This window comes from Oceanobacillus sp. NCCP-135 (assembly GCF_059698015.1).
Window position 1 is genome coordinate 1 of sequence record NZ_BAAKSZ010000003.1, and the last position, 57,671, is coordinate 57,671.

The 57,671-nt window shown below is 35.8% G+C and carries 58 protein-coding genes and 1 other annotated feature (1 of these 59 running past the window's edge); of the genes, 42 read left to right on the plus strand and 16 right to left on the minus strand.

Annotation, left to right across the window (positions count from 1 at the left end):
- Nucleotides 1-73: 73 nt before the first annotated feature.
- Complete coding sequence (locus AC6HVZ_RS02825) at nt 74-298, minus strand: hypothetical protein (protein ID WP_497556618.1); 225 nt, start codon at nt 296-298, stop codon at nt 74-76.
- Nucleotides 299-371: 73 nt separating this feature from the next.
- Nucleotides 372-1,643 (minus strand): BaiN/RdsA family NAD(P)/FAD-dependent oxidoreductase, encoded by a 1,272-nt coding sequence (locus tag AC6HVZ_RS02830; RefSeq protein WP_497556619.1) that lies wholly within the window; start codon nt 1,641-1,643, stop codon nt 372-374.
- A gap of 180 nt (nt 1,644-1,823) precedes the next feature.
- On the opposite strand from AC6HVZ_RS02830, the gene AC6HVZ_RS02835 reads away from it, so the two are divergent.
- The 6 genes from AC6HVZ_RS02835 (at nt 1,824) to AC6HVZ_RS02860 (ending at nt 7,521) form a co-directional block, all read left to right on the plus strand.
- Entirely contained in the window at nt 1,824-3,446 is a 1,623-nt protein-coding gene (locus AC6HVZ_RS02835; protein ID WP_497556620.1) for a putative polysaccharide biosynthesis protein, read from the plus strand.
- A gap of 16 nt (nt 3,447-3,462) precedes the next feature.
- Nucleotides 3,463-4,179, plus strand: a complete 717-nt coding sequence (locus AC6HVZ_RS02840) for a pseudouridine synthase (protein ID WP_497556621.1) — start codon at nt 3,463-3,465, stop codon at nt 4,177-4,179.
- A gap of 14 nt (nt 4,180-4,193) precedes the next feature.
- Entirely contained in the window at nt 4,194-4,778 is a 585-nt protein-coding gene (thpR, locus tag AC6HVZ_RS02845; RefSeq protein WP_497556622.1) for an RNA 2',3'-cyclic phosphodiesterase, read from the plus strand.
- Entirely contained in the window at nt 4,762-5,676 is a 915-nt protein-coding gene (locus AC6HVZ_RS02850) for an NERD domain-containing protein (protein WP_497556623.1), read from the plus strand. The genes thpR and AC6HVZ_RS02850 overlap by 17 nt, the downstream gene beginning before the upstream one ends.
- 3 nt (nt 5,677-5,679) lie before the next feature.
- Nucleotides 5,680-6,597: a diacylglycerol/lipid kinase family protein gene (locus AC6HVZ_RS02855; protein WP_497556624.1), complete on the plus strand. Its 918-nt coding sequence runs from the start codon at nt 5,680-5,682 to the stop codon at nt 6,595-6,597.
- Between the two features lie 105 nt (nt 6,598-6,702).
- The gene (locus AC6HVZ_RS02860; protein ID WP_497556625.1) at nt 6,703-7,521 is read left to right on the plus strand and encodes a phosphotransferase family protein; all 819 of its coding nucleotides are present in this window, start codon (nt 6,703-6,705) and stop codon (nt 7,519-7,521) included.
- Here AC6HVZ_RS02860 and AC6HVZ_RS02865 read toward each other — a convergent pair.
- Nucleotides 7,508-7,795, minus strand: a complete 288-nt coding sequence (locus tag AC6HVZ_RS02865; protein WP_497556626.1) for a YtzH-like family protein — start codon at nt 7,793-7,795, stop codon at nt 7,508-7,510. The two genes, AC6HVZ_RS02860 and AC6HVZ_RS02865, sit on opposite strands and share 14 nt — an antisense overlap.
- Nucleotides 7,796-7,875: 80 nt before the next feature.
- Here AC6HVZ_RS02865 and trmB point away from each other — a divergent pair, with 80 nt between their 5' ends.
- Together trmB and AC6HVZ_RS02875 are read left to right on the plus strand one after the other, a co-directional pair.
- Nucleotides 7,876-8,514, plus strand: coding sequence for a tRNA (guanosine(46)-N7)-methyltransferase TrmB (gene trmB, locus AC6HVZ_RS02870; RefSeq protein WP_497556627.1), 639 nt, complete (start codon nt 7,876-7,878; stop codon nt 8,512-8,514).
- A 586-nt stretch (nt 8,515-9,100) separates the two neighbouring features.
- Nucleotides 9,101-9,955, plus strand: coding sequence for a YtnP family quorum-quenching lactonase (locus AC6HVZ_RS02875; protein WP_497556628.1), 855 nt, complete (start codon nt 9,101-9,103; stop codon nt 9,953-9,955).
- A 184-nt stretch (nt 9,956-10,139) separates the two neighbouring features.
- Here AC6HVZ_RS02875 and AC6HVZ_RS02880 read toward each other — a convergent pair whose 3' ends face one another.
- Nucleotides 10,140-10,454, minus strand: a complete 315-nt coding sequence (locus AC6HVZ_RS02880) for a PepSY domain-containing protein (RefSeq protein WP_497556629.1) — start codon at nt 10,452-10,454, stop codon at nt 10,140-10,142.
- A gap of 179 nt (nt 10,455-10,633) precedes the next feature.
- On the opposite strand from AC6HVZ_RS02880, the gene AC6HVZ_RS02885 reads away from it, so the two are divergent.
- Nucleotides 10,634-11,701, plus strand: coding sequence for a M42 family metallopeptidase (locus AC6HVZ_RS02885; protein WP_497556630.1), 1,068 nt, complete (start codon nt 10,634-10,636; stop codon nt 11,699-11,701).
- 64 nt (nt 11,702-11,765) lie between these two features.
- The gene (locus tag AC6HVZ_RS02890) at nt 11,766-12,272 is read left to right on the plus strand and encodes a DUF84 family protein (protein WP_497556631.1); all 507 of its coding nucleotides are present in this window, start codon (nt 11,766-11,768) and stop codon (nt 12,270-12,272) included.
- Nucleotides 12,273-12,560: 288 nt separating this feature from the next.
- On the opposite strand, the gene AC6HVZ_RS02895 is transcribed toward AC6HVZ_RS02890, so the two are convergent.
- A complete protein-coding gene (locus AC6HVZ_RS02895; protein WP_497556632.1) occupies nt 12,561-13,001 on the minus strand; it encodes a YtoQ family protein in 441 nt (146 codons plus the stop codon).
- Nucleotides 13,002-13,349: 348 nt separating this feature from the next.
- Between AC6HVZ_RS02895 and AC6HVZ_RS02900 the strand changes: the two genes are divergently transcribed.
- From AC6HVZ_RS02900 to AC6HVZ_RS02935, 8 genes are all read left to right on the plus strand, one after another.
- The gene (locus AC6HVZ_RS02900) at nt 13,350-13,667 is read left to right on the plus strand and encodes a thioredoxin family protein (RefSeq protein ID WP_497556633.1); all 318 of its coding nucleotides are present in this window, start codon (nt 13,350-13,352) and stop codon (nt 13,665-13,667) included.
- A 28-nt stretch (nt 13,668-13,695) separates the two neighbouring features.
- Nucleotides 13,696-14,499 carry a DUF1444 domain-containing protein gene (locus AC6HVZ_RS02905; RefSeq protein ID WP_497556634.1) on the plus strand — a complete coding sequence of 268 codons (804 nt, stop codon included), beginning with the start codon at nt 13,696-13,698 and terminating at the stop codon, nt 14,497-14,499.
- A 15-nt stretch (nt 14,500-14,514) separates the two neighbouring features.
- Nucleotides 14,515-15,117 (plus strand): YtpR family tRNA-binding protein, encoded by a 603-nt coding sequence (gene ytpR / locus AC6HVZ_RS02910; protein WP_497556635.1) that lies wholly within the window; start codon nt 14,515-14,517, stop codon nt 15,115-15,117.
- Between the two features lie 127 nt (nt 15,118-15,244).
- Nucleotides 15,245-17,446: a DNA translocase FtsK gene (locus tag AC6HVZ_RS02915; RefSeq protein WP_497556636.1), complete on the plus strand. Its 2,202-nt coding sequence runs from the start codon at nt 15,245-15,247 to the stop codon at nt 17,444-17,446.
- Nucleotides 17,447-17,565: 119 nt separating this feature from the next.
- On the plus strand, nt 17,566-18,681 hold the full coding sequence (locus tag AC6HVZ_RS02920) for a nicotinate phosphoribosyltransferase (protein ID WP_497556637.1): 1,116 nt from the start codon (nt 17,566-17,568) through the stop codon (nt 18,679-18,681).
- Nucleotides 18,682-18,961: 280 nt separating this feature from the next.
- Entirely contained in the window at nt 18,962-20,281 is a 1,320-nt protein-coding gene (murC, locus tag AC6HVZ_RS02925) for a UDP-N-acetylmuramate--L-alanine ligase (protein ID WP_497556638.1), read from the plus strand.
- A 384-nt stretch (nt 20,282-20,665) separates the two neighbouring features.
- Entirely contained in the window at nt 20,666-21,070 is a 405-nt protein-coding gene (locus tag AC6HVZ_RS02930) for a DUF948 domain-containing protein (protein ID WP_497556639.1), read from the plus strand.
- A gap of 33 nt (nt 21,071-21,103) precedes the next feature.
- Nucleotides 21,104-21,526, plus strand: coding sequence for a YtxH domain-containing protein (locus AC6HVZ_RS02935; RefSeq protein WP_497556640.1), 423 nt, complete (start codon nt 21,104-21,106; stop codon nt 21,524-21,526).
- A 242-nt stretch (nt 21,527-21,768) separates the two neighbouring features.
- Here AC6HVZ_RS02935 and AC6HVZ_RS02940 read toward each other — a convergent pair whose 3' ends face one another.
- The gene (locus AC6HVZ_RS02940; protein WP_497556641.1) at nt 21,769-23,901 is read right to left on the minus strand and encodes a cell division protein FtsA; all 2,133 of its coding nucleotides are present in this window, start codon (nt 23,899-23,901) and stop codon (nt 21,769-21,771) included.
- Between the two features lie 124 nt (nt 23,902-24,025).
- Here AC6HVZ_RS02940 and AC6HVZ_RS02945 point away from each other — a divergent pair, with 124 nt between their 5' ends.
- From AC6HVZ_RS02945 to motS, 4 genes are all read left to right on the plus strand, one after another.
- Nucleotides 24,026-25,102 carry a bifunctional 3-deoxy-7-phosphoheptulonate synthase/chorismate mutase gene (locus AC6HVZ_RS02945; protein WP_497556642.1) on the plus strand — a complete coding sequence of 359 codons (1,077 nt, stop codon included), beginning with the start codon at nt 24,026-24,028 and terminating at the stop codon, nt 25,100-25,102.
- A gap of 467 nt (nt 25,103-25,569) precedes the next feature.
- Nucleotides 25,570-26,565 (plus strand): catabolite control protein A, encoded by a 996-nt coding sequence (gene ccpA, locus AC6HVZ_RS02950; RefSeq protein ID WP_497556643.1) that lies wholly within the window; start codon nt 25,570-25,572, stop codon nt 26,563-26,565.
- A gap of 57 nt (nt 26,566-26,622) precedes the next feature.
- Nucleotides 26,623-27,447, plus strand: a complete 825-nt coding sequence (gene motP / locus AC6HVZ_RS02955; protein WP_497556644.1) for a flagellar motor protein MotP — start codon at nt 26,623-26,625, stop codon at nt 27,445-27,447.
- Nucleotides 27,437-28,225: a flagellar motor protein MotS gene (motS, locus tag AC6HVZ_RS02960; RefSeq protein ID WP_497556645.1), complete on the plus strand. Its 789-nt coding sequence runs from the start codon at nt 27,437-27,439 to the stop codon at nt 28,223-28,225. Before motP ends, motS begins: the two co-directional genes overlap by 11 nt.
- 294 nt (nt 28,226-28,519) lie before the next feature.
- Here the strand turns inward: motS and AC6HVZ_RS02965 are convergent, their stop codons facing one another.
- The 4 genes from AC6HVZ_RS02965 to AC6HVZ_RS02980 all read right to left on the minus strand — a co-directional run bounded on the left by AC6HVZ_RS02965 (nt 28,520) and on the right by AC6HVZ_RS02980 (nt 34,140).
- Complete coding sequence (locus tag AC6HVZ_RS02965) at nt 28,520-29,677, minus strand: acetoin utilization protein AcuC (RefSeq protein ID WP_497556646.1); 1,158 nt, start codon at nt 29,675-29,677, stop codon at nt 28,520-28,522.
- Complete coding sequence (locus AC6HVZ_RS02970; RefSeq protein ID WP_497556647.1) at nt 29,674-30,324, minus strand: acetoin utilization AcuB family protein; 651 nt, start codon at nt 30,322-30,324, stop codon at nt 29,674-29,676. The genes AC6HVZ_RS02965 and AC6HVZ_RS02970 overlap by 4 nt, the downstream gene beginning before the upstream one ends.
- A complete protein-coding gene (locus AC6HVZ_RS02975) occupies nt 30,325-30,978 on the minus strand; it encodes a GNAT family N-acetyltransferase (protein ID WP_497556648.1) in 654 nt (217 codons plus the stop codon).
- Between the two features lie 153 nt (nt 30,979-31,131).
- Nucleotides 31,132-34,140, minus strand: coding sequence for a transglycosylase domain-containing protein (locus tag AC6HVZ_RS02980; RefSeq protein ID WP_497556649.1), 3,009 nt, complete (start codon nt 34,138-34,140; stop codon nt 31,132-31,134).
- A gap of 121 nt (nt 34,141-34,261) precedes the next feature.
- Nucleotides 34,262-34,475: a binding site (T-box leader), on the plus strand.
- A 53-nt stretch (nt 34,476-34,528) separates the two neighbouring features.
- Here AC6HVZ_RS02980 and tyrS point away from each other — a divergent pair.
- Entirely contained in the window at nt 34,529-35,800 is a 1,272-nt protein-coding gene (gene tyrS, locus AC6HVZ_RS02985; protein ID WP_497556650.1) for a tyrosine--tRNA ligase, read from the plus strand.
- A 583-nt stretch (nt 35,801-36,383) separates the two neighbouring features.
- Here the strand turns inward: tyrS and AC6HVZ_RS02990 are convergent.
- On the minus strand, nt 36,384-36,590 hold the full coding sequence (locus AC6HVZ_RS02990; RefSeq protein WP_497556819.1) for a tyrosine-type recombinase/integrase: 207 nt from the start codon (nt 36,588-36,590) through the stop codon (nt 36,384-36,386).
- A 169-nt stretch (nt 36,591-36,759) separates the two neighbouring features.
- Nucleotides 36,760-37,362 (minus strand): 30S ribosomal protein S4, encoded by a 603-nt coding sequence (gene rpsD / locus AC6HVZ_RS02995; RefSeq protein WP_497556651.1) that lies wholly within the window; start codon nt 37,360-37,362, stop codon nt 36,760-36,762.
- A gap of 365 nt (nt 37,363-37,727) precedes the next feature.
- On the opposite strand from rpsD, the gene AC6HVZ_RS03000 reads away from it, so the two are divergent.
- Nucleotides 37,728-39,545 (plus strand): sensor domain-containing diguanylate cyclase, encoded by a 1,818-nt coding sequence (locus tag AC6HVZ_RS03000; protein WP_497556652.1) that lies wholly within the window; start codon nt 37,728-37,730, stop codon nt 39,543-39,545.
- 45 nt (nt 39,546-39,590) lie between these two features.
- Here AC6HVZ_RS03000 and AC6HVZ_RS03005 read toward each other — a convergent pair whose 3' ends face one another.
- Nucleotides 39,591-40,073: a GAF domain-containing protein gene (locus AC6HVZ_RS03005; RefSeq protein ID WP_497556653.1), complete on the minus strand. Its 483-nt coding sequence runs from the start codon at nt 40,071-40,073 to the stop codon at nt 39,591-39,593.
- Nucleotides 40,074-40,199: 126 nt separating this feature from the next.
- On the opposite strand from AC6HVZ_RS03005, the gene refZ reads away from it, so the two are divergent.
- The 6 genes from refZ (at nt 40,200) to AC6HVZ_RS03035 (ending at nt 47,374) form a co-directional block, all read left to right on the plus strand.
- Nucleotides 40,200-40,829, plus strand: a complete 630-nt coding sequence (gene refZ / locus AC6HVZ_RS03010) for a forespore capture DNA-binding protein RefZ (RefSeq protein ID WP_497556654.1) — start codon at nt 40,200-40,202, stop codon at nt 40,827-40,829.
- Nucleotides 40,830-41,231: 402 nt separating this feature from the next.
- On the plus strand, nt 41,232-42,923 hold the full coding sequence (gene ezrA, locus AC6HVZ_RS03015; RefSeq protein WP_497556655.1) for a septation ring formation regulator EzrA: 1,692 nt from the start codon (nt 41,232-41,234) through the stop codon (nt 42,921-42,923).
- 74 nt (nt 42,924-42,997) lie between these two features.
- Complete coding sequence (locus tag AC6HVZ_RS03020; RefSeq protein WP_497556656.1) at nt 42,998-44,137, plus strand: cysteine desulfurase family protein; 1,140 nt, start codon at nt 42,998-43,000, stop codon at nt 44,135-44,137.
- A gap of 6 nt (nt 44,138-44,143) precedes the next feature.
- Nucleotides 44,144-45,346: a tRNA uracil 4-sulfurtransferase ThiI gene (gene thiI / locus AC6HVZ_RS03025; protein ID WP_497556657.1), complete on the plus strand. Its 1,203-nt coding sequence runs from the start codon at nt 44,144-44,146 to the stop codon at nt 45,344-45,346.
- Nucleotides 45,347-45,434: 88 nt separating this feature from the next.
- Nucleotides 45,435-45,632 (plus strand): alpha/beta-type small acid-soluble spore protein, encoded by a 198-nt coding sequence (locus tag AC6HVZ_RS03030; RefSeq protein WP_497556658.1) that lies wholly within the window; start codon nt 45,435-45,437, stop codon nt 45,630-45,632.
- A gap of 140 nt (nt 45,633-45,772) precedes the next feature.
- On the plus strand, nt 45,773-47,374 hold the full coding sequence (locus AC6HVZ_RS03035; RefSeq protein WP_497556659.1) for an amidohydrolase: 1,602 nt from the start codon (nt 45,773-45,775) through the stop codon (nt 47,372-47,374).
- A 21-nt stretch (nt 47,375-47,395) separates the two neighbouring features.
- On the opposite strand, the gene AC6HVZ_RS03040 is transcribed toward AC6HVZ_RS03035, so the two are convergent.
- Nucleotides 47,396-48,196 carry an NAD kinase gene (locus AC6HVZ_RS03040; RefSeq protein WP_497556660.1) on the minus strand — a complete coding sequence of 267 codons (801 nt, stop codon included), beginning with the start codon at nt 48,194-48,196 and terminating at the stop codon, nt 47,396-47,398.
- A gap of 250 nt (nt 48,197-48,446) precedes the next feature.
- Between AC6HVZ_RS03040 and AC6HVZ_RS03045 the strand changes: the two genes are divergently transcribed.
- The 6 genes from AC6HVZ_RS03045 to AC6HVZ_RS03070 all read left to right on the plus strand — a co-directional run bounded on the left by AC6HVZ_RS03045 (nt 48,447) and on the right by AC6HVZ_RS03070 (nt 53,078).
- On the plus strand, nt 48,447-49,016 hold the full coding sequence (locus AC6HVZ_RS03045) for a DUF2953 domain-containing protein (protein ID WP_497556661.1): 570 nt from the start codon (nt 48,447-48,449) through the stop codon (nt 49,014-49,016).
- A 10-nt stretch (nt 49,017-49,026) separates the two neighbouring features.
- Entirely contained in the window at nt 49,027-49,482 is a 456-nt protein-coding gene (gene ytfJ / locus AC6HVZ_RS03050) for a GerW family sporulation protein (protein WP_497556662.1), read from the plus strand.
- Nucleotides 49,483-49,632: 150 nt separating this feature from the next.
- Nucleotides 49,633-50,133, plus strand: a complete 501-nt coding sequence (gene tpx / locus AC6HVZ_RS03055) for a thiol peroxidase (protein WP_497556663.1) — start codon at nt 49,633-49,635, stop codon at nt 50,131-50,133.
- Between the two features lie 149 nt (nt 50,134-50,282).
- The gene (locus AC6HVZ_RS03060; protein WP_497556664.1) at nt 50,283-51,266 is read left to right on the plus strand and encodes a class I SAM-dependent methyltransferase; all 984 of its coding nucleotides are present in this window, start codon (nt 50,283-50,285) and stop codon (nt 51,264-51,266) included.
- A gap of 19 nt (nt 51,267-51,285) precedes the next feature.
- Complete coding sequence (locus tag AC6HVZ_RS03065; protein ID WP_497556665.1) at nt 51,286-52,470, plus strand: acetate kinase; 1,185 nt, start codon at nt 51,286-51,288, stop codon at nt 52,468-52,470.
- Between the two features lie 83 nt (nt 52,471-52,553).
- Nucleotides 52,554-53,078 (plus strand): MogA/MoaB family molybdenum cofactor biosynthesis protein, encoded by a 525-nt coding sequence (locus AC6HVZ_RS03070; protein ID WP_497556666.1) that lies wholly within the window; start codon nt 52,554-52,556, stop codon nt 53,076-53,078.
- 38 nt (nt 53,079-53,116) lie between these two features.
- Here the strand turns inward: AC6HVZ_RS03070 and AC6HVZ_RS03075 are convergent, their stop codons facing one another.
- Nucleotides 53,117-53,545: a universal stress protein gene (locus AC6HVZ_RS03075; RefSeq protein WP_497556667.1), complete on the minus strand. Its 429-nt coding sequence runs from the start codon at nt 53,543-53,545 to the stop codon at nt 53,117-53,119.
- Nucleotides 53,546-53,667: 122 nt separating this feature from the next.
- On the opposite strand from AC6HVZ_RS03075, the gene AC6HVZ_RS03080 reads away from it, so the two are divergent.
- The 3 genes from AC6HVZ_RS03080 to AC6HVZ_RS03090 all read left to right on the plus strand — a co-directional run bounded on the left by AC6HVZ_RS03080 (nt 53,668) and on the right by AC6HVZ_RS03090 (nt 55,635).
- Entirely contained in the window at nt 53,668-53,832 is a 165-nt protein-coding gene (locus AC6HVZ_RS03080; RefSeq protein ID WP_497556822.1) for a hypothetical protein, read from the plus strand.
- A gap of 369 nt (nt 53,833-54,201) precedes the next feature.
- Nucleotides 54,202-54,867, plus strand: a complete 666-nt coding sequence (locus tag AC6HVZ_RS03085; RefSeq protein WP_497556668.1) for a PspA/IM30 family protein — start codon at nt 54,202-54,204, stop codon at nt 54,865-54,867.
- A gap of 87 nt (nt 54,868-54,954) precedes the next feature.
- Nucleotides 54,955-55,635, plus strand: a complete 681-nt coding sequence (locus AC6HVZ_RS03090) for a metal-dependent hydrolase (protein WP_497556669.1) — start codon at nt 54,955-54,957, stop codon at nt 55,633-55,635.
- 40 nt (nt 55,636-55,675) lie between these two features.
- Here the strand turns inward: AC6HVZ_RS03090 and AC6HVZ_RS03095 are convergent, their stop codons facing one another.
- On the minus strand, nt 55,676-56,524 hold the full coding sequence (locus tag AC6HVZ_RS03095; RefSeq protein ID WP_497556670.1) for a PulJ/GspJ family protein: 849 nt from the start codon (nt 56,522-56,524) through the stop codon (nt 55,676-55,678).
- Nucleotides 56,525-56,586: 62 nt separating this feature from the next.
- On the opposite strand from AC6HVZ_RS03095, the gene AC6HVZ_RS03100 reads away from it, so the two are divergent.
- The 3 genes in view from AC6HVZ_RS03100 to AC6HVZ_RS03110 are tightly spaced (at most 40 nt apart) and all read left to right on the plus strand, a layout consistent with a single transcriptional unit that may run on beyond the window.
- Nucleotides 56,587-57,015 carry a type II secretion system protein gene (locus AC6HVZ_RS03100; RefSeq protein WP_497556671.1) on the plus strand — a complete coding sequence of 143 codons (429 nt, stop codon included), beginning with the start codon at nt 56,587-56,589 and terminating at the stop codon, nt 57,013-57,015.
- Nucleotides 57,008-57,424: a hypothetical protein gene (locus tag AC6HVZ_RS03105; protein ID WP_497556672.1), complete on the plus strand. Its 417-nt coding sequence runs from the start codon at nt 57,008-57,010 to the stop codon at nt 57,422-57,424. The genes AC6HVZ_RS03100 and AC6HVZ_RS03105 overlap by 8 nt, the downstream gene beginning before the upstream one ends.
- Before the next feature lie 40 nt (nt 57,425-57,464).
- Nucleotides 57,465-57,671, plus strand: the beginning of a protein-coding gene (locus AC6HVZ_RS03110) for a GspE/PulE family protein (RefSeq protein ID WP_497556673.1). The gene runs 1,419 nt beyond the window's last position; only the first 207 of its 1,626 coding nucleotides appear in the window; it begins with the start codon at nt 57,465-57,467; its stop codon lies beyond the right edge, outside the window.

Sequence of the window (57,671 nt, forward strand, 5' to 3'; positions counted from 1 at the left end):
ATGCGGGAAATCTGCACGTACGGTTTGATGAGAGGTCGGAGGGCGAAATCCCTCCTCCTACTCTACTCGTCTGTTAGCTCATTCCGAATGGACCAAGTTGCTGGGAGTTTCCTTCATTTCCGTTATTTGCTCCACTATTCCCACCAGTATTGCCATTGCTCATTTGTGATACAAATGGAACCATTTGCTGCATGGTTTGGCCAATACCCTGATTGTTCTTGGTCATTGTGTAAAAAGTTGCTGCCCCTACTCCGACAGATGCGATTAATGGTAACCACATTCCACCATTCTTTTGCATACCATATCATTCCTTTCTATGATGCCTTCAGACACTATTAGCATGACACGGCAGCAAAAAAAAATGCTAGGAATCATATACCAGTATAAATGGAAGCTTCAGCTGCAGCATTAAATCCTGCAAGCCTGCCGGTAACAAAGGCTGATGTAATATTATATCCGCCAGTATAACCATGAATATCCAATATTTCACCACAAAAATAGAGCCCATGCATTATTTTTGATTGCATGGTATATGGTACAATTTCTTTAATGGAAACACCGCCACCTGTAACAAATGCCTTTTCTAACGGTAAGGAACCATGGACATCAAAGGAAAAGTTTTTTATGTCATGGACAATGGCTCGGATGGATTCTTTGGAAATATTACCGGCTTTATGCTCTTCACTAATCTTATTTTTTGATAAAAGATATGTTAATAACCGTTCTGGAATAATACCTTTTATTAAATTTTTTATGGATTTTTTTGGATTAGCTTCCATTAAATTTAAAATATCCTCAAAAAGCTGATGTTCATTTTCTTCTGGAAATACGTCGAGCTTCATCGGTACCTGCTGTTGTCCTTTCATCAATTCTTTTACAACAAATTGGGAACAGCGTAATACTGCAGGACCGGACACTCCGAAATGGGTGAAAATCATGTCCATTTGATGTGTGATGATTGGTTTGTTCTTTTGATTTAATACGGTTAATGAAACATTACGTAAAGATAGTCCCTGAAGGCTTTTGTTTTTGATAAAAGCATCGTTTGATGTAAGCGCAACTTCTGTTGGGTATAGCTCTGTGATTGTATGTCCGGCTTTTTTTGCCCAACTATAGCCATCTCCCGTTGATCCTGTATGTGGAACAGCCTTTCCGCCAACAGCAATAACAAGGGCTTTAGTATTTATCTTTTCCATGTCAGACAAAATTACCGTATGCTCATCTTTATCGAAATGAACTGCTTCTACTGGAGTATTCAATCGAACTTCTACATGCAGTTCATGTAATTTATTGATCAATGCATTTACTACCGTTTTTGCCGAATTGGAAACAGGAAACATACGACCATGATCCTCTTCTTTTAAACCAACACCCATATCCTCAAAAAATTCGATAATATCATAATTATTAAAAACAGAAAATGCACTATATAAAAATTTCCCATTCCCTGGTATATGTTTGATAACCTCTTCCTGTGGAAGGCGATTTGTAACATTACATCTGCCTCCACCTGAGATAGCCAATTTTTTCCCTAGTTTATTTCCTTTTTCAATTAACATTGTTTTTGCTCCATTTTCAGCAGCAGCAATTGCTGCCATCAAACCTGATGGACCACCACCAATAACGATTACGTCAGATTGCAATTTCCTTCATTTCTTTCGTAAGTATTTTACCATTAATAAGCGAAAATCATCAATTTATTATTGACTTTGTTAAAAGCGAACTTATCTACCTGAAGTAAATGTAATAGAATCGTTATCTGTATAAGATCTATATGTGATAAAATAACGATTGTACATATAAATAGAAATTAAGGTGAAAAAATGTCGAATAATATAGTAAGAGGTGCAATGTTGCTAACAGGAGCAACATTTTTATCGAAGTTTTTAGGGATGATTTATGTCATTCCATTTAATGCTCTAGTCGGAGGAACTGGGGGGACTTTATATAATTTTGCTTATACGCCATATAATATTATACTTAGTATTTCTACAATCGGCGTACCGCTCGCTGTATCAAAGTTTGTTTCGAAATACAATTCATTAGGTGATTACGAAACAGGCAGGCGAATATTTAAAGCAGGTATTACGTTAATGCTTGTTACTGGATTTCTAGCGTTTTTGGCATTGTTTTTCAGTGCCGAATGGCTGGCTGGATTTATGATCACTAGTGAAAATCCCGAGAATATTACAGTTGCAGATCTGACATTGGTAATCCGCATGGTAAGTTTTGCTTTAATTATTATTCCTGCAACGAGTATTGTAAGAGGCTTTTTTCAGGGGCATCAATCGATGGGACCTACTGCAATTTCACAGGTTGTGGAACAGATTGTTCGAATTATATTTTTATTAATTGCAGCGTTTATTGTTATTGTTGTTTTGGATGGAACAATTTCTACTGCAGTTGGCTTTGCTACATTTGCTGCTTGTATTGGTGGGATAGCCTCGGCAATTGTTTTATGGGGATATTGGAAAAAGCGCAAGCCGGGTCTTGATAAGCAATTAGCACAGCAAACCTATACGAGTAATCTTCCAAGAAGCGAGTTATTTAAGGAATTATTCAGCTATGCAGGCCCATTTATTATTGTAGGTCTAGCCACTTCATTATACCAGCTCGTAGATACCTTTACATTTGAAAGGGCGATGGTTGCGTCAGGTAATAAAGATGTATGGGAGATCTCCCTGTCTGCGATCAATCTATATGGTCATAAGCTTGTTATTATTCCAGGCACGATTGCCACAGGACTATCCCTGGCCATTTTACCGGCATTAACGAAATCATTTACACAAAATAATCGTGCGTTATTATACCAGCAAATAAATCAAGCATTGCAAATTGTTCTCGTTCTTGTCATTCCGGCAGTTGTCGGGCTTTCGGTATTATCTTACGAGGCGTATGGTGCATTATATGGGTTAGATAAGATTGATATCACAGGATCATTACTAGCATGGTACGCACCAGTGGGGTTATTATTTGCTTTATTTACTGTTTCTTCCTCTTTATTACAGGGGATAAACCAACAAAAGTTTGCAGCTGTCAGTTTAGCAGCAGGTCTTCTTGTGAAAATATTGCTCAACATACAGCTGATCTATATGTTTGGGGCAAGAGGTGCAATTTATGGAACGATGTTAGCTGTAGGAATTGCTGTAACACTAAATATATGGCGGGTTAAAACAGCAGTACAATTTCCATTTAAAGAAGTTATTAAACGAACGATGTTAATCGGTATTTTTGTCATTATTATGTGTATTACCATCTGGATCGTCAAAGCAGTTTTCGGAACCTTCCTCCCATACAAAGATGAAAGATGGGCAACTATTCTAATGCTTGCTCTTGGTGTTGGATCTGGGGGTATTATATACATCTTCCTTGCACATAAATCAACATTGCTTGAGCGGGTGCTTGGTAAACGTTTCGGTATATTGGATCGGATATTTGGCAAATAGAAGGAGGCAATTTCAGGTGCGTCTTGATAAGCTGCTTGCCAACATGGGATTTGGCAGTAGAAAAGAAGTAAAATTATTTCTAAAGAAAAAACAGGTGAATATAAATAATGTAATCGTAAAAGATGGAAGTGCTCATATTGATCTCGAAAAGGATGTGGTAGAGGTTAATAATCAAAGGGTATTTTATCAGCAATATATTTATCTGATGATGAACAAGCCCCCGGAATATATTTCAGCTACGGTCGATAAACGGGAGAAAACAGTGATTGATCTTTTAGCTGAAGATGTTCGGCACTTTAAGGTCTTTCCTGTAGGGAGACTGGATAAAGATACGGAAGGATTATTACTACTTACAAATGATGGGGAGCTTGCACATCAATTAGTGTCACCGAAAAAGAATGTTGAAAAAACGTATTATGCTAAAATAAATGGGAAGATTACAGAAGCGGATGAGCAAAAATTCACGCAAGGTGTCATGCTGGAAGATGGTTATCAAACAAAGCCGGCAAGCTTGAAAATCCTAGAGAGTGACGCAGTTTCCAAAGTGGAGATCACAATAACTGAGGGGAAATATCACCAGGTTAAACGGATGTTTGAAGCTGTTGGGAAGCGGGTAACTTATTTAAAGCGGATAAGCATGGGGGACCTGGTTTTGGATGAAAATATAAAATTAGGTACTTACCGGGAGTTAACAGGTGCCGAATTGAACTATTGTCTTTCACTAAAAAAATAGCTGGAGGTTTTTTCATGTCAGGATTATCCCATTACTTTATAGGAATTCCGTTATCGCCTACCATACAAAATCTCTTTTCATCATGGCGGGATATGCTTAAAGGAAGAGTATTCTACAAACAATGGCTAGACAAACACGATCTACATATAACATTAAAGTTTTTAGGTGCAGTTACCGATAATAAATTAATGGAGTTAAGTAAAGAGCTTGAAAAAATAGAGAGATTAAGTGAATTTTCAATACAGGTCGGATCAATTGGTACTTTCGGCAACCCCACGAAACCACGTGTTCTGTGGGCAGGTGTAGAGAAAACGGAGACTTTAGATAATTTATATGAAAAAATTGAAACATATACAACGAATTTAGGTTTTCAAAAGGAAAATCGAAAGTACCGTCCACATATTACACTTGCAAAAAAATGGACAGGAGATACAACAATTGAAAACTTAGATAAAATAAATGGCGATTTTACGACGATGCCATTACTAAATGTCGATCATATTATCTTATATCAAATCAATCCTGCCAAAACACCAAAATATGCAGTTGTACAAAAGTTTAAGCTAAAAAAGGATGAGGGAAATGGCCCAGCTGATTAAATTACGAGATTATATTTCCCGTTATGAATGGAATGCATACCGTTATCCAAGCCAGTTTATCCGATTAAAACAGGATAATTGGAATAAACTTCAATACACTTGGAGTAACCCTTTGGAATTAAAGGAAAAGAAATTAGAAATAACGGAGAGTGATTCCAAATTTTCAAAGTGGAAAAACTTCCTTAAAAAAGATACGAAAAAGGACGTAGTAACAGAACAACAAATAAATTTACCTGATACTAAAACAGGATTAAAACAATATTTTTTAGATGAAATGTTACGTTTTCAATTAAAATGGGCAACTTCTACAGTTACGGATAAGTCATTTATGGATGAAAGCTACCATAAAGACCCGCTACTAAAATATTTCTTACAGCGATTTCCGGATATTTATCTCGTCATGTATTATCCGGTATTTCATGTTAGAAAAGCTCCTGTAGATGGGGAAATTATTTTATTAAGTCCTGTTGGAATAGAAATTATCTATGTATTGGAGGATGATCCTCAGGCGGTAATTGTGGCAGGAGATGAACGAACATGGACGATTGAAAATAGCGGAAAAGAGTCCAAAATAATTAGTCCATTAATTTCTTTAAAAAGAAACGAACAAATTATCCGAAGCATATTAAATTCAACAGATATTAATTTTTCGATCCGGAAGACTGTTTTGTCACGCACGAATAATATTGTCTTTTCCACAGAACCTTATAATTTATCTATTATTGGAAATGCAGTATACGAAGACTGGTTTCAAGAGAAACGCAAGCTGCAATCCCCTTTAAAAAGCAATCAATTAAGGGCAGTAGAAGCATTCCTAAAACATTGTCAATCTACTTCTGTTAAACGTCCGGAATGGGAAGAAGATATAAATACGCATGCTTTTATGGCTGAGGAGTAGGTAATGTATATTTTTATTGTAAATCCAACTGCCGGTAATGGACGTGCTAAGCGAATCTTTTCAAAACTTGCAAAAAGTTCCTTATACAAGGAAATGGAAAGTATATATTATTATACGGAGTATAAAGGGCATGCCGAATTACTCGCAAAACAGATAAAGGAAAATCTTGTTGAACAGGTCACCGCAATAATTGTTATCGGGGGAGACGGGACACTTCATGAAGTAATAAATGGTCTGAAAAATGATGAGATTCCAGTTTCATTTATTCCCGGGGGATCAGGCAATGATTTCGCCAGGGGGATTGGAATGAAACAAAAACCACTCGACATATTGCGTGAAATAATTACAGGTAAAAAAGAAAAGCCGTATTGGCTGGGCAATTACAAATTGGATAATAACGCTGGTCGTATTTTTGTAAATAGTATGGGGTTTGGCTTTGATGCTGAAATAGCAAAAACGGTAAACGAATCAAGTTATAAATTATTGTTTAATAAACTTCATCTTGGTACAGCTAGTTATATTATTGCACTTATACACGTTTTATTAAAGTTTAAACCAAGAGAAATTAAAATCGAAATCAATGATCAAATGCTTACTATCCATAATTGCTGGATGATAACAATTGCAAACCACCCCTATTATGGTGGTGGGATGAAAATTATTCCAAATGCTAGAATTCAGCCAAATCGTTTCCCTGTATTAATTATTCATGGAATTTCTAAATGGAAAGTGTTAGGATTGTTCATGTTTGTATTTACAGGTAAACATGTTAATTTTAAGGAAGTTGATCTCTACGAAGCTACAAAACTAAAGATTATCTTAAATGAAGCAATGTATTATCAGGTGGATGGCGAGACAAATATGTGTAAAACAGTTGTGATTCAAAAATCACCAAAGACAATTAAAGTAATGGGAATTTAATATTAATCAAAATACAGGTAATAATTTAGTTGTATAGTTGTGTTTTTATATCAATCATTATAAAATATATAGTCGAGTGCTAATTTTGAAAGATGTGAGGAATGTATGGTGGATTGGCTTAAACGCGTACTGGGTACAGGTTGGGAAGTAAAGCCTGCAGGTGGGCTAACAGGTGATGCTTATATTGCAACAAAGAATAATGAACGCCTATTTTTAAAAAGGAATTCTTCACCATTTCTGGCTGTATTGTCAGCAGTAGGTATTGTTCCTAAGCTTATCTGGACAAAACGGATGGAAAATGGTGATGTAATAACTGCCCAAGAATGGTTAGATGGCAGAGAACTTAACTCTGTAGAAATGCAGCATCATCACGTTGCTGAATTATTACATAAGATTCACCATTCCTCCGAATTGCTTTATATGCTTATGCGAATAGGAAAGAAACCCGTGACATCAGATGAAAGCTTGATTAATATGAGAGAGCGTCTTGAGTCAACGGATCTTATAACAAAATATGACAGTGTCCGTATAGCCATGAGGTATATGGAAAAATTATTGCCAATAACACGTGAACAAAAACTAGTTGTCTGTCATGGTGACTTAAACCATAATAATTTATTATTAAAAAATGAAGGTTCCCTGTATTTAGTTGACTGGGAAAACGCAATTATTGCAGATCCCGTAACAGATTATGGAATGGTGCTCAAATGGTATATTCCAAAAGAAGACTGGAATGACTGGTTGGATAATTATGGAATCTCCCGGGATGAACATTTAATTGAAAGAATGTATTGGTATTTATTACTCGATGCCCTTAACTATTTAAGTTGGCACAGTAAGCGAAATGAACCAATTAAAGTTATGGAGCGACTAAAGGATTTAAATGAACTAAATGAGCATATTAGTACATCTATTCTAAATTAGTTTGTTGTATTGCAGTAATCCAATTTTCGATATTTTGTTTATTTGTAGTAATATGCTCTGGTACATTTTGGGCATTTTCGCCTTGTCTTCCATAATTGTATATCTCAGGAAGCAGCTGCAATAACTGCTCATTAGTGATGCTATTGTTAGCTATCATTGATTGGACTAACCGCTTAATTTGTTGATATTCGGAGACATTTCCGCTATTATCTAAAGTTTGTTCATCTAAAAGATCCTGTAATAATGTTAATTGATTATTTACGGTTAAAGACATTGGTAATCACCTCGGGTATAGTTTTAGTTATTTTACTTATTATATTCAATGTTAATTTATTGCAAAGAAAGGTGTCATATATGCGTCAACGTAATAAACCATGGGCAGATGATTTTCTAAAAGATAATCCCCATATTATCATTCCAAATCCGGTTGAAAATAAAAATAAATGGCAGTCTGTATTTGGGAATAATAATCCAGTTCACATTGAAATTGGTAGTGGTAAAGGGCAGTTTCTTGTAGGAATGGCTAAGCAATATCCGGAAATAAATTTTATCGGTATAGAACTTGCCAAAAGTATTGTCGTCACAGCAGCACAAAAGGTAATCGAATCAAAATTGGATAATATATTGTTATTGAATGAAAATGCTGAGAATCTGCTAAATATTTTTGCGGAAAATGAAATAGCTTCTATTTATTTAAACTTCTCTGACCCATGGCCAAAAAATCGTCATGAGAAAAGAAGATTAACCTTCCATCATTTTCTAAAACAGTATAAAAAAACATTGACGACATCTGGTGAGATCATTTTTAAAACAGATAATCGAGGTTTATTTGAATATTCGCTTGTTAGTTTTTCAAAATTTGGAATGATACTGGAAGAAGTGAATCTGGATTTGCATGATCATCAGGATCCGCTAAATGTAATGACTGAATACGAAGAAAAGTTTACCGCAAAAGGACAGTTGATTTATCGATGCCGGGCAAGATTTGTTTAATATATAGAGGATAAAGGGCCTGTAAAGGTTCTTTTTCTTTAGGCGTTTTTTTAATAGGAATGAGCCTCCTAGCTCGCAAAAAGTGCACACTGCGGGGTCTCATCGCCTTCGCTTTTCCACAGAAGTTTTTGTGTATTTCCTTCGCTGGGATAGCTTTTTCACCTTCAAATAATTAGGGATCTTTAACAACGTACGGGGAAAATAATAGGTTTGTTTGTTTAAATACACATTATACCAGTTCCGAATAAACCAACTGATCCAACCTTCTGCGCAAAATGGGATTGAATCATAATTATTAATCGTTTTGGATCGATTCCAGCACAAGAAAAAAATATGATTATGAAGCTATACTTATGGAAAGGAAATATTCTGCCGGAGCGAGTTTTAGTGCTCAACCCTCATTAGAATAAGAGAGCGTCATGTTAGATCATTTTCATTACGGCGCATTTTCAGATAAACTTTGGAGATTAAACAGAAAACAAAAGTTACGTAAAGAGCCTTTTGATATAATTTTAGTAAATGGAAACGTTTGCAGAAAATTATATATTTAGCTACAATTTATATAGATAGAAAGGAGAAGATATGGATGGAGAAACTGCAAATTGGAAGAGCGAATTTAACATGGCTGAGTGGGGGAGTAAACTTCCTTGATGGTGGTGCAATGTTTGGAGTTGTGCCTAAAGCTTTGTGGGCAAAGAAATATCCACATAATGATAAAAACCAGATTGAATTACGAACAGACCCGATCTTATTACGGATAGATGGAAAAAATTTGTTGATTGATTCTGGTATAGGAAATGATAAATTTACGGACAAGCAATTACGGAACTTTGGTGTGCTGGAACAATCTGCTATTGAAGAATCACTTCAGAAAGTTGGCTTAACGGTGAAAGATATTGATTGTGTTATCATGACACATTTACATTTTGATCATGCATGTGGGTTAACGAAAAAAGTAGGTGATGCATATGTTTCTGTCTTTGAAAATGCAATCATTTATACGTCAGCTGTGGAATGGAATGAAATGAGAAATCCTAATATTCGTTCCAAGAATACGTATTGGGAAATGAACTGGAAGCCAATTGTGAATCAGGTAGAAACGTTCGAAAAGGAAATTGAAATAGTCCCTGGATTAAGGTTGATTCACACGAGTGGACATAGTGATGGGCATTGCATTCTGATTTTTGAAGAGGGTGAAGATTGTTTCATTCACATGGCTGATATCATGCCGACACATGCACATCAAAATAAATTATGGGCACTTGCATATGATGACTATCCTGTTAGATCAGTTCATCAAAAGGAAAAATGGATGAACTATGGATATAAACGAAATGCATGGTATACCTTTTATCATGATGCATACTATCGTGCGATTAAATTTGATATATCCGGGGAGAAGATTGATAAAATTGAACGAATGCGGTATGAGTATAAATGAATCAGACTGTGAACATCAGCTCGAGAGCCGAAACATCATCCCGAGAAGAGAAACATCATCCCAAGAGCCGGAACATCATCCCGAGAGGAGAAACATCAGCTCGAGAGCCAGAACATCATCCGACTAACTAAATGGATATGTTATTATAAAAAAGAAATCGGCTTTTTTGCCGATTTCTACTTAATTATGTGGTTTGAACAGATCCGATTACTGCACCTGTTTCCACATCTACATAAAATTCGTATTGTTTATTTTCACCATCAATACTTCGTGTAACGCCACCACGATACGCATTGTACAATAGACCGTTTTTTTCTACTTCTTCTGGCTTCATATAAATCCATGAGCCACTGATCGGACCATTTTTCTTAAACGTTTCTTTTGCTTGTTTCAAAGCTTTTTCCGGTGTTATCTTTTGAAAGTTATCAACCTGCTGTTTAGCTAAATAGCCTACAGCTACACCTAGACCTGCTGCAAGAACTGTTTTTCTTACACTCATTTTCCCTTCACCTCTTGCTAGAATTTTAATTTATCCAGTAATATTTTCTTCAATCAATAGTATACCTTAAATACAAAAAAATAGAAAATCAAACAAAAAATGATCGAATGGTGGAAACTCACTGACACTTTCCGTTATACTAAATACATTACATAGTAATGAGTTGGAGGGATATACAAATGGAGCAGGATACATTGAATCTTTTTAAAAATTTAACAGAGCTGCAGGGTGCTCCAGGGAATGAACATCTTGTACGTTCTTTTGTAAAACAGGAATTAAAAAAGTATGCAGATGAAATCATTCAAGACAACCTTGGTGGGGTTTTTGGCGTGAAACAAGGCAAAGGACCAAAAGTAATGGTGGCAGGGCATATGGATGAAGTTGGTTTTATGGTCACACAGATCACTAAAAATGGGATGATTCGTTTTCAAACATTAGGTGGTTGGTGGAGCCAGGTTCTACTAGCTCAGCGAGTTCAAATAATGACTGATAATGGCCCAGTTATCGGAGTGATTGGTTCCATTCCACCACATAATTTAACAGAGGCACAGCGTAAGAAACCAATGGAAATAAAAAATATGTTAATAGACATTGGGGCGGATGATAAAGAGGATGTAGAAAAAATCGGAGTGAAACCGGGACAGCAAATTGTTCCAATAACACCTTTTACCCCAATGGCAAACAGCAAAAAAATCCTAGCAAAGGCATGGGATAACCGTTATGGATGTGGACTTTCTATTGAATTATTAAAAGAATTGCAAAACGAAACATTGTCAAATCAGTTGTATTCGGGGGCTACGGTTCAGGAGGAAGTGGGTCTTCGTGGTGCTCAGGTTGCAGCAAATATGATTAAACCGGATATTTTCTATGCACTGGATGCATCTCCTGCAAATGATGCTTCAGGTGATAAAGAGGCATTTGGTCAGTTAGGAAAAGGAACATTGCTTCGTATCTTTGATCGTTCTATGGTAACCCATCGTGGAATGAGAGAATTTATTCTTGATACTGCAGAATCAAATGATATTCCATATCAATACTTTATTTCACAGGGTGGTACAGATGCAGGCCGTGTCCATCTTATGGGGGATGGTATACCGTCTGCTGTTATTGGGATTTGTTCCCGTTATATTCATACATCGGCATCCATTATTCATGTTGATGATTATGCGGCTGCAAAGGAACTATTGGTAAAGCTTGTGAAAGAAACAGATCAAAATACAGTGGAGCAAATTTGTAAATCTAGCTAATTTAGATAAATTGCTGCTATCAAATATGGTAGCAGCAATTTTTTCAGTAAAGGATGAATAAATAGTGGAGATTATTATCGGCTCAAAAAATCCAACAAAAATTAAAGCAGTTCAGGAAAATTTTCCAAATCATGTGATTCATTCATTAAGTGTATCTTCCGATGTATCTGCACAACCGTTTTCAGATGAAGAAACACGGCAAGGAGCAATAAATAGGGCGGTTCAGTGTATGAAGTCCAGTTCAGATGCGGTTGGTGTTGGTCTTGAAGGTGGAGTGATGTATGTGGATAACCGGTTATTTTTATGTAATTGGGGTGCGCTTGCAACTCAGGATGGAAAAATTTTTACCTCAAGTGGTGCCAGAGTAGCTTTGCCTGAAGAAATTGATGATGAATTGAAGAAGGGTAAGGAATTGGGTGATGTGATGGATATATATTCACAAAAAAAGGAAATTAGAAAAAAAGAAGGAGCAATCGGTATTTTTACAAATGAACTTGTTTCACGGCAGGAGATGTTTGCTCATGTTGTAAAATTGTTAAAGGGACAGTGGGAATACTGGTCAGACCACTGAGGCTGATGAATTGCGGGGTTTATGGACGGAGATAGCATGAACATTGCGGGTTTTTCAGAAAAAGTTGAGAGATCTTGGACCAAAGTTGAGAGAAAACGTAAGAAAGTTGAGAGATAAGCTGATATGATGCAGTTTTCTCTCAACATTAAGCGTACTTCTCTCAATTGAGCCAGTTATCTCTCCACATTACCGGGTAGCACTTCACGCTTGAGCCACCCCCGCAAATCCCCATAAAACCTGAATAATAAAGAAAGCAGCGATAACACATCGCTGCTTTCCCGTTCAATATCATTCAAAAATATAACCCAACACTTCCAATGCCTGGTCAACTGTTTCCACAGTGACATTTGCTTTATTAGAAAGCTCTTTTAATGGGTGAATTAATGATTCAGGACGAATTATAATTGTTGGTTTATTCATTGTTATTGCGGCACTTGCATCCATTGCTGTATTCCATTGTTTGTATTTATCTCCAAATAAAGCGACGACTACATCCGATTTTTGCATTAAAACCTGAGTCCGAAAATTATTTACACCTGAAGCAGCATCATCTTTATATACGCTTCCTGGCTGCTTACCTAAAATATCTTCACCGATATCATCAGATCGCCCATGGTTCGTTTGTGGTGCTACGAAAGTTAATGGCAGGTTTTTTTCCTTTGCTTTTTGTTGTACCTGCTCCCGCCAATCATCGTGAATCTGTCCAGCTAAATATACAGTTAATTCCATGTGTTATTCCTCCTAATTTATCTTATACCTACAATAGTATACAATTTTTAAAATACTCGCAAAGAAATAGAAATAGGGAGCACTCAGATGAAGGGGAAGGCTATGAATTACAGATTAGAATTGGTGGAGCTAAAATCACCATATACACTACGAAGGGCAAAAAAGACGAAGCCAAAGTAGAATTGATGAAAGTTACGAAGTCTATTGCAGTGGAAGCAAATTGATTTTCTACCATGAAATAAAGTAATATAATGAAAAGCTGTCCGTTATGGTCAGCTTTTCCTATAATTCCTGATAGTTGAAAGCGAGCAAAAACAAAGCTATGATAAACGAAGGAGATGATATGAAATGAAAACACTGGAAACAATTGAACAATATAATGAAATGACAAATAAGGAAAATGTTATTATGCTGTTTACTGCTGGCTGGTGCCCAGATTGTCGGGTTATTGAACCTGTATTACCGGAAATTGAAGCAGAATTTCCCGAATATACATTTGTGGAAGTAAACAGGGATGATTTTATAGAAATATGCCAGGAACAGGATGTGTTTGGGATCCCTAGTTTCCTTGCATATAAAAATGGTCAAGAAGCAGGAAGGTTTGTCAGCAAGGATCGGAAAACCAAAGAGGAAATTATCAAGTTCATTAAAGGATTACCTGCGTAATTCCTCCCTGAAGGAAGGAGAAGCAACTATGAAAATGACCAGTTTAAAACTGAAAAAAATATTGGAAGAACGACTATTCAATGAGAATTATCGAACGTCTTATAACAGGGACAAAGATACGTTTCGAATTGAGTGGAAAGAATCGAAGCAGGGAATGACGATTACAGTACCTAATGTTATTTCTAAATTTAATCAGCGTGGAGAAGAAGCGATTGATGAGTTGGTAGAACACATTACAGAGGCACTTAAAATAATGAATGAGGAACATCATTTAATAGGTAAGGAAAAATCTATTTATCCTGTTATCCGAGCAACTTCATTTCCAACAGAAACCAAATCGGGTGCCAAACTGCTAAATAAAGACCATACCGCAGAAACCCGCATCTTTTATGCACTTGACCTGGGAAAGTCTTATAAGCTGATTGATGAAGCTTTGCTTGAAAAAGAAGATTGGACAAAAGAAAGAATAGATGAAATCGCAACATTTAATGTTCGCTCATTGCCTGTTGATAGCAAAAAAGATCGAGTAGCAAATAATGACTTTTATTTTGTAGCAACACAAGACGGCTATGATGCCAGTAGAATATTGAATGAAGCATTTCTTGAGGAGATGAAGGCAAACGCAAAAGGCGAACTTGCTGTGGCTGTACCACATCAGGACGTATTGATAATTGCTGACATTGAAAACAAAACAGGTTATGATATATTAGCCCAAATGACGATGAAGTTTTTTGCGGAGGGAAGGATACCAATTACATCACTTTCTTTCATTTATGAGGATAGAAAATTGGAACCGGTATTTATTCTTGCAAAAAATCGACCGAAAAAGTAATAGGAGGATAAGGAAATGGACGTTTTTTATAACCCAAATGGAGTTGGTGATGTATTGATCATCCCACTTACAGATGGAAATCGCTATGAAATAAATCATGAAAATTATGGAGATATTACGAAAATTATATCGCTTGATGGTGAGACATTGGGCTATAATATTTTTCATGCATCCAAGCATTTTACTATAAAGGAAACAGGAAAAATAATGGTAACAGAGGAATTACTAAATCAAATAAAAGTTTTATTTAGCGAAAAGGAACTAAACGATTCACTTGATTTTGATTTAAGTCCTAAATTTGTCATTGGCTATGTAACTAATAAAGAAGTTCATGACCATGCTGATAAATTAAGTGTTTGTAAAGTTGATATCGGTGACGAAATATTGCAGATTGTATGCGGAGCACCAAATATTGATCAGGATCAGAGGGTAGTTGTAGCGAAAGTTGGTGCTACCATGCCAAGTGGATTAATCATTAAACCGACAGAATTAAGAGGGGTACCATCGAATGGTATGATATGTTCTCAGAGGGAATTAGGTTTACCTAATGCACCAAAAGAAAAAGGTATCTATATTCTTGATGATTCATATACCGTTGGTGAAGCATTCTCATTTTAACTAGCCTAACAACCTGAGTAGTGTACAAGGGTTGTTTTTCTTTTGCTGCTGTCTACCAATTCCTTTAAAAACTGATAAAATATAAGCTAGTAAGATTTAATGATAAAGAAATGAGTGAATTTAAGTGTTGGAGCAATGGAAAAATAAATTTAAAGCCCTATTTAAAGATGATGAAATGGAAGTTAATGAAAAAGATGAATCAAAGCAAACACAGCAAAATGTTCAGGCGAAAATAAAATATCAATACCCAAATAAAAAGTCTTTTCGTTTCCCAGTCATTCCTGATCATGCAGAAGATCGGAAAGTTAAAAAGAATTCTCTGATATATCAAAGAAAAGGAAATAAAAACCATGAAGTAAACGATAAAAAATCAGAAAATCAGCCATCTAAAAGAAATCATAAAATATATAAAAAAAATATTGATATACCATTTCAACCAACAGATGTGCCGTCACCAATTTACGGCTTTCAGCAAAGTAAAAAAGAGAAAGAAATAGAAGAAATCCCTGCTTTTAAACGAAAACAGGAGAAAAAAGAACAACATGATAAAAATGATAATAATTCAAATGAAATACAGCAATATGTTGACAATACCCAGGTAGAGGAAAAAGAACTTGCACCTCAAGAAATATTCCAGAATGAAGCGGAAGTTACAAATGAACAAGCCACTAATCTAAGGCAAACTGTCTGGCCATCAGAACAGGATTTTAAACAAGAAACAACAAAAGTAAAACCAGGAAATAAACATCAGAAAAGTAATCCTAAATACAAAAAGAATACATCGTCACAACAGGGACCTTATAATGTAGTGATGACTCCAAGAGATAAGAAGAATTTATTTGATCAAGCTAAAAAAAAACAGGAGAAAACAGCAAATCAGGAAAAACATACGCATTCTATTCCATATCATTTGTTAAATGACCCTGTTCAAAAAACAAATGAAGACCATCAATGGGTGAAACAGCAACAGCAATTGCTTGAAGAGACGCTTAAACATTTTAATGTCCGTGCAACGGTAGTTAATGCAACACAGGGGCCTTCTGTAACCAGGTTCGAGGTACATCCGGAATTAGGTGTGAAAGTAAGTAAAGTCAAAAATTTAAGTGATGACTTGAAGCTAAACATGTCTGCAAAGGATATTCGGATTGAAGCACCAATACCGGGGAAAAATACTATTGGGATAGAAATTCCTAACACGAAGGCGCAAATGGTAGGGTTACAAGGAATTTTTGAAACGGAACAATTTAAACAAAATACATCGCCATTAACAATAGCTTTAGGTTTAAGCATTGAGGGATTGCCAATGATAACAAATATCCAGAAAATGCCTCATGGATTAATAGCGGGTGCAACCGGCTCCGGAAAAAGTGTATGTATTAATACGATTCTAATCAGTTTACTTTATAAAGCAAGTCATGAAGATGTGAAGTTTTTATTAATTGATCCGAAAATGGTAGAATTGACTCCATATAACGGTATTCCTCATTTGGTATCTCCAGTTATTACAGATGTAAAAGCTGCTACAGCTGCATTAAAGTGGGCAGTCAATGAAATGGAAGAACGGTATGAGAAATTTGTTCAAGCAGGTGTACGTGATATTGAACGATTTAATCAAAAAATAAAAAAACAGGGTCGGACAGAGGAGAAAATGCCATTCATTGTAATTGTGATCGATGAATTAGCTGATTTAATGATGGTTTCCCCACAGGATGTGGAGGATGCTATCAGCAGAATCGCCCAAAAAGCTCGGGCATGTGGTATTCATTTACTGCTGGCAACACAGCGTCCATCTGTTGATGTAATCACAGGATTAATAAAAGCAAATATTCCTACAAGAATTGCATTTAGTGTATCCTCTCAGGTTGATTCCCGTACGATTATTGATACAAGCGGGGCAGAAAGGCTATTAGGAAAAGGGGATATGCTCTTTATCGAAAATGGTGCTGGACAAAGTATTCGATTGCAGGGTCCATTTGTATCCGATGAAGAAATTGAACGAGTTACAAGCTATGTAAGAAATATTGCAGCACCGAATTATTTATTTGAGCAAGAACAATTACTTGAGCAAGCAAATGTTGATGAGGACGAAGATGTATTGCTTGAGCAGGCGATTCAATTTGTTCTAAACCAAAATAGTGCAAGCACATCTTTATTGCAGAGGCATTTTAAAATCGGTTATAATCGCGCAGCACGCTTAATTGATACACTAGAACAAAAAGGTATAATTTCAGGTCAAAATGGAAGTAAACCGAGGGAAGTATTAGTATCACAAGTACAAGTTGAAGAAATGCAGTATGCGGATAATCAAAAGGGCACTAGTGGTTTTTAGTGCGTGTCTAAATATTAATTTTCAATATCGAATAAGTATTTTAATATAATTCTTGTTTAGTTACCAAAATTTATATATGATGATAGGAACAGATTATTATACATTAAGGAGAAACTTGTATGAAAGAGATTGGGCAAAAACTAACAGGCAAACTAGAACGATTAACTAATAAAACCTTTAAATTTGATGAACGTATTAAAGATGGTTGGTTCTCAGCGGTTTATTTTCTTAAAACGAAAGAGATAGCTGAAAAAAAATTACCCGATAATTATGTAACGATGCAATTTTTCCAAAAAGAGAATGCGGTCTTATGTGGAACGGATGAGGCTATAGCATTGCTTCATACTTTTGCTGATAACCCAGATACATTAGAAATAAAATCATTAAAGGACGGGGATAAGATTAGTCCGTATGAATCTGTCTTAACCATCTCCGGAGCATACCAGCAGTTCGGTTTCCTGGAGGGAATAATTGATGGGATTTTAGCGAGAAGAACATCGGTGGCTACAAATGTATATAATGTTGTAAAAGCAGCCAGAACTTCAGGCAAACAAAAACCAGTTATTTTTATGGGAGATCGTGATGATCACTTTACACAGCAAGCAGGAGACGGATATGCTGCATTTATTGGTGGATCAACAGCACAAGCCACACATGCAATGAATGAATGGTGGGGAAAAGAGGGCATGGGTACGATGCCGCATGCTTTAATTCAGATGTTCCGCGGAGATATTGTTGCTGCTTCAAAAGCCTATCATGCACTGTATCCAGAAGATGAACTTGCAGCACTTGTTGATTATAATAATGATGTAATAACTGATTCATTAAAAGTAGCCAGGGAATTCGGAAAAGATTTAAAATCTGTACGTTTAGATACATCACGGACATTAGTGGATAAATATTTTATGAGAAATCATCATCTTATGGGTACTTTTGATCCAAGGGGTGTTAATCCGGAACTTATATTTGCTTTAAGAAAAGCTTTGGATGATGATGGATTTACACATGTTAAAATAATGGTTTCCGGTGGTTTTACAGAAAAGCGAATTACAGAATATGAAAAAATGGGAGTACCGGTAGATATGTATGGTGTCGGTAGGAGTTTATTAAGGATTAATATTGGATTTACCGGTGATAACGTCTTATTAAATGGTACCCCTTCCGCAAAAGAAGGTCGTCACTATCGACCAAATCCACGTTTGGAAAAGGTTGAATATTACGATGGAACTAAGTAGATGTAAAGTATATTATTTAATTACGACCTATATTTTGCTATAATGAAATAGTTATATAATTTTTTTCATGTGAAATTTAATTAAAATCCTTATAAAGCATGTTCAAATAAGAGGATAAAAAGGATCGATAAGTTCGAGGCGACGTAGTTTCGAGCAGCATAATGTATGTAATTAGATACATGAGCAGCAAAGAAACCAAGCCAACGAAGAAATTCGATGGGTTATTTTTACCGGACTTTTTGAACATCCACTTTTATGCACAATTTGGAGGTTCTTTTTTATGACAACTTACCATTTTATTGGTATTAAGGGGACAGGAATGAGTGCACTCGCACAGATTCTTCATGATTCTGGAGAGAAGGTACAAGGCTCTGATGTGGAAAAGCGATTCTTTACACAGGAAGCTTTAGAAGATAAAAACATTCCGATTTTCCCTTTTTCAGAAGATAACATTAAAGAAAACTACACAGTAATAGCAGGTAATGCATATCCAGATGACCATATTGAAATTAAAAAAGCAAAAAAATTAGGAGTTACTTTCTATAGATATCATGAATTTTTAGGAGAATGGCTGAAACAATATACAAGCATTGCTATTACCGGAGCGCACGGAAAAACATCTACTACTGGTTTATTAGCACATGTCCTTAATGAATCCTTCCCAATTTCTTATTTGATAGGTGATGGCACAGGGAACGGTCATGTGAGCAGTGAGTATTTTGTTTTCGAAGCATGTGAATATCGTCGTCACTTTTTGCGCTATGAACCGGATTATGCAATTATGACGAATATTGATTTTGATCATCCAGACTATTTTACCAGTATCGACGATGTGTTTGATGCTTTTCAGTCGATGGCAGATCGGGTTAAAAAAGGGATTATTGCATGTGGAGATGATGAACAGCTCCAGCAAATCAAAGCAAAGGTTCCGGTAGTTTACTACGGTTTTCTTGATACAAATGATTTTCAAGCGCAAAATGTGAAAGAAACAGAGCAAGGAACTGAATTTGATGTATTTGTCAGAAATACGTACTATGACACATTTATGATTCCTATGTTTGGGGATCATAATGTACTTAATGCATTGTCCGTCATTGCAATCTGCCACTATGAAGGTATTGGTGCGGACGTTATTAATAACCTTTTTTCATTTAAAGGTGTAAAGCGAAGATTCACAGAAAAGAAAGTTGGCAGCCAAATATTAATTGATGATTATGCGCATCATCCAAAGGAAATTACTGCAACAATCGATTCTGCACGGAAAAAATATCCGGATAAATCTGTAATAGCAATCTTTCAGCCACATACCTTTACAAGAACAAAAACCTTTCTGCAGGAGTTTGCTGAAAGTTTAAGCCTGGCTGACCATGTGTATTTATGCGATATTTTTGGATCTGCACGAGAAGATTCCGGAAACCTTACAATACATGATTTACAAAAGCTGATAGCTAACAGTACGGTATTGGAATTATCCTATACAGATGTATTAGCATCTCCTGAATACCAAAATAGTGTTCTAATATTTATGGGAGCAGGGGACATTCAAAAATTTCAGCAGGCCTATGAAGAAAAAGTAAATGCTAAATCAATTAATCAATGATACAAGCAAAGAGTCTGAATTAAATTAAAGTATCGGACTCTTTGTTTAGCAGTTAAAAAAGTATTATTACTTGTTTAATTGCCTAAGTGCATTAGTAATACTTTGAAGCACCTACATCGCAGACGAAAAGTATTTTTCGTGAAACTAATACACACATCCACAGGTTTGGCGAATGCCAGGTTTCTAATTTTTCCTGAAAATAATTCAAATAAAAAAAAGGAATTCATACATAATTGTCGAATTGGTTATTATATACATATCTATGTTTAGCTTAGTATATTAAGGGTATAAATTATCAAGGGTATTTATGTTAAAGCTAATATAAATATTTGTTTTTCACACGACATTATAACATTTTTAACAACAGAAGGGGTGGTAATACAAATGGAAATCATGCTATATATTGCTGCATTAATTGCAGCTGTTGCATTTGCTGTACTTGTTGGTTATTTTGCAATGACGCTTAAAGCAACAAAGCAAACCTTAAACAATGTAGCAAATACTTTGGAAAGTCTTGAAAAACAAATGCAGGGAATTACAAGTGAAACAACTGAATTACTAAATAAGACAAATCGATTAGCTGAGGATATTAATCAAAAATCATCAAAATTAAATGGAATTTTTGATGGTGCAAAAGGGATTGGTGAAACGGTAAAAGATTTTAACAATTCTCTTAGACAGCTATCCAATAGCATTTCACGTACTTCTGAGCAAAATCAGGACAAGGCTTCCCAAGCTGTTAAATGGGGAGCAGCAATAATGGATGTATGGAATAAGAAAAGAAAATAAATTTTCACAAATTATACGAGGAGGAATCGGAAAATGGGAGATAATAACATTAATAGTAAAGACTTTATTATTGGTACACTTATTGGAAGTATTGTTGGAGCATCTGCAGCATTATTATTGGCACCTAAATCTGGCAAAGAATTAAGAAATGATATTAATCAAGGGGCAAGTCAGGTTAAAGACCGGGCATCCGAATGGAAGGATAATGCACAAGTTAAAGGCTCCGATTGGAAGGAAAAAGCATTTACAACTGGTTCAGAGTTAAAAAGAAAAGCCATGGATACGACATCACAATTAACAAAGAATGCTTCAGACAAAACAAAAGATCTGACTAAAACAGTTCAAAATAAACTACAGGAAAAAAGAAACAAAGAAGATGAAGCGTTAGAAGCTGCTGAAGAAGTTGCAGAAGCAATTGACGACACAGCTAAAGAGCTAGAAACGTCAAATAAATAATAGATAACAGGGAGCAGTTCATTTGTTTGAATCTGCTCCCTGTTTTTGTTTTCCTTTACAGTATGCGAGCCTTCTTGCGATTGATAATTGGTGCAAATGGTCCCATAGAATTCTTCTCTACCCCCGAACGGACTAGAACTAGGATCAACCGGTTGAATAGAGCGGCTCTCTATGTGAACGAAGCTGAAACAGGTGTAAACAGCCCTCTATTACACTAGAACGGATCAAATGAAAAGTGCATTTTAATCAAACCATTCAATACTTAATTCATCACCCTCCTGCAGAATTTCATAAAAGGTGGTGGGTTCGTTATTTTTATAAATTTTAAATTTTCCACTTGCATTTGTGAGATCTATATCAACATAACGAAAAATATCCTGAAATATAATGGGATTCTGCTTTTGTTCTTTTATTTCTAAAGAATCATTTAATGTTAAAATACTTGCCTCATTCAGTTGTTCCTCATTCCTGTTAACAATTAATAGCTGCTGTTTCATTACAATAGGCTTCCCATTAAAACTGACCCGAATCTTGTTCCAATACCTCTTATCAAGGTACCTCAGCAAATCGTTCACCGTTGGTCTTGATGCAGATATTATCACAATGTGGTCATTATGTTTAAGGGTTTGATTCATATTTGCCTTTTGATTATTTACATATACTTGTGCTTCTCCCTTGTTCAGGTTTATTTTTTGATTATTTACGATTATTGTAAAGGGTTTTATGTTCTCCAATTTTTTCGTACTTACAAACGTTAAAAATTCCTTTATTGTATTAGTCTGTTTCAAAATAATAGTATCATTGTCCTGAACCTGATAATCCTTTGATTTTAATTGATTGTTTACATAAATATTCATTTTCAATGTGAAAGGTTTATCATTGACATGAATTGTTATGGAAGGGATTTCCTCAATTAATTGTTCAATCGTAACGGTAGGTTCCTTACCATTTTCACCCCTAAGAATAATAATTTCATCATTATTCTTAATTAAACTGTCAACAGTAGCAGGATTTTGATTCAAAATAATTGATGGAGGATTTCCATACTCACCAGGTAGTATAATTTCTTTACCGTTTACGGAAATAATTGACGCCAAACCAGGTTTACCATAAAGCTTATTAATATCAATCCCTGCTTGAACGAGACTATCACCAAGTGTTAATTGCTTCATCTCGAACATTCTGATTAATTTTTCATTCACTTTAATGCTCACATAATGGACTGGATTTTGTTTAGCGGCAATTGCAATTCCGATAGGTGTTACAAAATCTGGTCGATATACTAAGTTATCTGTTTTAATTAAATTATCAATGGCATCAATTCCTCTTACCGCAACACGATTAGCAGGCAGCTGCAGTTTATTTGCTAAGATTGTTGTTATGTTTGGAGTCAGACTACCTCCACCTACAAGCATGACAGCCTTTGGTGGCTTTGAATTTAATTCGATAATTTGTTCAGCAATCGAATGTGCTAAATTTTCAATTTTACCAGCTATATTTTCGATTAATTCCTTATCAGTAATAGTTGTTTCAAAACCTAATATATCTTTTATTACAGCTTGTCCATTATCTACAATCTGCCGCTTTGTCTTCTCCGCCATTGGAAAATCCAACAAATAATGATCACTAATTGCTTCTGTAATTTCATCCCCAGCAACTGGTACCATCCCATATGCTACTACTGTGCTTTTATCTGTAATCGCAATATCGCTTGTACCTGCACCTATATCGACCAGTGCAATATTTAATCTGCGCATAGATTCTGGAATAAGTACATGGATTGCTGCAATTGGTTCCAATGTTAAAGCTTCCATTTCTAAATCAGCTCTATTTAAAGCCGCAATTAATGACTCCACAACTACCTTTGGAAGAAATGTGGCTATAATTTCTACGGCAGCTTCATCTCCACTTTGGTCAATTAGTGAACCTATTTGCTCATTGTCGAGTTTATATTGCAAGACTGAATATCCAACACAATAATAATTTGTATAATCATTCTCTTTATCCTGTGTAGCTAAGCATTCTTGAGCTGATTGAACTGCACTTAATTCAAGATGTTTGATCGTTTCATTTGCTGTAATTGGTTGTTGATTTATTGAAATGGCAGTAGATGCTTGAACTGTTTTTAATGCTCGTCCAGCAGCTGCGACACAAACCTTATGCAGTACGCCATTTCTTTGTTCTAGATTCTCTTTTACCTCTTTAATAACTTCTGAGACTGCAACAACATTATGTATCTGGCCATCACGCATGGATCGCTCATCATGTTCTTTTGTGTAAAAATCAAGCACTTTAAATTTATCATTTAATTTTTCCATTATGATTCCCGTAACAGACCGAGTACCTATATCAAGGGCAAAGACAAGTTTTTCCATCGTTAAAATCCTTTCAAAATAAAGAATATCTACTATATTATAAACTTTTTAATGACAAAGGAACAATTATTCGTTATAATTGTCTCTAATTATTAAAAAAATTATGTTCAGGGGGAGTATTTAAATGAGTCAGAATGAAATGGATCAACTTAGAGTACAAATGGATGAAGTTAATTTAGAAATACTTGAGCTAATTAATCGCCGTGCAGAGATTGTACAGCAAATTGGTCAAATAAAAAACAAGCAGAGTATTAAAAGATTTGACCCTGTACGCGAGAGATCAATGTTAAATCTTCTAACGCAGAATAATAATGGTCCATTTGAAAATGCAACGGTTGAGCATATTTTTAAAGAAATATTTAAAGCAAGTTTGGAATTACAGGAAGATGATCACCGAAAAGCATTACTAGTTTCAAGAAAAAAGAAACCGGAAGATACAGTCATTGATATTAAAGGTGCAAAAATTGGTGATGGAAATACACATTTTATTATGGGTCCATGTGCTGTTGAGGGATATGAACAGGTAGCTGAAGTGGCCAAGACAGTTAAAGGCAGAGGTCTTAAGCTTTTACGTGGGGGAGCATTTAAACCAAGAACATCTCCTTACGACTTCCAGGGATTAGGAATAGAAGGATTGCAAATATTAAAGCGTGCTGCCCAGGAATATGATTTAGCGGTTATTAGCGAAATTGTAAATCCGGCACATATTGAAGAAGCACTGGACTACATTGATGTTATTCAAATTGGTGCACGTAACATGCAAAACTTTGAATTGTTAAAAGCAGCAGGAGACGTTAATAAGCCTGTGTTATTAAAACGTGGCTTGTCGGCAACTATCTCTGAATTCATTAATGCAGCAGAATATATTAACTCTAGGGGCAATGGAAATATTATTTTATGTGAACGTGGAATTCGTACCTATGAAAAAGCTACTAGAAATACACTGGATATCTCTGCAGTACCTATATTAAAACAGGAAACACATTTACCGGTTATGGTGGATGTAACCCATTCAACAGGTAGGAGAGATTTGCTACTACCAACCGCAAAAGCTGCAATAGCAATCGGTGCAGACGGGGTTATGGCCGAAGTTCATCCAGATCCTGCAGTTGCACTCTCCGACTCGGCACAACAAATGAACATACCTATGTTCAACGAATTTATGGATGAATTAGAAGATATGGTAAGGCGAATGAAATAGAAATCAACACGTTATTAAAAGGTAGAACAACCTCTTAAAGGCTGAGGCGTCCAAGTGATGCCCCAGCCTTTAAATGTTTTGTAATTTTTTTCATAGTGGAGTATGATAAAGAAAATAGTAGGCGATTAGGCAATATTTCAAGAAACTCTAGACAGGTGTAGTTGATATGCTTCAATATCAACTAATAATAAAGTATTGTAAAGGCAATCATTTCAATTTATAATATATTGTTTAGTGCATTCAGGCTCAAGAGAGTGCAGTTTGTTGAAAAAAGAAATCGCTATGAACTACGATAAGAAAACAGTGGACGGGAAGCTATTGAAAAAAATAGTGTGAAGCCGACCCAATTATAATGGAGATTTAATAAGTGTTATTGGCTTTAAAATAGTTTAAGGAGGTGAAACCTGGTTATTTTATAGCGATTGGATATGAATGGTTATCCTTTAAAATAGTCAGGTAGAATGTAAATGAATATAACAATATATGATGTAGCAAGAGAGGCAAATGTATCCATGGCAACTGTTTCACGTGTCGTTAATGGAAACCCAAATGTTAAACCAACAACACGAAAGAAGGTACTGGCAACGATCGAACGTCTGGGATATAGACCTAATGCGGTAGCCAGAGGACTAGCAAGTAAAAAAACAACTACTGTTGGTGCAATTATTCCGGATATCTCTAGTATCTTTTTTGCAGAATTGGCAAGAGGTATAGAAGATATTGCAACAATGTATAAATATAATATGATATTGAGCAATTCTGATCAAAATAAAGATAAGGAAATCCAATTAATAAACACAATGCTTGAAAAACAAGTCGATGGCATTATTTTTATGGGCGGAAATATTTCTGAGGAACATGTACAGCAGTTTAAAAGCTCATCCGTACCAGTAGTTCTTGCGGCAACTTATGATGAAAATAATGCTATCCCATCCGTGAATATTGATTATAAACAAGCGGCTTACGAAGCAACGAAATATTTAGTCGATAAAGGAAATACGCAAACTGCATTTATTTCCGGGCAGGAAGATACACATATTAACAATCTTAAGTATGAAGGCTATAGGCAAGCACTAAAGGATTCTTTTGTTTCAATAAGGGAAGATCTGATTATAAAAGGCGACTATTCATATGATTCCGGCATAGAGGCAGTAAACCAAATTCTGGAATTGGAGAATAAACCAACGGCTATATTTGTTGCCTCTGATGAAATGGCATTAGGCGTAATTCATGGAGTACAGGATAAAGGCTACAAAGTGCCTGAAGATGTGGAAGTATTCGGTTTTGATAATACAAGATTAGCAACAATGGTACGACCTACACTATCGACAATCGTCCAGCCAATGTATGATATTGGGGCAGTTGCTATGCGTTTATTGACAAAATTTATGAACAAAGAAGAGGTAGCAGAACAAAAAGTAGTTTTACCACATCGAATTGAAAAAAGAAACTCAACAAAGTAAAAATAATGTCGATATAATATATGACTGATATATTCAACGAGTTTGGGGAGAGGGACTATGAGGAAAAGAGATTTATTGACCCCTATCGGCATTACGTTAGGTTTTATCATGATTATGTTGGCAATTATGTCAAAGGGTGGAAGTGATGGTGCTAGTTTATTTCTTGATATAGCTTCCATATTTATTGTGATTGGTGGTTTAGTAGCATCCATGTTAATTAATTTTAACACGGATCAAATCAAATTATCCAAAAAAATAGTGAGTGAAGCATTTCATAAAAATGATCTTAGATTGCCTGAGTTGATTGGATTATTTATCCGCTTATCTGAACGCGCAAGGAGAGAAGGAATACTTGCACTTGAAAACGAATTGGAAGAAGTTGATGATCCTTTTATTCGTAAAGGTATATTACTGGCTGTAGATGGGATTGAACCGGAAGTAATCAATGACATTATGAATGCGGAATTAACTGCAATGGAAGATCGGCATTACAAAGGAAGATCGTTAATTGAAAAAGCGGGAGAATACGCACCAGCTTGGGGGATGATCGGTACGTTAGTAGGTTTGGTGCTTATGTTAAACAGTCTGCAAGATCCAGCGACTCTCGGTCCAAGTATGGCTGTTGCGTTGTTAACCACATTATATGGAACGGTGCTAGCAAATCTGGTTTTTATTCCAATGGCTAATAAGTTGGAGAAAAAAACAGAAGAAGAAGTATTTATTAAACAAATCATTATCGAGGGTGTAATCGGTGTACAATCAGGACAAAACCCGAGAATTTTAGAAGAGAAATTAAGTGCTTTTCTTTCCAATGAAACAAAGGTTAAACAAGAATCAGAAGCGGAAACAGGTTTTGTGGAGGAGAGCATAAATGAAGCGTAGGGAAATAAAGCGGTCAAAGAATAGTGGTGCACCTAAATGGATGGTTACATATTCAGATATGGTTACACTTATCTTGGTCTTTTTCATTTTACTATTTTCCATGTCGCAAATCGATTTAGTTAAATTTGAAGCCATTTCGGAATCATTTCGAAATAGGATGATTTTTGACTTCTTTCCATCACCTGTTCCAATGGAAAATCCAACAGAGAGTACCAGCCATATGGATAATGGGAAAGCATCTAATGAATTCGAAACACCTACACAACTAGATGATATTAATGACAGGGATGAAACTGATGAAGAAGATTCCTTGACTAACTTAATGGAAGACGTTGAGAATTATTTAGATGAAAACGACTTAAATAACGTTATTTCTGCCAGTAGAACGGAACGTGGTGTAGTATTAGTATTACAGGAACTTATTTTGTTTGAACCTGGAAAAGCAGAATTGTTACCTTCTGGGGAACCATTCCTAAGTAAAGTAGGAACACTATTATCCGAGATACCTAATAAAGTAAAAGTGGAAGGCCATACAGATAACCGCCCCATGTCAACATACCTTTACCCATCAAACTGGGAATTATCTGGAGCAAGAGCGAGTAGCGTTGTACGTTATTTAATCAATGAAAATGACTTTGATGAATCAAGGTTTACAATTGTTGGCTACAGTGACACGAGGCCAATGGTTCCTAATACAACCCCTGGTAATATGAGTCAAAATAGAAGAGTCGAAATTGTAGTATTAGAAAATACACAGGAAGTTGAAGAAGGAGGGTGATTATTTCAATCATTCTCCTTGTTTTTTTAGAGTTTTTGGAGAAATATAAGCCTTTTTCGCTCGTATGCTAAGATTAGCTGATGTTGAGAGAAAACTATACGAAGTTGAGAGATAATTGCATATTCCGTTGTTTTCTCTCAACTTTTACCCCGTGTCTCTCAACTTTCATGTCTAATCTCTCAACTCTACCGCTCCGTCTCTCAACTCTCCTCTAGTTTTTGCATACACCGCCGGCGCAACCCATCCCAGCACTTCACCTATAACTAAACTAGCGTCGCCGCCCCAATCCATTTATCACTTTATATTTTTGGTATATTTAAGTGCGTTCAATAGTACCTTTGCATTTTTTTCAGTGATATCTGATTTTCTTGGTATATTAGGTACAATGCTTTTATCATCATTCCAAAATACCGGAAGCTTTACTGGAGCATCTTTTTGCCATTTCATTAACCAATTTTTCGGGATTTCCCCATGCTGAGGTTGACCAAATTTCATTACATTCCAAACTTGCGCCCATGCTCGTGGTACAACACGCCAAATATCATATCCGCCTCCACCTAAGGCGACCCATCTTCCATTGCAATATTTATGTGCTATTTCATGTGCGAGTAAAGGTATCTTTTCATAGATTTCCATCGTTGCACATAAATGTGTTAAAGGATCGTAACAATGTGCATCAGCGCCATTTTGTGTAAGAATTATGTCTGGTTTAAAATATGCAGCAATTTCCCTTATCGCAGTTTCATAGACCTGCAAAAAAGATTCGTCTTCTGTGAAGGCATCAATTGGGAGATTATAGGAATATCCATGCCCTTCTTTTATACCTCGCTCATTAACATTACCTGTTCCAGGGAAAAGATATCTGCCGGTTTCATGGATAGAAACTGTGCAAACATTTGGATCATCGTAAAATGCCCATTGTACACCATCCCCATGGTGAGCATCTGTATCAATGTACAAAACTCTTAAATTATATTTTTTGCGAATATACTTAATTGCTACTGCTCCATCATTATATATACAAAATCCCGCTGCTTTTCGTTTAAACCCATGATGCAGCCCGCCTCCAAGATTTAAGGCATGCTCGCTAGCACCAGTTAAGACAGCATCTATCGCAGTTAATGTACCACCAACCAGATAGCTGGATGCGTCGTGCATTTTTTCAAAAATAGGGGTATCTTCTGTTCCTAACCCATATTCAATACCTTCATTTTCTGCAAGCTGCCCGTTACTCGCTTTTTTCACAGTTTCAATATATGCTTTATCATGAAAAAGGATAAGTTCTTCCTCGGTGGCCTTGCGAGGTGTTATTATTTCCTGTTTCGATAGTGATGTTGATTCTTCTAATAATTCCTTTGCCATCACAACTCTTTTTTGATTAAAAGGATGCTCGTCATTGAAATGATAGTTTAAGAAAGAATTAGAATAAATAAAGGAAGCATGGCATGTCATAATTTCGGCTCCGGTATATTATTAGGCCACATTAACTCATAGCCGGCCGCTCTTAAATCTTGAACAACAGGCAGTGGGTTCATTGTTTGAATACGAAAGACAAGAATTTTGTAATTCGGATCATTCTTATAAGGATAGACCAGTACAGATACAATATTTGTTTTTCTTTTACCAAACACGGAAGCTACTTCTGGTAGAATACCGGGTTTGTGTGGAACCTTTACTTCTATATGTGAGCTTTGTACATGGGTTCCCGTTAATTGGATTAACTTATACAGCATATCCTTTTCTGTTACAATACCGGTAAGTTTATTGTCTCTCACTACTGGAAGGCAGGCAAACTCCTCATCATAAAATATACGGGCTATCTCCTCAACAAAATCCAATGGATGTATGGTTATAACCGGTTGACTCATGATGGACCTGATTTCATTTTGCAGCTCGCTGTGATCCGAATCTTTTATAAAACTGGATGGGCTCGCATCACGTACATCACGATCAGAAACAATACCGACAACATGCTTATCCACATCTACAATTGGAATATGTCTAATTCGATACTTTTGGAGTAGCTGTAATGCCTCATAAATCGTTGCTGTTGGTGGTAATGTAATAACATCTGTTTTCATAATTTCTTCAACTAACAATTAATATCCCTCCCGTAAATTCCGATAGTGATGTCGCTGCAAGAATCTTAATTTATCAAATTGCTTTATCGATTCTTCAGACACATCTTTCCCAATACGTACCATTAAACAATTTGCTGGATGGGAAATGATTTCAGGATCATCAGTTGGAGCTGGCAGGAGACTACCTGCGGCCATCATTTTCTCCATGACTTTCCGATAATCCCAGACACTTAGTTTGGTTCTGTCTAGGTCCCAATGCCAGTAATATTCCGTTGAAATAACAATGTAGTTTTCCATGAAATCATCCATCATAGATACCTTCAATAAACCGGAGGCTACTCCTGCCCCCCGATATTTTGGGATCACTTCAATTGCGCCTAATTCAATCAGGTCTTTCATATTAAATTCGGACCATCTCTCCAGTGGGTCTGGATGTAAGTATGTAACATAACCGATAATGGTATCTTTCGTTCTGGCAATAATAATTCTTCCCTCTGGAAAATCAGCAATATCGATTAAGGCCTTGAATTGTTTTTCAGCGGGACGAAATGCAGTTAAATGTTCGTGAAAATAGAAGGTTTTCAGTTCTTCTGAATAAAGCGGACCCTCGATAATAATTGATCCATTAGGTGTTTCATTTATTATTGAATGATAAGTCTTTACATGTTCCATTATTTCACCACCTGTTATATTAATTAAATAGCAGCGCTTTCATATTTCTATTATACAGGATAATGGTGTGAATTTTTAGTCTAAATGAAAATAAGCAATAAAAAGAAGGGAGGCGGGATCCCTTCTTTTTTATTGTGGTAGTTATGATACGTTTTAGTTTCCTCCGTTATCAGTACCACCATTTTCATTTCCTGAATCATCTTTGTCTTTACCACCCTCATTTTCTGAACCGTTCCCGTTATCCTTGTTGCCACTGTCGTCACTGCCATTATTGCCACCGCTATCTTCTGGCGGATCTTCGGTGCTGTTATTATCTTCCTTGCTATTATCGTTATTCTTATTGTCGTTATTGGTTTCCGGTTTTTCAGTATCCGGATCCGGTGTTTCTTCTTCTGGATCAGAAATATCACCAACAATTATTTCCTGTGATGCAGATGATTCAAGTCCAAAGTAGTCAACCGCCTTTACATGATAAACAGCGTTACTGTCACCAACGGAATAGCTAGTGGAAGTTGTGCTGCCAACTCTACTGAAGTTACCTCCTGCTTTAGCTGCACGATAAATTCGATAACCAACCACATCCTTGCTCGCCGACTTATTCCATGTTAAATTACTTCCGGATTTAGCTAAGCTGCCGGGAGCACTTGGAGCTTTGCCGTCATCCGTAACTGCATTTCCGACATCAGCACCGGGGACACCAATCTTTTCCCATTTTTCCCGATTTATACGGGGGAAAAGCTCTGATATATTATTTAATTTGTCATATCCCATGCGTTTCAAAAATGCAGGATTAAATGCAAGGCCATCACCCTCGACAAATTCACTAGGGGTGTTTGGACCAGCGACCACTGCTTTTCCATCGACGAGGACAAAGCTCCCCCTAATTAAACTGTCATCTGTCTTGGTCGGTACAAATTTGGCATTAAATAAATCCGTTTGAACCAATCCTGCTTGTGCACATAACTCTGATGGAAGCATACCTGATATTGCGCAATAGCTGCGGGAGACAATTCCTTCAGGACGTTCAAAGCTTTCAGATGGTGCCATCAGGTCTGGTCTTATATCGGTTGCCACATTTACCAGTTCTGCCCATAATTTTATATTTCGGTGACTATGGTAGAGACTGCAGGAATCACACCTGAGTGAATCATTAAACTCATAACCTAGCCATGTCCCAAATGTTACATTAGGATTCATACCAACGAAATGCACGTCATTTACATATTGAGAGGTACCTGTTTTAGCAGCCCAGTCAACATTTCTGTATTTCAGCTGCGAATTTACATAGTTTCCTGAACCTTCACTGATTACATCACGCAGGACGTCAAGCATCAGATAGCTTGTCTGTGGTGAAAATACATCCACTGGTTCAGTTTCATGCTCATAAATTACTTCACCATCAGTTGTTGTGATTTTTTCAATCATATAACCATCAATGAATTTCCCTTTATTTGCAAATGTAGTAAAAGCATTTGTATTTTCTTCGATTGTCATTTCAGCAGTACCTATTGCAAGAGATCTGTACTGATACGCATCCTCACCAATTGAAGTAATTCCCATTTTTTTAAGGTAATTTTCAACCGGATTGCTGTCCATTACTTTTGAATATGTTTTAATTGCAGGGATATTATAGGAATGCGCCAGATTCTGTCGTGCAGATAATATTCCATGGAACCGTTCATCAAAGTTACCTGGTGTGTAATTCCCCCACGTTGTTTCTATATCAGCAATTGGTGTACCAGGCTGAACATAACCCATTTCCATTGCCGGTCCATATGCAGCCAGTGGCTTCATTGTACTGCCGTTTGATCTCAATGAATTTGTCGCATAATTCGTCTGGTCATCCTCACTGTAATTACGACTGCCAAGAAAACTGATGATTCTTCCTGTTTTGTTTTCAATTAGCATGCCTGCAGCCTGTACATATTGTTTTACATTAACAGACCCATTTTCTGTTTTCAGTTCAGTAACCTTATCAGGTCCGTAATGCTGATAGTTTTTTGCAACCTTCTGAAAGGCATCATAGATTTCTTTATCAATTGTTGAATGAATTTCATAGCCTTCTGTCCGCAAACTTCTCTCAGCTAAGGCGGTATATTCATCCATTAATTCTTGATTGTTTTCAAGGTCTTCCTCTGAATATCCGTCTTTTTCTGCTAAGTAATTTAAGATTTTATCTGTTGCTCGATCCTGAATTTCAAAAGTTAAAACTGGATATTTTTCGATTGGTGATGGGGAACCTTCGATAAAGTCAGCCACTAAATCATAGCTGAGCGCCTCATCATACTCATTCTTTGAAATATATTCTGATTCATACATTCTGTTTAGTACTGTTTTCATTCTATTTAGTCCTGGCTGCAGTCTTTCCTCTTCCTTTAACCCACCGCCATTTGCAAATGGTGTATATGCGGAAGGACTTTGTGGAAGACCAGCCAAGTATGCAGCTTGTGCTAGGTTAACATCTTTGGCATCAATTCCAAAAATACCCTGAGCAGCGGTCTGAATTCCGGCAATATTTCCGCCAGAGGCATCACGACCATATGGAACAATGTTTAAATAGGCTGCTAATATCTCATCTTTATCAAAGAAACGTTCTAAACGGAGTGCTAATAATATTTCTTTTGCTTTTCGTTCAAAGGATACTTCATTGGTCAGAATTTGATTTTTAATCAATTGTTGTGTCAGTGTACTTCCACCGGTCTTAACGTCCGAATTTAATGCTTCCTGCAGGATAGCACGAACAATTGCTTTTGGAACAATTCCCTCGTGTTTCTCGAAATATTCATCCTCTGTTGCAATCACGGCATTGACAAGTGTTTCTGAGATCTCTTCTAGAGTGGTTTCTTCTCTGTAGATATCTGACTGAACATCGCCAAAGTATTTATTATCTGCAAAATATAATTTTGATGTTTCCTCATAATTATAGATGTCACTCGCCATTACATCATAGCTTCTTATCGGTTCATCTTTGACAAGGGATGCAAAATAGCCTGCGCCAATTCCCCCTGCGAAGAAAACACCAATAAAGCCAATGATTAGGAAAAATAGGATGACATTCCAAAAAACATCGTATGTAATACGTGTTGAACGTTGCACTTTTCCAGTGTTCCAAACATCCATTATTTTATTTTTATATTTGTAGAATAATTGCTTATAATCCATGATAAAACCTCCCAGAATTCCAATTTTATTATAGCATAAGTCTGTTTTTGCGTGTGAAAAATTTAAAAAAATATTGCTTTTTGATGAAAGATATGATAACAATATATAATAATACTATAAATTAAAAGCTATGAAGGAATTTCAGTAGTTTTGCAAATCACTATGAAAGAGAGCCAGTATTTGGTGGGAGCTGGTATAAATTTGCAGGCGAATTACAATCTGGAGCATTTTCTATTTGACTTATTGTCAAATAGAACGGTGGAGACATCGTTAACAATCCCAAGTGGCTATTTTTAGCAACAAGGGTGGTACCGCGTAATAAACTCGTCCCTTTTTTGAGGGGAGAGTTTTTTTATTTGGATAAAATAATTGGTGGAGTGTGAAGAAAATGAATATTTTACAGGATTTAGAAAATCGAGGGTTAATTCATCAAACAACAGATCGGGAAGGATTGGAACAGCATTTAGCAACGAATCAGGTAACATTATACTGTGGATTTGACCCAACAGCAGATAGTTTACATATTGGTCATTTGCTGCCAATTACAATGTTAAAAAGATTTCAAAAAGCTGGCCATAAACCAATCGCCTTAGTTGGTGGAGGTACAGGAATGATTGGTGATCCGAGTGGTCGTACAAGTGAACGCTCTTTAAATGAAGGGGAAGTTGTTAAAGAATACAGCGAAAAAATTAAGCAGCAGATCGCCAAGTTATTGGAATTTGATCAAGGGGAAAATCCAGTCGTGGCAAGAAATAATCATGACTGGTTAGCGAATATGAACATTATCGACTTTCTGAGAGACGCAGGGAAGCATTTCGGAATTAATTATATGCTGGCAAAGGAATCTGTATCTGCCCGTATTGAACAGGGGATCACATTTACGGAATTTAGTTATATGATTCTGCAATCCCTTGATTACTTAAAGCTATATGAACTGGAAAATTGTACATTGCAAATTGGCGGTAGTGACCAGTGGGGGAATATTACTGCTGGAATGGAATTAATTCGCCGTTCAAGAGAACAGGAAGATGTGGAAATTAAAGTTTATGGTCTTACTGTCCCCTTAATTACCAAAGCTGATGGAACAAAATTTGGCAAAACGGCAGGTGGAGCAGTGTGGTTGGATCCGGAGAAAACAAGTCCATATGAGTTTTACCAATTCTGGATAAATACAGATGATCGTGATGTGATGAAGTTTCTTCGTTACTTCACATTTCTACCAGAAGAAGAATTGATACAACTGGAGGATGAAGTTACCAATCAGCCGGAAAATCGCATGGCACAAAAGCGGTTAGCTGAAGAAATGACAAGCGTTGTGCATAGTGATAAAGCACTAGAGCAAGCACAAAAGATTTCCGCATCACTGTTTAGTGGGAATTTAAAGCAATTATCTGTAAGTGATATAAAACAGGGATTCAAAGATGTTCCAACATATCATGCTGCAAAAGAGGAGATAGGCTTAATCGATTTGCTTGTTAATGCATCCATTTCTTCATCAAAACGGCAGGCAAGAGAAGATATTAATAATGGAGCTATTTATGTAAATGGAGAAAGAATTCAGGATCTGCAATACCAAGTAAATGACGACGATCGGATAGAAGATTTGTTCACGATTATTCGACGTGGGAAAAAGAAGTATTCTCTTGTAAGTTATAAATAATAGTGTTAACGAGAATGTTATGTTAATGAAGAGCCGAAATCATAGTGGATTTTGGCTCTTATATTGAATAAAATTGCTAATAATGAGTACGAGATTGGATAAATTATAAAATAGGCTGGATATGACAAGAAAGAGACTGTGGCTTTGAAATTAAGTTTGATTAAAATTCTTCTAAAACTCGCATTCTACTTTAAACAAATAGAATCCATTTTGAAAAAAGATTGATCAAAATCGATGTTTAACAAAAGCGCCTAATAATCAAAGATAATCCAAGAGTTAGAATCCCTACAAAATGAAATCCAACGAATTCTCTTAAAAAGGTTTTAATAATTTAACATTCTTGCCATCAGTTCGTTTTAATTACGCTTCTCGATAACATACCCAGACCAAATCACTGGGATAACAATCAAATACGATGTGAAAAAAGCATCCCAAGTCATACCACTTCCCCGAAAGCAATAAAAATATGATAGCTACTGAAATACTAAAAATAGTAAAACCAAGCAACTTTGCTAACAATCTTTCTAACAAATGAGCTTATTTTTTCGCTGATATAAATGTTCAATTTAATTTAAGAAATGCGTTAAAAATACTTACTGTAAAAGTCATGTCTTAATTTCCCACTAAGATTTGCGTATATCCTTGTTATTTCACTTCTTTTATGGTCAAGAAGACTTTGAATTACCTCCATTGAAGCACCATTATCAACCATATGTGTTGCATAGCTGTATCGCAGTTGGTGTGGATGAATCGTTTTTTTGATACCAGTCCTACTGGAGATATATTTAATAACATATCATAGTGAATCCATGCTCATACGTCTCTTGGGGTTACGTTCTGTAACGAATAAACATCATCCTAAAAATAATGTACATTCAAACAATATCTTCCAATAATAAGCTTCTAAATTTCCCATCAAAAAACACTGCTCAGTAATTGAACAGTGTTTTTCGAATCTATTAACGTGAGTAGAATTCAACGATTAATGCTTCGTTAATTTCAGCCGGCAGTTCTGAACGTTCAGGATAACGAGTAAACGTTCCTTCCATTTGATTCTCATCAAATGTTAAATATTCAGGAACAAAATTGTTTACTTCTAAAGCTTCTTTAACAATATCAAGATTCTTCGCTTTTTCACGTAAACCAATAACCTGACCTGGTTTTACACGGTATGATGGAATATCAACACGTCCGCCATCTACAGTAATATGACCATGGTTTACAAGCTGGCGTGCTTGCGGGCGAGTACGAGCTAAACCAAGGCGGTAAACAATGTTATCAAGACGAGCATCAAGTAAAATCATGAAGTTTTCACCATGAATACCTTTCATTTTACCAGCTTGATCAAACAAATTGCGGAATTGACGTTCGTTTAATCCGTATGTGAAGCGAAGTTTTTGCTTCTCTTGTAATTGTAAGCCATATTCAGAGACTTTCTTTCTTTGATTTGGTCCATGTTGACCAGGAGCGTAAGGACGTTTATCTAATTCCTTGCCAGTTCCAGTTAATGAAATGCCAAGACGACGTGATTTTTTCCATACTGATCCAGTATAGCGAGACATAAGCATATTCTCCTTTATTATTTTATTTGCATAAAATAAAACGACCGTGATTCTAACGTTGTCCATTATGTTTTCATGTACCATCGCTCCAGCAGCAGAGAGTTACACGATACACCTCGTAAGACTATATGTGAGGAACAAAATGGGTTCAAGCGCCGATTCACATAGGCTACCTAATTATTTTACACAAAGAATAGTATATAAGTTATAGCCTTATAAGTCAACCAATAAAAAATAATAGGGATCATTATTGCTTAAAGTATAGGAAAATAGAACTAGTTATTATATAATAAGAGTATAATAAAGGGCGTAGTTATATTAATAACAGTTATAAAAGAAAATTTTAAATGATGGGTGATAAAGTAATGAATAGAAAAGAAGAGCTGCATCATAAATTAAATAGCGTTTATTTTGATTTGCTGATTAATATTGGGATCTATCCATATGAACAATTTCTATCATTATTGACTAAAGAGCTTAAAATAGTATTAAACGCACGATATACAGCATTATACTTGTATGACAACTGGAGTAAAACATATCGTCTGCTAACAGATTCAACTGGTGCTGAGAAAATTTTACATAAACATGTAGTGTTAGAAAACGAGTCTTACAGTGAAGGTGATTTTTTACAGAAGCTGCCAAAAGGCATGGATGCACGTTTAATACCTTTGAGTCTAAAGCATGAGCCCAAAGGATTTTTATTTATATTGAATAAAGATTTTCAACCAGATGAATTGGTACATATCCTAAAAGAAGAAACGGAAAAATTACTTGCTATCATTCATCAATATCAGCTTAACGAAACTAATGATTTAAATAATCGATTATTATTTGCATTTGCTACAAAGGTTTATTCAACAACTAATCGAACAGATATCTTAAAGGAAATCATTGAGGTAATAAAAAACCGTTACCCTAAATTTACATTTAATCTCCTATTATCACAGGATAATGAAGCAGATAACGGATTGCCTATAGAAACAATTGAATACAGTGATGCCGCAACCAAACGTGTGGGTACACAGGCTTTTTTAACTGGTGTAATACAAATTGAGGATCGAGTGAAAGAAAAGCAGACCTGTATATATGCTCCATTATCTGGCAGGCAGGCGGTTTATGGGATTTTAAAGATAATGACATCGGATTTGACTGCATTTTCAGAGCAGGAAATAAAATTTATTGAAAAATTTGCTGAAACTGCCGGAAAAGCGATTGAAAACGCTACCCTGTACCAACATTCAGAACATCATGTATCTGATTTGAAACTAATTAATGAAACAACACATAAGCTGAATTCCAATTTAAAACTATCGCAAATTATGAAATTGGTTAGAAACCAAATTATGTGTTCATGCCATGCGTCGCAAGTAGGAATTATTTATTACAACGAGGAATCTAATCAGAAGTTTGAAGTCTTGACTGGAAGTACCGCCTATTTTAATACAAAAGATGGGCATTCATTTGTGAAACAATTATCTGAAACCAAAAGTTCAGAAGCCTTATTTAGTGGGAACTACAGAAGCAGTGAACCATATCCTTATCGTTCGGTTATGGCAATTCCAATGTGTCACACCGGTACAATCTATGGTTTAATTATTATCATGCATGAAGAGCCTTCCTTTTTTTCCTTTGAAAAATTTAAATTAATGCAATCACTTGTGCAACATTCTACATTGGCATTAATGAATACGGTTTTAAAAGATAAATTGGAAAAAGCAGTTATTACAGATTATCTTACACAGCTCTATTCAAGGAACTATTTAGAAGAAAAAATTAATCAGCATATGGAATTCGACGAAAATGGTGTACTTATATTATTTGATATTGATGACTTTAAGCAAGTTAATGATAGGTTTGGTCATCATGTTGGTGATCAAGTTATCATGCAGGTTGCTTCTATTATGAAGCAACATATTGAAAGTGAAGATACACCAGCACGATGGGGTGGAGAAGAATTAGCTATCTATTTACCTATGGCGACGATACAGGAAGGTGTTCAGATTGCAGGAATAATTCGGGAGCAAGTGGAGGAAAACACAGAACCAACTGTCACACTCTCCAGTGGTGTTTCTTCATGGATGAAAGAAGTACCAGATACAGTAAAGGATTTGTTTATTCGAACAGATAAAGCACTATATGAGGCTAAGAACACCGGAAAAAACAGTGTTGTACAAATATAATAACTAATTAAGAAGCGGCTAAAAAGGAAACTAACCGCTTCTTGATTAGTGCAAACATTCCTCTAATCCTTGAACAAATTTTTCAAGGTACTGCTGATCCGTTTCATCAAATCGATCTGTAATAGGACTATCAATATCCAATACTCCAAAAAGGCAGTCGTTGACTATTATAGGTACAACGATTTCTGATCTGCTTGCACTGTCACATGCAATATGACCAGGAAACTGCATCACATCACCTATAAGCTGTGTTTTTCGCTCTTTAACAGCAGTGCCGCATACACCTTTTCCATATGCTATTCTAATACATGCTGGTAATCCCTGAAATGGCCCTAATACTAATTCATCTTCTTTCCATAGATAAAATCCGACCCAATTAACCTTAGCTAAAAATTGGTTAAGCAATGCAGAAGCATTTGATAGAATAGCAATAGCGTCTGTTTCATCTTCACTTAAAGCATGTAATTGTTTAATAACGAGTTCATAATCCTTCGCCTTGTTTCCTGAGTACTCTTTCGTTTGAAACATATGGTATACCTCCAAAAAGTAAAAGTTTAAATAGTAATTTTCGACAATAAGTGTTTTATTTGTCGAGAAAAAAATGCAGGATAAATAATCTATGTGTCGTAATTGAGATATAAGGAGTTGAATATGATGAAAACAAAACCGTCTAAACAGAAAGTGATTGATGCTGCCTCCTCTTTGTTTTTTCAGAAAGGATTTCATGGAACATCTGTCCGAGATATCGCAGAAAAGGCAACCGTAAATGTATCACTGATCAGCTATTATTTCAAGGGCAAGCAAGGGCTCCTTGAGTATGCAGTTACACAGTACTATGAAGAATACCTAAAAACAATGGAAGAAACGTTGCAGCAATCTGAATCCTTACTTCCTTTGGAAAAATTAAAAAAACTGATTTTTTCTATTATATATTATAAACAAAGCAACCATCAATTTTCATGCTTTATTCATCGAGAATTATCTCTTGATTCTGTTTTTGTAAGAGAAATGGCTGTTACTTATTTAGCAAAAGAGAATCACTATGTGAGTAAAACATTTTTTAACACATTAAATAATAAGAAAAATAATGAAGAAAACCAATATTTATTGATGCAATTGAAAGGGATGTTAATTACACCATATATTTTACATAATGAATGGAAAAATTATGTGATAGGCGATTATTCACACAATATCTTTGTTACAAAATATGTAAAAACAATCCATCAATGGCTGGATTATATCGTTCTTCAAGAAAAGAAAATCGCAGAAACAAATAAGTAATCATAAAAATTTTGCCGAAACATTAATTTATTTGTATATTTTTAGCCAAAAGTGCTATTTACATGGTATTATAAATAATATATTTTAAAAAAATAAAAACAAAAGTGGAAGTGCCTGTTTCGCAACGTACGGTCATAGTCGTAGGAGATTCACTCCAACGTAGAAGATCCACGAAGCTTGTTCCTTTTTTTAGCGAAAGTCAAATGAAAAACGGCGAGAGCAGGGAGTCGATCTTGGTTTAGATTACAGAGCTTGAGGGAAATCTCACTTGGCTTTAACGTTGGAGCTGGACGTGGCTCACCTTGTTGTTAGCTTAATAGAGCCTTTCCCTTTTATACTCTTATAACCTAATTAAAAAATACCTGTCCTTCGATATATAGAAATATAGTGAGGAGGAATTCTATGGCATATATCATTGGAATTATATTAGTAATTATTGCATTAATAATTATTGGACTTATTTTACGAAAACGGGTATATGATGTTGTGGATAAATATGAAGCTTGGAAAATGGATATTATGGGTCGTAATATTGCGTCACAACTCGGGCGTATTAAAGCATTGAATTTATCTGGGGAAACTCAACTTAAGTTTGAAACATGGAAAGATCGTTGGGAATTTATAGTTACTAAAGAATTACCTGATATTGAGGAATATTTATTTGATGCAGAGGAAGCAGCTGATCGATATCGTTTTTCCAAGGCAAAGAAAACGTTGAATAAAACGGAGCAGGTTTTGCAATCAATCGAAAATGACATTGAAAAAATGCTGCAGGAACTTGATGAACTGATGGAATCAGAAGAAATTAGCCGCAAGGAAATAGAAGAGCTTGAACCAGCAATTAAAAGTTTACGTAAACAGCTGTCACAAAATCGTTATCAATACGGAAAAGCAGAATATCACTTTGATATAGAGCTAGATGAATTTGGCGAAAAGCTTAATAAGTACCATGAGTTAACAGAAGCTGGAGATTATACTGAAGCAAAGAAATTAGTAGATACACTGAAGGATGAGATAGTTGAGCTAAAGAATCAGATCGAAGAATTTCCGGAGCTTTATAAGTTGTGTAAACATGACTTACCAGCCCAACTGGATAATTTATCTGCAGGGCTGACAGGAATGAGAGAAGATGGATACCGGGTAGAGCATCTTTCCTTTGAAAAAGAAATTCGTACATATCAGGAACGATTGTTGGAAACAGTCACTTCATTGGAAAGTGGCGATATGTCAAATATTAATGGCCTAATTACGGATATTGAAGAAAGAATCAAAGAAATGTATCAACTTTTGGAAAAGGAAGCGATTGCGAAAAGTTACTTAGAAACGAAGGTACCTGTGTATCAAGAGAGTTTGCATGAATTAAGCAATAACTTCTATAATACAAAAGAAGAAGTAGAGAAATTAAGACAGGCTTACTATTTTGAAGATCGTGACATGGAAAGATATTTATCTTTGGAAAAGACCATTACCAATTTAAATACAAAATTGGAAGAACTTTCTCGTGATATTGAAAAGGAAGATACATCCCATTCTGAATTACGTGAACAGGTGGAGGTTGGTTTTCAGCAAATAGAGGACTTGCAGCAGAAACATGATGCGTTTAAAAAGCATATTCATAACTTGCGTAAGGATGAATTAGAGGCGAAAGATAAGCTAATTGAGATGAGAGATCAACTTCAAGATGTAAACCGTAAATTAAAGAAGAGTAATATACCTGGAGTTCCAAACTTTATTTGGAGTTTAATGGAAACAGCTTCGGAAAAAAACATGCGTGTCATTAAATCCCTGGAAAAGACACCTTTAGATATGGCAGAAGTTCAGCAGGCCTTAAGTAATGCAAATAATGCTGTTGCTCAAGCAATGGAACAAACGGATATGATGCTTGAACAGGCTTATTTAACGGAACAAGTTATCCAATATGCCAATCGATATCGCAGCCAATATCCAATTCTGGCAGCAAAACTTTCAGAATCAGAGCGGCTCTTTAGATCCTATGAGTATGAGCTATCTCTGGAACAGGCTGCAAAAGCTGTCGAGGAAATCGAACCTGGTGCACTAAAGCGTATTGAAGAATTTCAGGAAGTACTAAATTAAACATGAATACGTATTTGCCTAAGAAAGGATATTATATAATATCCTTTTCTTTATGAAGTTAGGAGTTAATTTATATGATATATTTAGATAATTGTGCAACAACTAAACCAAATCCTTCAGTATTTAAGAGCTTTGAACAAGTTACTGAAAGGTTTTTTGCCAATCCATCCTCCATCCATCAATTTGGTGGAGAAGCAGAGAGGCTGTTGGTAAAGGCTAGAAACCAGGCTGCTGAGATTCTTGGTGTCAGTCCAAACGAAATCATTTTTACTTCTGGTGGTACAGAAGGGAATAATATAGCTATTAAAGGAATCGCATTAGAACATCAAAACAGAGGAAAACATATTATAACAACCGAAATTGAACATCCATCTGTTTATGATGCGTGTAGTAGCTTAAAGGCATTAGGCTTTGATATTACCTATTTACCTGTTGATCATAATGGTGTCATATCATTAACGGATTTAAGTAATGCCATCCGAAAAGACACCATTTTAATTAGTATCATGCATGTAAATAATGAAATAGGTTCCATTCAACCGATCGAAGAAATTGGACAGATTGCTAAAGAACACCCGAAGCTCTTTTTTCACGTAGATGATGTGCAAGGACTGGGAAAGGTTCCACTACAACTTAAAAATAGTGGTATAGATTTATGTACATTTTCAGGACATAAAATACATGGACTAAAAGCTACTGGGATATTATACGTCAATAATCGGACAACTTTATTTCCGTTATTTCATGGCGGAAATCAAGAACACACTATTCGTTCCGGAACTGAAAATTTAGCTGGTGCTGTAGCCATGGTTAAGGCGTTGCGATTAATAAAAGAACGAGAGAAGCAAGAATTAAATAAGTTATACGAATTGAAAAACCACCTAATGGATGAAATGATCAAGCTCGAAGGTGTTGTGCTGAATACACCACTTCAAGCAGCTCCCCATATAATCAATTTCTCCATTCCAGGAGTTAAACCAGAGGTGATTATCCATATGCTTGGGGAGAAAGGTATCTATATTTCCACAAAATCCGCCTGTTCCTCTAAGCAAAAGGATGAAAGCAAAGTATTGGCTGCCTGTGGTTTTAAAAGGTGTCGATCCACCTCTGCACTTCGAGTTAGTTTGTCTTATGATAATTCAAAAGAAGAAATTATACACTTTTTAGCTGCTTTGAAAGAAGCAATTAAGCAATTTAATAACGTAATGGAGTAGATAATGATGCAATATGATCATATATTAATAAGATATGGAGAAATAGCATTAAAAGGCAAAAATATAAAAAAATTTATTTTGCAATTGCAGGAAAATATTCAGCATAAAATCAAAGAATTTCCAAATGCAAAAGTAAAACGCACACAGGGAAGAATGTTTGTTTTACTAAACGGTCATGATCCGGAACCGATAATGGAAAAATGTAAAGAGATTTTCGGTATTCAAAGCTTGAGTTTAGCAATAAAAGTAGAAAATAAAGTAGAAGCTATTAAAGAGGCGGCATTATATGCGTTGAATAATGGTGAAAATGTTCATAAGTTTAAAGTATCAGTGAAACGGATTAATAAAGATTTCCCGGTTCATTCCCAGGATATGAACCAGCTTTTAGGCGAATATTTACTGACAAATACAAATGATATTACGGTAGACGTTCATAACCCAGATTTGGAAGTTAAAGTGGAAATTAGACTGGAAGCTACTTATATCACATCAAACGTAATTGCAGGATTAGGTGGATTGCCTGTTGGGACAGCAGGTAAATCTTTACTATTATTATCTGGTGGAATTGACAGTCCGGTTGCAGGTTACCTGGCAATGAAGCGTGGGGTACAAATTGAGGCTATTCATTTTCATTCTCCGCCATTTACCAGTGACAGAGCCAAACAAAAGGTGCTTGATCTTGCCAAGCAGCTAACAAAATACGGCAGCTCCATAAAGATTCATATTGTCCCATTTACAAAGCTGCAACAGGAAATTTTTCGTGAAATACCTGATGGATACGCCATGACGATTATGCGGCGGATGATGATGCGAATAAGTGAAAAAGTTTGCAGAAAGGAATCGATTCTGTCAATGACAACTGGCGAAAATCTTGGACAGGTTGCCAGCCAGACAATGGAAAGCATGAATGCGATTAATGAGGTTACCAATTATCCAATTCTCCGTCCATTGATAACGATGGACAAAACGGATATTATAGAAATTTCTCAGGAAATAGAAACGTATGAAACATCCATCCTTCCATATGAAGATTGCTGCACCATTTTTGTTCCAAAATCACCAAAAACAAAACCAAAAAGGGACAAAGCAAACATATTTGAATCAAAAAAGGATTTTACTGATTTAATTGAAGGGGCTGTGGCTGGAATAGAAGTAGTGAAGGTTACAGATCAAAAGGATTTGGAAAATACATTGGAAGATTTACTATAAATTTTAACTTACACAAACTACCAGCTCATCGGATGAATGAATTCCCTTTCTGCTACACATTATAAGTGTACCAAGGAGGTGAACTAACATGGCAAATAACAATACAAACCAATTAGTAGTTCCTGGTGCTCAACAAGCTTTGGATCAAATGAAGTATGAAATTGCACAAGAATTTGGTGTGCAACTTGGGGCTGATACAACTTCCCGTGCAAATGGATCTGTTGGTGGAGAAATAACAAAACGCCTGGTTTCAATGGCTGAAGGTCAATTTGGCGGAATGCAATAACAAAAAAATAATAAAAATGGCTAAAGGGCTATTCCTGAGAAGGAGTAGTCCTTTTATAATAGCAATAATTCTTTCTTGATATATGTAATAGATAGGAGTAAAGTTTTCTATAAGAAGTTTGTGATAAGGGGAGTGTTTTGATGGGGACGCTTTGGTTTGGTGGTTTAATCTATACATTGGAAAATGCTCGGGAAGCGGTAGAAGCTGTCTATACGGAAAATGATGTAATTAAAGCAGTTGGTACATATGAAAAACTATACCATGAACATTATAAAAATATTGATAATGAAATGAATTTGCAGGGGAAAACGATGCTACCGGGATTGGTGGATAGTCATCTTCATATCATCGGACATGGTGAAAAATTGCTGCGATTAGACTTGTCGCAGATGAATTCTGCAGAGGAAGTAAAGGATGCATTACGTAATAGAACAGCCAACCTCGCTGATGGGGAGTGGTTAGTTGGTGAAGGTTGGAATGAAAATCAGTGGGATGATTCTTCAATCATACATAAATCGGAGTTGGATGAGATTTGTCCAAACAATCCGATCATGCTAACAAGAGTCTGCAGACATGCCCTTCTCACTAATTCAAAAGCAATGCAGATTTCCAATATTGATAAACATACTACAGATCCTAAAGGGGGGATTATTGTTCGTGATAAGCAAGGGGAGACAACTGGCTATTTCCTGGACACTGCTCAAGAGTTAATCAAACGGGCGATGCCTGCTGTATCACAACATTATTTAGAGCAAGTGATTAAAATTGCTGTCGATGATTTAATATCTAAAGGTTTAGTGGGCGGACATAGTGAAGATCTATATTATTATGGTGGTTTTCACAAAACGTATCATGCTTTTAAAAATGTACTCGACTGTGATAAAAATTTTAAAGCACATTTGCTTGTTCACCACGAAGTGATGGAAGATATGATACATGAAAATTTAGGCTATTTAGATGGTACAGCAAATGTTGAATTAGGTGCAGTGAAGATTTTCGCTGATGGAGCGCTCGGTGGGAGGACAGCTTGGTTAACAGAGGAATATTCTGACGATAGTGGGAATAAAGGTGTGGCTATTCACAGCAAAGAAACGCTGGAACATCTAGTGAAATCTGCCAGACAATATGGACTACCAATTGCGGTTCATGCAATTGGTGACAGGGCAGTTGATGAAATTGCAAAAGTAATAAAAAAGTATCCATTAACAAACGATGCTAGAGACCGAATTATTCACGGGCAAATTTTAAACAATCAATCTTTGCAAATACTTCAAGAGCTCCCTATAGTTGTTGACATACAGCCCTCATTTGTACCATCAGATTTCCCTTGGGTTATCGATCGTATTGGTGAAAACAGACTTCCATTAGCTTATGCTTGGAAAACATTGTTGGATAACAATGTACATTGTGCTGGCGGATCTGATGCCCCAATTGAGGAAGTTAGTCCACTATTGGGAATACAAGCAGCGATTGAACGAAAGTCTTCCTTAGATGGCGAAATTTATAATGAAAATGAAAGATTATCTATATACGAAGCAATTCAGTTATATACAAGCGGTAGTGCCTATGCTATAAAACAGGAGTATGAAAGAGGGTTAATTGCAAAAGGGTTTAAAGCTGATTTCACAATTTTGGATGAAGATATATTTAAAGTGGGGATAGATAAAATACATGAAATTGATGTTGCAATAACCGTTGTTGATGGTAATATAGTATTTGAAAAAAATCCTTCTCAGAGCTAAATGAGGAGGATTTTTTTCAGTTTATAAGAATGTTCGTTTTACACGATCCCAGTAGGAGTTGTCTTTTAGTTTGACCGTTTTAATAACTTTATTACTTAGGGTTACCGTAATGTCCTTAATATTTCTAATTGAATAAGCCTCGTTATCCAACCCGATAATTGGATAATCATTTCCATCCTGTGCGATATTTAAAGTTAATTTTCTGTTTTGATTGAGTACAAATGATGAACCAAGTGTACGGTAACGATTATTATTTATAGATGCTAGTTCAGATACTTGGAAACAAGGAATTTTCGGATCAATTACAGCACCATTTATTGATTTATTATATCCTGTACTCCCGGTTGGTGTTGCAACAATTAGCCCATCACCACGAAATGTTTCAAAGTGCATATCATCAATATACACATCAATTACAATCGATTTAATGATGGTTGATCTTACACTTATTTCATTAATACAGTCAAATGATGTTCCCCCATTAACCTGTACATTAATAACTGGAAATCGTCTAACTTCCAATTCTGCATGAACCATAGTATGGACCATCTCTTCAAAATTGTCTAAATTGAAATCGCAATACAGTCCTGATTCATTGGAACGAGTGATCCCTGTATATAAACAGTCTTGACGAAAGCCTGTTTTCCTTACAGCCTGAAGGAATGCGCCATCACCTCCAACACTTACAATAATACTTGCATCTTTATGTTCATCTACAATTGAAAAATTGTTTTCCCTTGCTAAATTATATAATGGCTGCAGTTTCTTTTGAATTTCTGTATTTTCCTGATAATAAAAATATATATTTTTTCGATCTGGCATTTAAATACACCTCCATTGATAATAAAATCAGCTTTATTTTATCATTTTCTTGCATTGATAGGAAAATATAACTCTTTTAGGTAAACGGTATAAGTGCGAGCTTTGCACTCAGGTATATGGGTTTCTAAGACATCTTTCAAAGTATTCTTTAAATGATAAGCCGATTTTTCTACTAGCCACTAAGAGAAAGAAGAAAAATACAGACTAAAAAATGGAAATTTAAGCAAACTAATATAAGGAGGTGTTATACATGCTATGGATCTTTCTTGTTACAGTAAGTTTAATCTTTATTTTATTTTTGCGAATTTATATTACTTGTCATTATAAATACACACAAAATATAAATATGCTATTCATTTCGGTATCCATCTTCCAAATAAAACTATTTAAGAAAAATATCAATATGATAGATGAATACAATGAAAAAGGCGTGTTTGATGATGTAACATTCGACTCTTTTTCCATCAAAATTAAGCATTTGATAGTGCAAATCCAAGTTTTAAAACAAACAGCAGATTTGTTGTTGAAAAATCTGCAAATACATAAGCTGAAATGGATTACAAGTGGTGGTACCGGAAATGCGGCTACAACTGGAATTGCAAGTGGAGGAGTATGGACATTTAAAGGAATACTGATCGGGTTTTTAGCAGAAAAAAGCCTGTTGAGATGTAAGCCAATGATAAATATCATTCCTCATTTTCAGGCGAATTACATTCAATCAAATTTCGATTGTATTGTATCGATTAGATTAGGACAAGCTATATACGCACTTCTTAAAGTGATGCGGTTCAGCAAAATAAAAGAAAAAGCATTTATATAGGAGGATTATAATGGAAGAACATCCAATCCAAGGTTTAATGACAACGGCAATGGAAAATTTAAAAGATATGATTGAAGTGAATACAATCATTGGGGATCCAGTTGAATCTCCTGATGGCAGTGTAATTATACCTGTATCTAAGTTGGGATTCGGCTTTGCTGCAGGTGGAAGCGAATTTAATGCCAGTAGCAATCAAGGGGATTCAGAAGCAACATTACCATTTGGTGGAGGTAGTGGTGGTGGGGTATCCATTACACCAGTTGCATTCTTAATTGTAAGTGAACAAGGAATAAAAATGGTTCACTTGGATCAAAACACACATATCTATGAAAAAATGCTTGACTTTGCTCCACAAGTTGTTGAAAAAGTACAACAAATTATTAAAGAATCCGGACAAAGTAATCAGCCAAAGCATCAGGAAAAAGAAAAAAAACAACAGAAGCCCCAGACACAATATGATATTTAATTTTAGTTATGTTTAGAAATGTAGATAAGAGGTATAGTAAATCATTCACTGTTCACAAATTTGTTTATATTTCTTTAGCCCGTTTTGATGGACAAATCGCTATAAACTAATCATAATTAAAGGATAGAATATATGGAGGAGGAATGATTCATGGCTAATGTAACATTCCATCAAGAGCCAGTCACATTACAGGGTAAAGAAATAAAAGTGGGGGATCAAGCACCTGATTTCACTGTGCTATCTAATGATCTTAAAGAAGTAACACTAGATGATTACAAAGGAAAAGTGAAATTAATCAGTGTAGTACCTTCCATCGATACAGGGGTTTGTTCAGAACAGACTAAACGATTTAATGAAGAAGCAGACAAACTTAAAAATGTACATGTACTAACTATCAGCATGGATTTACCATTTGCCCAAACTCGTTGGTGTGCTGCGAATGGGATTAAAAAGCTTGATATTCTGTCCGATCATCGTGATGCAGATTTCGGTGAAAAATATGGCGTTTTAATCAAAGAATTACGATTGCTGTCCAGGTCTATTTTTGTAGTGGATTCCAATGATAAGGTGACGTATGTTGAATATGTTAGTGAAGTGACCAATCATCCGAATTATGATAAAGCTCTGGATGCCGCCGGATCTGCTGAATAATTTAAATATCGTAAAGAATCTCTCTCGTTTTTGGGGAGAGATTTTTACTGTCTCATAATCCTCGTTAGAAGATAGCTTTACTTTGTACATATACTGATTGACTTTGCTACAATGGATTCGCTTTGGAAGGATAGAATGGAGGATTATAAATGAAAAAATCAAATGTTGAAATATTATATGAATGGATCGACAATACAACGCAAATAATACAACAACATGAAAATGAACCCTATTTAGATAGTTTGGCAATTACAATGGAAACACTATTTTATCAAGCTGCTTCAGATGAAATAGATGAACTTTTATCACATAAATTACAAAACGCTTTAGCAGAAATTGATTTTACTGGTTATACGACTGATGAAATTCGTAAAGCAGTCCAATTAGCAACCCTGAAAGGTATGAAGGATTCTACACAGCAACAGCATTTAATGACTCCAGAAACAGTAGCATTATTAGTTGGCTATCTTGCAGACAAAGTAACAAAAGGGAAAGAACGGATAAGCATATTTGACCCAGCTTCTGGAACTGGCAATCTAATAACTACAGTTTTAGGTCAATTCAAGCAGGATACAGAAGCTTTTGCCAGTGAAGTTGACCCTACATTAATAAAATTGTCTGTGCTAAATGCAAATCTGCAAAAGAAAAATATAGAGTTCTTCCATCAGGATAGTTTACGCCCGTTTTTATTAGATCCGGTCGATTTAGTTGTTGCCGATTTACCAGTTGGCTATTATCCAGATGAGATCCGTGCTAATGATTTTGAACTGAAAGCAGATGAAGGGCATTCTTATGCGCATCATCTATTTATTGAACAAAGTATGAATTATACAAAAGATGGTGGCTACTTAATATTTGTCATACCAGACTTTTTATTTGATAGTGATCAATCAGATAAACTCCACAGCTACATACAGGCATATGCACATATTGTTGGGGTTCTACGATTGCCTGAATCGGCGTTTAAATCAGAAAAAAATATAAAAAGTATTCTTCTCCTGCAAAAAAAAGGACAGGGTACGAGTGCGCCGAAACAGCCATTACTTGTAAAAATGCCATCATTTAAAAATACGAATGGTATGGAAGATATTTTAAGTCAAATGAATGCATGGTTTGCAAATTATAATAAATAAAGGTAGGAGTTGTACATCCATGAATAATGTATTAGCTATTAATGCTGGTAGTTCATCCTTGAAATTCCAATTAATCCTGATGCCGGAAGAAAAAGTGCTGGCAAAGGGATTAGTAGAGCGCATTGGATTAAACGAATCTGTTTTTACGTTAGAAGTAAATAATAATAAAGCTATATTTCCAGGGGATATCCCGAATCATGAAGAGGCAGTTAAAAAGTTGCTTGAAGCATTGACCACTTCTGGTGTGATACAATCGCTGGGGGAAATAGACGCAGTTGGCCATCGAGTTGTCCATGGAGGGGAATATTTCAGTGATGCGGTAAAACTCAGTGATGACGTAATTCAAACCATTGATAAAGTGTCTGAATTGGCACCATTGCATAATCCAGCAAATCTTACCGGAATAAATGCCTTTCGGGAAATTTTGCCAAATGTACCAATGGTTGCTGTGTTTGATACTGCTTTTCACCAAACCATGCCTGAGTCATCCTATCTATACAGTTTACCATATGAATATTATCAGAAGTATGGAATTCGCAAATATGGATTTCATGGTACTTCACATAAATATGTTTCTCAACGTGCAGCAGAACTGATGGGGGTACCAGTAAATCAATTACGGTTAATTTCATGTCATTTGGGGAATGGTGCAAGCATTGCGGCAATTAAAAATGGCGAGTCAATCGATACATCTATGGGATTCACACCTCTTGCGGGGGTAACCATGGGGACACGCTCAGGAAATATAGATCCTGCTTTAATTCCCTACATCATGGAGAGAACCGGCAAATCAGCTGAAGAAGTTGTTAACGTATTAAATGAAAAAAGCGGAATGCTTGCATTATCAGGGTTTTCAAGTGATTTACGGGATATTGAGCAGCAAGCAGGGGAAAATGAACGTGCTGAACTCGCATTAGATGTATTTGCGGGGAGAATCCATAAATATCTAGGTTCCTATGCTGCAAAAATGTCAGGTGTTGATGCTATTATTTTCACAGCTGGAGTTGGTGAAAATAGTGATACTATCAGAAAGAAAGTATTAACAGGGATGGAATTTATGGGGGTTTATTTTGATCCTGCTTTAAATAAAGTCCGCGGCAAAGAACAATTTATTAACTATCCGCATTCCCCGGTAAAAGTTATCGTTATCCCGACAAACGAAGAAGTAATGATTGCAAGGGATACTGTAAGATTGACACAGTAGTATTGTTTTAGAAAAAAAGGTTTTGATGTGGTTAACCATAACAGTTTTTAGATTAGGTATACTTTATAAAAGGAGGTAAACCTATGTCCATTGAAGAACATAAGAAAGATATAAGGTCTGTTAATTGTATGATCATAACCATTAGTGATACTCGGACAGAAAAGACAGATAAAAGTGGTGAACTGATGAAGCAATTACTAGAAGAATCAGGCCACCAGGTAAAATTCAAAGAAATTATTAAAGATGATGAAACAGCGATCAGGACAATGATTGATGCGGGTTGTGAAAATCCTGATATTGATGTACTTTTGACAAATGGTGGAACTGGTATAGCCTTTCGTGATCTTACCATTGAAACAGTCGAAAAAATGTTTCATAAAAAAATGCCAGGGTTTGGAGAAATTTTTAGGGTGTTAAGCTATCAGGAGGATATTGGATCTGCAGCAATACTATCAAGGGCAACCGCAGGTATACGAAATCATACGGCGATATTTTCTACACCTGGTTCCTCTGGGGCAGTGAAACTTGCGATGAAAAAGTTGATCTTACCAGAATTATCCCATATTGTTTATGAACTTCAAAAAGATATAGAAACAGAACAAAAATAGCGCTTCTTTCATAGAAGCGCTATTTTTTATCTTATGAATTAACGTACGACTAACACATCACATTTCGCATATCTTGTAATACTTTCTGAAACACTACCGATTAAAAATCGCTCTACTGCATTCATTCCAGTTGCTCCGCAAATGATCAAATCCGCATCAAAACCTTTCGCAATATCTTTGGCGATTTTTACTTTTGGGGAACCATATTCTACACACCTAACTAAATCGTTAACCCCTGCTTCTTTTGCATTATCAACATATGTGTCAAGGAGTTCTTTTGCATACTCTTCTGCACGCTCAGCAAGTGTGCGGTCATACGCTTCAGCAGTAGCAAATGTACGGGAATCAACGACATGGGATAGAATAAGTCGGGCATTATTGCGTTTTGCGATAGCTAAAGACTTTTCGAAAGCCTTTTCAGATGCTTGGGAACCATCTACTGCAACAACAATATTTTTATATTCCATTTTTATCTCCCCTTTCACTTTAATTATATACCCTAATTTATATTGCAACAATCAAAATTTAGAAGAATTAGTTAAATCATTGTTACAAAATATTGGACATACTAAAAAGGGAGGTGATATTTTTGACGAAAAAGCAAAAGAAAAATTTTGCCCAAGAACTTTTTGAAGATGAAAAAGGTGTGGACGCTGTTCAAAATCAGTTATTTGAAAGCTATCAAAGCGGTGTAGTCGAGGATCAGCTGCACAATAATAAAGCAATACACAAATACAATAACCAAAAAAATTAAGTGATGACTCATCCATCTCAGGGTCTCTGGGATGGATGATTATAGATATATAGGTATTGATGTCTTACATCTAATGTTAATGGGAAAAGATATCCTAGAAGATACACTTTTTCCAACATCTCTAACCCCTTTTGATAATTCATTTATACTTCCGATCGTATTTTTGTCATGAAAACAGATCCTCTTTTTTAACTCCATCAGCTTCTGTTGTATAAATCCTAGGTTTTAATCATATAGTACAGGTCTGCATGGAGAGAATCATTATAACAGATTAAATTTTAGTAATAAATTTATATTTTCTTGAAACTTTTCTGGAGAATATTCGTACTACATAGTAGGTATCTATTCAAAATTAGAGGAGGATTGGACATGTTTAAATTTTTTAAACGGATAAAAACAGTTGTAGGTTCTGAATTAAATGCAATGTTGGACAAAGCTGAAGATCCTGTCAAAATGTTGGATCAGTTCATGCGTGATATGGAAGAAGATATTAGAGATGCAGAGGGAGCGGTTGCGAAACAAATCGCTAATGAAAAAATGCTTAAACGAAAAGCAAATGATGCTGAGGCAATGATAGATAAAAGACAAAAGCAAGCAGAGCAAGCGATTGAAGCTGGAGATGACAACCTTGCAAGACGTGCCCTTGAGGATAAACAGGACCATGCAAAACAAGCGGAAGTGTTAAATGAATCATGGGCAAAAGCGAAAAGTGATTCTACTGAAATAAACGAGAAATTAGACGAAATGAAAAAAGAATATAATCAAATGAAATTGAGAAAAGATTCATTAAAAGCACGTGCAGAGACTGCTAAAACAAAAACGAAAATGAATCGAACCATGTCATCAGTAGGTGGTGATGAATCTAAACAAGGCTTTGAACGAATGGAAGAAAAGGTTTTACAATTTGAAGCCGAGGCAGAAACGTCAGAGGATCTCAAGCAATCATCCCGCACGCTGGAAGATGAATTTAAACAACTTGAGGAAAGCAGTGTGGATAAAGAATTAGCTGCATTAAAAGAGAAAATGAATAAGTAATTTGCAGATCGGGTAGAGGATATAGAATACTCATATATGGGAACAATCTTGTATGTGGGTAAATAGTTAATGTGAGGAGAGATTAAAGTGAAAGTATCTTATCATGGACATTCTGTTGTAAAAGTTGAAACAGAAACGCATAAAATATTAATTGATCCATTTATTTCGGGAAACGATACATGTGATTTAGATGCAAATACGGTTGAAGCAGATGTTATATTATTAACACATGCGCATAATGATCATGTCGGTGATACGGAGGAAATTGCAAAGCGAAATGATTCTTTAGTCGTTGCACCGAATGAGTTAGCCAATTACTTAGGAACAAAAGGATTAAATACACATCCCATGCATATTGGTGGTGCACATCATTTTGCATTTGGCCGTGTGAAATTCACCCAAGCTTTTCATGGGTCTTCTTTTATAGAAGAAGATGGCACAATGATCTATGGTGGTATGCCTGGGGGAATTTTGCTGACGGTTGAAGGGAAGACGATTTACCATGTTGGTGATACTGCATTGTTCACCGATTTGAAAATGTATGGGGAAATGAATCAAATTGATATTGCCTTCGTTCCAATTGGTGATAACTTTACAATGGGACCAGAAGATGCGCTGATTGCTGCTGACTGGATTAAGGCGAAGATTGTAGTGCCTGTGCATTATAATACGTTTCCGGTTGTTGAGCAGGATGCACAAGGCTGGGCAAAGAAAGTTAAGACTGGTGAAGGTAAAGCGATGAGGATTGGGGAAGAACTGGAATTGTAAAACAAAAGGAGCAGCAGGAATGCTGCTCCTTTTGATGACTTCAAGGTTTATACTGTTGTCCCTGTACAATAATCCTCGCACCTTTGTGTAGGTCGACCTCAGTAAAAATTGCACTACCTTTAATATCAATCAAACTATCTTTTTTTAATTTTACTCTTTGATTAAATGTAGCTGCTCCCTTTATCTGTAATTTGGTGTTTTTAGCAATTTCAATTCCCTTTCCAAAATAAGCAGATCCTACTATTTCCAATATTATCCCGTCATGTTGCAGGGAAAAGGGATAATTTGTAGACAGGGCTCCTCTTACAATATATTTGTCATTAGGGCAGACATCTTTCATTAATTTCGCCTTTTTATTTAATAAAACAGCACCATTCGTTACGCAAGCAAGTTCGGAGTAATTACCTTCGTCTTCTCCATCATCTCCACTGCAATCATTTTCTTCGCATTCTGTTTCTTTTTCTAGAGTAACTTCATATACTTCTCTTCCTGTCCAGGTGGTTTTTAGATGAAAATTTTGATCTTCCTTGCTATTCGCAAACCTAATATCCAGTTTCATCGGTTTTTCATTGTCCACGCCAATAACACAGTTTCCAGTAGACAGCTGTTTTTCATCACCATTTACGATCTGATAGTCTGTTATTTTTATGTCCTTATCTGGTGAAAAACAAATTTCGTTCTTCCCTTCATAAAACCGGCTTCTTAGCTCGCTAGTCAGTACATTGATTTCTTGCTTAAGGTTAATGGATGCACTTGTATTTTGCTCACTTCCTATAAGCTGCATAATGATACCGGAAGATAGAGCAATTACAAGGCTAAATAATCCAAGAGCTGCCAGTAGCTCTACTAATGTTAGGCCTTTTTCATTATGAAACAGTCTAATTTTCATAGATACACATCCTGTAAAATGGTATAATAGGAAAAAAGTCACAGCAAAAGGTGTGAATTCCATTGTATAATAAATTTAGAAAAATGAATAGTAATGGGTTTACTCTGATTGAAATTATAGCATCCATTACTCTATTAGGAATGGTAATTGCAGTATTTCTACCAATTTTTCCGCAAATAATGAGTTGGACACAGAATATGGATGATGAGTTAGTGGCTAGTAATTTACTTAGTCAAGTGGCTAGTGATGTAAAAGAAGATGAAGATGCTATTCGTCTCTTTGGTGAACATATAGACAATTGTAAGGAGGACTTAGCAGGGGATATTTTTTTTGAGGATTATTCTTTAAATGGAGAAATATATGAAGCGAAATTGAATGTATGTAAAGAAATGGACATAAATTTATATCGAACGAACATAAAGATCTTTTCAGGAAATGATCGTTTGGTCAGTGAATCGTATACATACATAAAAGGTAAATCGGATGAGTAATTTTAAAAATGAAAAAGGTGCTGCACTTGTGCTTACGATAATGCTAATTACATTATTTTTTGTATTTATATTGGGACTGTTTACTCAATTGACAAATACAACTAAGCAAGTAACTACTATGGAGAAACAAATAGATGCCCAGCTTATTGCAGAAATGGGAATAGATTATGTCGAACGTGTTTTAGATGACTTTAATAATAATGATGATCCACCGCTCCCGCTTGACCAATATCTGGAAGAAAGGATTCCAAACGAAGAATATTGCTTAGATTCTAATAAATGTTTTGAAATAGTAATCGATGAATTTGATTTAGAAGATCAACCAGAATCTATTTCTTATCAAAGTATTGGTGTTTCTTCAAATAGAGAAATCGTATTAGAAAATAAAATTAATATTAAATGGGAGTAATCGAAGTAATTATCTAATTCAATGAAAGCGAGGAATCCCAATGATCACACGTAAACGCCTGGGCGACCTATTGCAGGATGCCGGACTTGTGACGAACGATCAAGTACATGAAGCATTGGAAAATAAAAAGAGCGACCAGAAGCTTGGAGATGCTTTGCTTGAGCTTGGTTTTATTACAGAACGGCAGCTTATCGAGGTGTTGGAGTTTCAATTAGGTATCCCGCATGTTTCATTATATCGCTATCCG

What these genes read in the sequence shown, in the direction of transcription:
- AC6HVZ_RS02825 (WP_497556618.1), bottom strand. Translation starts at nt 298, where the DNA reads ATGCAAAAGAATGGTGGAATGTGGTTACCATTAATCGCATCTGTCGGA.
- AC6HVZ_RS02835 (WP_497556620.1), top strand. Translation starts at nt 1,824, where the DNA reads ATGTCGAATAATATAGTAAGAGGTGCAATGTTGCTAACAGGAGCAACA.
- thpR (WP_497556622.1), top strand. Translation starts at nt 4,194, where the DNA reads ATGTCAGGATTATCCCATTACTTTATAGGAATTCCGTTATCGCCTACC.
- AC6HVZ_RS02850 (WP_497556623.1), top strand. Translation starts at nt 4,762, where the DNA reads ATGGCCCAGCTGATTAAATTACGAGATTATATTTCCCGTTATGAATGG.
- AC6HVZ_RS02855 (WP_497556624.1), top strand. Translation starts at nt 5,680, where the DNA reads ATGTATATTTTTATTGTAAATCCAACTGCCGGTAATGGACGTGCTAAG.
- AC6HVZ_RS02860 (WP_497556625.1), top strand. Translation starts at nt 6,703, where the DNA reads ATGGTGGATTGGCTTAAACGCGTACTGGGTACAGGTTGGGAAGTAAAG.
- AC6HVZ_RS02865 (WP_497556626.1), bottom strand. Translation starts at nt 7,795, where the DNA reads ATGTCTTTAACCGTAAATAATCAATTAACATTATTACAGGATCTTTTA.
- trmB (WP_497556627.1), top strand. Translation starts at nt 7,876, where the DNA reads ATGCGTCAACGTAATAAACCATGGGCAGATGATTTTCTAAAAGATAAT.
- AC6HVZ_RS02875 (WP_497556628.1), top strand. Translation starts at nt 9,101, where the DNA reads ATGGAGAAACTGCAAATTGGAAGAGCGAATTTAACATGGCTGAGTGGG.
- AC6HVZ_RS02880 (WP_497556629.1), bottom strand. Translation starts at nt 10,454, where the DNA reads ATGAGTGTAAGAAAAACAGTTCTTGCAGCAGGTCTAGGTGTAGCTGTA.
- AC6HVZ_RS02885 (WP_497556630.1), top strand. Translation starts at nt 10,634, where the DNA reads ATGGAGCAGGATACATTGAATCTTTTTAAAAATTTAACAGAGCTGCAG.
- AC6HVZ_RS02895 (WP_497556632.1), bottom strand. Translation starts at nt 13,001, where the DNA reads ATGGAATTAACTGTATATTTAGCTGGACAGATTCACGATGATTGGCGG.
- AC6HVZ_RS02900 (WP_497556633.1), top strand. Translation starts at nt 13,350, where the DNA reads ATGAAAACACTGGAAACAATTGAACAATATAATGAAATGACAAATAAG.
- AC6HVZ_RS02905 (WP_497556634.1), top strand. Translation starts at nt 13,696, where the DNA reads ATGAAAATGACCAGTTTAAAACTGAAAAAAATATTGGAAGAACGACTA.
- ytpR (WP_497556635.1), top strand. Translation starts at nt 14,515, where the DNA reads ATGGACGTTTTTTATAACCCAAATGGAGTTGGTGATGTATTGATCATC.
- AC6HVZ_RS02920 (WP_497556637.1), top strand. Translation starts at nt 17,566, where the DNA reads ATGAAAGAGATTGGGCAAAAACTAACAGGCAAACTAGAACGATTAACT.
- murC (WP_497556638.1), top strand. Translation starts at nt 18,962, where the DNA reads ATGACAACTTACCATTTTATTGGTATTAAGGGGACAGGAATGAGTGCA.
- AC6HVZ_RS02930 (WP_497556639.1), top strand. Translation starts at nt 20,666, where the DNA reads ATGGAAATCATGCTATATATTGCTGCATTAATTGCAGCTGTTGCATTT.
- AC6HVZ_RS02935 (WP_497556640.1), top strand. Translation starts at nt 21,104, where the DNA reads ATGGGAGATAATAACATTAATAGTAAAGACTTTATTATTGGTACACTT.
- AC6HVZ_RS02940 (WP_497556641.1), bottom strand. Translation starts at nt 23,901, where the DNA reads ATGGAAAAACTTGTCTTTGCCCTTGATATAGGTACTCGGTCTGTTACG.
- AC6HVZ_RS02945 (WP_497556642.1), top strand. Translation starts at nt 24,026, where the DNA reads ATGAGTCAGAATGAAATGGATCAACTTAGAGTACAAATGGATGAAGTT.
- ccpA (WP_497556643.1), top strand. Translation starts at nt 25,570, where the DNA reads ATGAATATAACAATATATGATGTAGCAAGAGAGGCAAATGTATCCATG.
- motP (WP_497556644.1), top strand. Translation starts at nt 26,623, where the DNA reads ATGAGGAAAAGAGATTTATTGACCCCTATCGGCATTACGTTAGGTTTT.
- motS (WP_497556645.1), top strand. Translation starts at nt 27,437, where the DNA reads ATGAAGCGTAGGGAAATAAAGCGGTCAAAGAATAGTGGTGCACCTAAA.
- AC6HVZ_RS02965 (WP_497556646.1), bottom strand. Translation starts at nt 29,677, where the DNA reads ATGACATGCCATGCTTCCTTTATTTATTCTAATTCTTTCTTAAACTAT.
- AC6HVZ_RS02975 (WP_497556648.1), bottom strand. Translation starts at nt 30,978, where the DNA reads ATGGAACATGTAAAGACTTATCATTCAATAATAAATGAAACACCTAAT.
- AC6HVZ_RS02980 (WP_497556649.1), bottom strand. Translation starts at nt 34,140, where the DNA reads ATGGATTATAAGCAATTATTCTACAAATATAAAAATAAAATAATGGAT.
- tyrS (WP_497556650.1), top strand. Translation starts at nt 34,529, where the DNA reads ATGAATATTTTACAGGATTTAGAAAATCGAGGGTTAATTCATCAAACA.
- rpsD (WP_497556651.1), bottom strand. Translation starts at nt 37,362, where the DNA reads ATGTCTCGCTATACTGGATCAGTATGGAAAAAATCACGTCGTCTTGGC.
- AC6HVZ_RS03000 (WP_497556652.1), top strand. Translation starts at nt 37,728, where the DNA reads ATGAATAGAAAAGAAGAGCTGCATCATAAATTAAATAGCGTTTATTTT.
- AC6HVZ_RS03005 (WP_497556653.1), bottom strand. Translation starts at nt 40,073, where the DNA reads ATGTTTCAAACGAAAGAGTACTCAGGAAACAAGGCGAAGGATTATGAA.
- refZ (WP_497556654.1), top strand. Translation starts at nt 40,200, where the DNA reads ATGAAAACAAAACCGTCTAAACAGAAAGTGATTGATGCTGCCTCCTCT.
- ezrA (WP_497556655.1), top strand. Translation starts at nt 41,232, where the DNA reads ATGGCATATATCATTGGAATTATATTAGTAATTATTGCATTAATAATT.
- AC6HVZ_RS03020 (WP_497556656.1), top strand. Translation starts at nt 42,998, where the DNA reads ATGATATATTTAGATAATTGTGCAACAACTAAACCAAATCCTTCAGTA.
- thiI (WP_497556657.1), top strand. Translation starts at nt 44,144, where the DNA reads ATGCAATATGATCATATATTAATAAGATATGGAGAAATAGCATTAAAA.
- AC6HVZ_RS03030 (WP_497556658.1), top strand. Translation starts at nt 45,435, where the DNA reads ATGGCAAATAACAATACAAACCAATTAGTAGTTCCTGGTGCTCAACAA.
- AC6HVZ_RS03035 (WP_497556659.1), top strand. Translation starts at nt 45,773, where the DNA reads ATGGGGACGCTTTGGTTTGGTGGTTTAATCTATACATTGGAAAATGCT.
- AC6HVZ_RS03040 (WP_497556660.1), bottom strand. Translation starts at nt 48,196, where the DNA reads ATGCCAGATCGAAAAAATATATATTTTTATTATCAGGAAAATACAGAA.
- AC6HVZ_RS03045 (WP_497556661.1), top strand. Translation starts at nt 48,447, where the DNA reads ATGCTATGGATCTTTCTTGTTACAGTAAGTTTAATCTTTATTTTATTT.
- ytfJ (WP_497556662.1), top strand. Translation starts at nt 49,027, where the DNA reads ATGGAAGAACATCCAATCCAAGGTTTAATGACAACGGCAATGGAAAAT.
- tpx (WP_497556663.1), top strand. Translation starts at nt 49,633, where the DNA reads ATGGCTAATGTAACATTCCATCAAGAGCCAGTCACATTACAGGGTAAA.
- AC6HVZ_RS03060 (WP_497556664.1), top strand. Translation starts at nt 50,283, where the DNA reads ATGAAAAAATCAAATGTTGAAATATTATATGAATGGATCGACAATACA.
- AC6HVZ_RS03065 (WP_497556665.1), top strand. Translation starts at nt 51,286, where the DNA reads ATGAATAATGTATTAGCTATTAATGCTGGTAGTTCATCCTTGAAATTC.
- AC6HVZ_RS03070 (WP_497556666.1), top strand. Translation starts at nt 52,554, where the DNA reads ATGTCCATTGAAGAACATAAGAAAGATATAAGGTCTGTTAATTGTATG.
- AC6HVZ_RS03075 (WP_497556667.1), bottom strand. Translation starts at nt 53,545, where the DNA reads ATGGAATATAAAAATATTGTTGTTGCAGTAGATGGTTCCCAAGCATCT.
- AC6HVZ_RS03085 (WP_497556668.1), top strand. Translation starts at nt 54,202, where the DNA reads ATGTTTAAATTTTTTAAACGGATAAAAACAGTTGTAGGTTCTGAATTA.
- AC6HVZ_RS03095 (WP_497556670.1), bottom strand. Translation starts at nt 56,524, where the DNA reads ATGAAAATTAGACTGTTTCATAATGAAAAAGGCCTAACATTAGTAGAG.
- AC6HVZ_RS03105 (WP_497556672.1), top strand. Translation starts at nt 57,008, where the DNA reads ATGAGTAATTTTAAAAATGAAAAAGGTGCTGCACTTGTGCTTACGATA.